The following is a 57671-nucleotide window of genomic DNA, read 5'->3' on the forward strand; positions in this document are numbered from 1 at the left end:
TTATTCACACTGGCATTGCTACCTTAGCACTGCTTATTGTAGGTATCGCTTTGTGTAACGTTGTTTCTTAAATTTTTTCTAAGGAATCAGCATATTTTGAAGCTACTGTCTATTTAATTCCGCTGTTTTTATTTAACTCTTCCAGAATATTGTTAGCCATCATCGTCATGTTCTTTTTATTCATTGTTTCGTTTACAAAAATGATAATACCTGTTTTGTATTTTGGCGAAAACTTACAAATACTATTACAGCCCCAGCCTGTTCCTAAATGATAGATAGTATTGTTTTGTTCATCCAATCGCCATGCTAATGCCATTGAATTATTGTTATCTTCAAAGGTTTTCTGGTGCGATAGTTTTATAGCCTCGTTGATTGCTAAGATATTTGCTTGGATATATTTCACCATATCGTCGGTAGTACTGCATAGACCTGGACCTGTAGTCATGTCTTCAATGCTTTTTGTACGGCTCACAATTGCAGCATCTTGCTTACCAAAAGCATAACTTTCCCATTCCGTCGTATTCAGTAATTCTTTGGTAGAACCAAGACTTAAAGGTTTACTGAAGTATTGGTTAATCAGGTCTTGGAAAGGCTTTTGATACACGTTTTCGAGAATTAATTTTAGGAGTGTCATTCCACTTCCAGAATAGCTGTATTTGTAGCCAGGTACAGTGTCAAGTTTAATAGCATGTAAATCTTTATAGAATTCCTCACGATTATATCCCTGCTTGAATACATATTTTTCTTCTTGATTCATGCTTTGCCAATTACTTGGGAATTTACAAAGTGATTCAGGTAGCCTAGCTGTATGGTTAGCCAGATGTACCAACCTTATAGAATTATTATTGAATTGGAGATTAGGATAGTCGCCTTTTAGGTATTTTCTAATATCATCCGTTAACTGTACCTTGTTATCCTTTACAGCTTGGGCTAGTAGTATTCCAACAAATGTTTTAGCAATAGAACCCATTGCATAAATGGTTTTGTTAGTCGGCGATTCATTCTTCCCCTTTCTTACGAGCCCATAATTAAAAAAATATTTTTTCCCGTGCTGAATAATACCAACAGATAATCCTACCGCATTAGAATCACTCATATAGACATTTGCATATTTATTGACGATAGCGTCTAATTGATTTTTGGGTAATTGGGCATTTACCCTAGTAAGGCAAGCCATTAGCAACAGTATTATTAGGGATGTTTTTTTCATGATGTTGATTAAAGTATTGTGATATATTATTTCCAAATAGGTACATTTATAAAGCTATCATTATACCATTTTATTTTTAGGGGTTCTTTGGCATCGGCTATTGTTTCATCACTCACATCTTTCCCTGTTCCATAATTGATTTGAGCAAAGGAGTTTTTATCAATGTTCAATACTACTAGCAATCTACTACCTTTACTTAACTGACGACTTACCAAACGAGTATTGGAAAATGGAATGCTCTGTATTTTGTTAGGGATTAAAAGGTTTCTTACTGTAATGTCTTTGGCATAGCTCGCACGCCCTAAAAAATAGCTTAATTCAAAATATTCACCATTAGGCATTACCTCGTATAGGACTACCCCAATATCCATGTCTTTCTTATTGATACTAGCTTTTATTTCCCCACTGAATGCCCCAGCAATTGAAATAGTTTCTTTGAATGGCTCGCTCAGAAAGAAAAAACCATTAGAGGTATCAAGCTCTTTGCGAATAATTGGGTCGGGATAATAGTCGTTGTTACTGGTAGTTCTGTCAGCTAAATCTACTTCTTGAACAAGATAATTGTGTTGCTTTGGCTTTTGTTGCGTTAGAAGATAGTCTTTCCCTGCTTTGATGTTGGTAAGGTATAATTGTAGCGTATTGTTACTCATTTTTTCTAATGAAGGAGCGTGTTTCCATTCATTAGCACCCATTACTTCATAATTTATTTTATCCTTTAAAATTTCTGGTTTTTTACCATCTTTAAGAATGTAATCAAACCATTCATAAGTAATTTGTTTGGTATTGATTAAGGCAACGGAGTCTACTTGATAACCTTGCAAAACAGCTTCACCGCCTTTTTGTGCCCCAAAATGGCTATACGGACCAATAATTAAATAATGATTAGCATTTTTATTGTATTTATAATGTTCTTTCACATAATACAATCCTGAAATCTGTGAGTCGTTATAGTAGCCATCTATCGATAAAACTGGGATATTAATATGGGTAAATTCGTCTTTATAGGGAACCATATCTTGCCAATATTTATCATAAGCAGGATGTTGGAGCCATCGTTGTAAATATTTATTAGGAGTGCCCTCTAAACTATCTATTTTACGATATGCCACACCGCTTTCCCACCATTTATTTTGCATGGCTCTCCAACGAGACCTGTTATTCCCTACAAGCGTATCAAGGTATTTGTTGTTGGAAACATAAAATGCCCATTCATAATTTGCATTGAGGAATACATTGTTTTCCATAGGTAAGCCCATTCCCGGTCGGTTGGCTACATACGGCACAATGGTTTTTAAGGCTGGATGCATTTGTTTTGTGGCTGCCCACTGACTAAAGCCATTATAGCTCCCACCATACATTCCGATTTTACCATTACACCAAGCTTGGTGACTAATCCAATCAATTACATCATAAGCATCCCTACCGTCATATTCATAAGGTGTTACTTCATCGGGACTAAATCTTTTACCCCTCGTATATGCTATTACACCCACATAACCTTTATCTGCTGCTTCTTTAACACTTTTTATATCTCTGCTACGGGCATAAATAGTGAATTGCAGGATAACTGGTTGTGGTTTATCATTATCTTTTTTGCGGACAATAATGGCTGAAATAAAAGCACCATCTCTGGTTTTTATCAACACACTGTCCTCTATATGATATACGTTGTCGACTAAATTTGTTTGGAATGCGGATGATTTAGCACCTATTAGCAATAAGCAAATGATGATAAAAATATGTCTCATTAAAGTTGTCGGTTTGGGAGGTAAATATTCGCGTTGCTAGGCATACAAACAAATGATTCACATTATTCCTGAAATGTTGCATGATTTAGCATTGACCAACAAACAACCAATTATGAAAACTATCGTACAAAATTCAAATACCTTTTCAGGAATACAAATATGTTATCAAACCGAACAGTTGTGTACTAAAACCGAACACCTTTCTAAAGAGTATTAAAATGCAAGTTCCTGATAATTAGTGTTTTATGTTTTTTGGCACAGTTCTGTTAATACTATTAGCATAATCGGAAAGATTAATCTCAGAAAATTTAATTTAAATAAACAGGAACTTTTAATTTCTAAACAACAAAAAAAATGAAATCAATAGTAAAAACTTTCGCCATTGCTTTATGTTCAGTATTGTCATTCTTTGCTAATGCAACAGACAAAAACGAAGCTACTAATACTCAGAAATCTTTTGCAGTAGGGATGTATCAAACAATTAATACATTACAAATGAATATATTGATTGAAAAGCTTGAAGGTAAAAATTTGTCAATCTCTTTGAAAAATGAAAAAGGAGAAGTGTTAGCTAACGAGTATGTTGGTAAAAAAGGAACTACCTATCGTGGTAAATTTGATTTAAGCGAATTGGAAGATGGTAAATATAGCTTTGAAATTACCGACGGTGCTACTAAAATTGTTAAGACTGTAAATGTAGGTACAGTATCACCAGTACCAGCTTCAGCAGATCGTTTTATTTCGATGAATTAATAGCAAAGCTTTAATAAAAGACATTGCTGAAACCTCTAAACTTCAATAAATAAAGGGAAGATTAAAAATTTACTTTTTAATCTTCCCTTTTTATGTTAGATAACATTTATTTCTTCATCTTTCCTCTATAATAACTCAACACTTCTTGCATGATTTTAAGCAAGTATTTGCAATTTTTGCAAATACTTGCTGTTTTTAGGATGAAATTATCTATTTTTCTGCTTTTATTGCGGTATTTTTAAGGGAATTAGGGTTTTAATATTGATTTCTTATAAAAAAGGATATAAAATATCTATTTAATCACTATTTTTCCTACTCGATTCAATAATACTCTTCAACCAAAAAAATCATTTAATAAATGCTGGACTTTCAGATTAAAGAACAATCAACAGTATATGATGTCGTTATCATTGGCTCGGGTGCGGGCGGAGGTATGGCAGCTTATGAACTGACAAAAGCAGGAGCAAAAGTTTGTGTACTAGAAGCAGGTCAATATTATGACCCAGCCGACCCTAAATATATTACACAATTAAAAAGTCCTTGGGAATCTCCTCGCCGTGGAGCATCTTCTACGCGTGCTTTTGGTGATTTTGATGCTGCTTATGGTGGCTGGGATATTGAGGGAGAACCTTATACTCGTAAAGATGGTACTAAATTCGACTGGTTCCGTTCTAGGATGTTGGGAGGAAGAACCAATCACTGGGGTAGAATTTCTCTTCGCTTTGGTCCTGATGATTTCAAAAGAAAATCTATTGATGGTTTAGGAGAAGATTGGCCAATTGGTTATGACGATGTAAAGCCATATTACGATTATGTAGATAAACTAATTGGTGTGTTTGGTACTAACGAAGGCAGAAGAAATGACCCAGATGGTTATTTTTTACCTCCTCCGAAACCACGTTTGCATGAATTAATGCTTAAGAAAAGCGCTACGAATATTGGTATTCCAGTAATTCCGTCGCGTCTTTCAATCTTGACAAAGCCTATCAATAAAGACCGTGGACAATGTTTTTATTGTAGCCAGTGTAATAGAGCTTGCCAGGCGTATGCCGATTTTTCTTCTTCATCGGTATTGATGATTCCTGCGATTAAAACAGGAAACTGTACGTTGATTACTTACGCAATGGCTCGTGAAGTATTGACAGACCCAACGACGGGTTTAGCAACGGGCGTATCGTATGTGGATACTCGTACGATGACTGAAAAAGTTGTAAAAGGTAAAATAGTAATATTAGCAGCCAGTGCGGGCGAAACAGCTCGTTTGTTATTAAACTCAAAATCTGCTCGTTTCCCGAATGGATTGGCTAATTCAAGCGGTATCGTTGGGCGTTATATCAATGACTCAACGGGTGCTTCTCGTTCAGCAATTATCCCAGCATTGTTTGATAGAAAACGTTATAATGAAGACGGAGTAGGAGGGATGCACGTGTACACACCTTGGTGGGGAGATAACAAAAAATTAGATTTCCCAAGAGGTTACCACATTGAATATGGTGGAGGTATGGGTATGCCTGCGTATGGTTTTGGATGGGGTATTGAAGGAATCAATGAAAAATTCCCAACACGCGAAGGTATCAAAAAAGCAGCGGGTGGTTATGGGGCATCTTTAAAAGAAGACTATCGTCGTTTCTACGGAGCTTATATCGGTATGGCTGGTCGAGGAGAACCTATACCTGATTATAACAACTATTGTGAAATAGACCCTACTGTCGTAGATAAATTTGGTATTCCTGTATTACGTTTCCATTACAAATGGTCGGACTACGAAATCAAGCAAGCTAGACACATGCAGGATACTTTTGAACAGATAATTACTGAAATGGGTGGTACACCGCTTGGCAAAAAACCAGATGCAAGTACCAATTATGGCTTGGCTGACCCAGGAAGAATTATTCATGAAGTAGGAACGGCTAGAATGGGTAAAGACCCTAAGAGTTCTGTATTGAATCCGAATTGTCAGGCACATGATGTGAAAAACTTGTTTGTGGCCGATGCTGCACCTTTTGTTTCTCAGGGAGATAAAAATGCAACATGGACAATCTTAGCTTTATCGGCTCGTACTTCAGAGTTTATTATTAACGAAAAGAAAAAAGGAAATTTGTAAGGGTAGACTAACCTCACCCCCAACCCCTCTCCTCCAGAGAAGGGAGCTTTAAAATCCAAAGTTTACTCCCCTTCTCTGAAGGAGAAGGGGGTGGGGGAAGAGGTTTTATTGGTTGATTATCAATAATTTATAATCTAGTGTGCAATTTTCAAATCATCAAATCATCAAATTATTTTTATGAAAAGAAGAGATTATCTTAAAAATATAGGGCTTTCGTCACTGGGTATGGCCGTGATGAGCCAAGAAGCGGTAGCCATGGAGTTATTGCAAGGACCAAAGCCTAAGCCAAAAGCGAAAGCTACGACACCAGCGGCACCAAAATATAATTATGGTAGAACAGAAGATGAGATTGCCCGTGATGCTAAATTATTGGCTGAAAAATTCTTTACTGACCATGAAATGAAAACAATCACGGTGTTGTCAGATATTATTATTCCTGCTGATGAACATTCAGGAAGTGCTTCGCAGTCGGGTGTACCAGCTTTTATAGAATTTATTGTAAAAGACCAACCAACTTTTAAAACGCCTATGCGTGGTGGTTTACGTTGGATGGACTCTGCGTCGATTAAGCGTTTTGGGAAAGAATTTATTCTTTGTACTAAGAAGGAGCAGATTAGTTTAGTAGATGAAATAGCTTATCCTAACGAAGCAAAACCTGAAGTATCACAGGGCGTAAATTTCTTTTCTTTAATGAGAAACCTAACAGCATCGGGTTTTTATTCTTCTGAAATGGGGCATCATGATATAGGCTATGTAGGTAACAGACCTAACAATTGGGAAGGTGTTCCCGAGGAGGTTTTGAAGCAATATGGTTTAAGTTATGATTCTTAAAATAAAAATGGACGAGATTTAACCTCGTCCATTTTTATAATTAATAGGTAGGGACGAATGCAATTCGTCCCTACCTATTTATACCTCCACACTCACCAGATTTCTTACAATATCATCAAAAGTTTCTCTTTTGCGAATCAACTTTGCTTGACCACCAATCACCAACACTTCAGCGGGTAATAATCTTGAATTATATTGCGAAGCCATCGAGAAACAATAAGCTCCTGCATTTTTCATCGCAATGATGTCTCCTGCCTTTACTTTATTCATTAAGCGTTCGCCTTGTTTTCCTTCTGGCGTCCATGAGAAAGTATCTGTTTCACAAATATAACCCACCACTCTGTATTCGTCTTGCTCAGATTCATCTTCGTTAGAAGCATTGAAAATATCATGATAAGATCCATACATCATTGGGCGACCAAGGTGATTGAGTCCTGAATTTACACAAACAAAAGTTTTGATTGGGTCAACTTTTACTGTATTGGCAGTTGTCAAAAACGTCCCTGCTTCACTTACTAAAAACTTGCCTGGTTCAAACCATAACTGTAATTCACGACCATATTTTTTAGAGAAATCCAAGAAAGCATTGCTTAATACTTCGCCAACTTCTTTCATATCCGTAACGATATCGCCGTCTTTATAAGCCACTTTGAACCCACCACCCAAATCGATAATCTCTAAATCTTTAAAACTAAAAGCCATTTCTAGAATAGCACTTGCTGCTTGTGTAAAAGCATCAGCATTTTTTACATCAGAGCCTGTATGTTGGTGCAAGCCGATAATTTTCATATCGTATTTTTCAACAATCGCTAAAATTTCAGCCTTCTGGTGAATCGAAATACCAAATTTAGATTCAGGGTGAGCCGTCATGATTTTTTCATTACCGCCTCCAAAAACGTGAGGTTTTAGTCGAATCAATGCCCCTTTAGTATTACCATAACGTTGGCCGAATTTTTCCAACACATCCAGATTATCCAAATTGATTCTTGTTCCCAATTCAGCCGCCAATTCAATTTCATCAAACGAAACCCCACTCGGAGTAAATGTGATTTGCGAACCTTCATATCCAGCCATCATGGCCAAACGCAATTCTTCTGGTGAAACCACATCTATTTCAACACCATGCTTTCGCATTAATTTCAAAATCGCCAAATTGGTATTGGCTTTACAAGCATATTTTATTTTGAGATTAACATTCTTGAAAGAATCACGAAGAATGGATATTTTTTCGATAATTTTGTCTGCGTCATAGACGTACAAAGGCGTACCGAATTGATTAGCTAAATCAGTGAGTTTGATGTTTTGAATTTGGTAATAAGACATTTTTAAAATTGGGATTGCGGAAATCAGAAGGTTTTATACTCTTTTAACTTCTCTTTTTGTTTTTTTCTACGAAATAGAAATGCAAAGATACTTCCTACAATTTATCTTCTGAAAACAAAATTCATGAAAGAGCTTCTTTTATCTTTGATTTTAAAATTTTTAGTTATGTTTAGAGAAGAAAACACTTCGTTTTGCCAAATCTAAATTGGCAGTACGTTTGTTTGTCAGGCTCTTGAGCATATATTCCATATTATAAGCTCAAGACATAACAAATACAGCATTCTTTTAACAACCAACAATTGTATGTTCGCCTATTCTTTTAACAATCTCTCCTTCATTAGCAGATTTTGATAAATAAATTGTTGGGCTACTTACATTGTAATGGTTAGAAGTATCAATTATCAAATCCAATATACCATCTCCGTCAATATCGCCAGTAAATAATAATTCAATCATTTGGTCATCAAAATTTGGTTCATCAACTAGAAGGCTTTTCTTTTCTAGACCATTAATTGTTGCAATCAAGTAAAGTTTATAATCTGAAACGTCAAACCATTCTGAATCTTCCTGAGTTTTCTTCTTTCTACCAGTGGCAAATATTTTATAATCAACCTCTAGATATGTAAATTTAATTGTATCGCTCGGAAATACATAGTTTTTTATAAGAGGTATACTTTCAACTTTTCTATCTGTCAAGTAAGAAAGAGCTTCAATTAAAATTAAACATGAGTCTTTATTTTCAGCAGTTACTTCCCAACCTGTTTTTATGTTTTCATCCTCGTCAAAGGGATCGTTAACATTTATCGTTTTTATTTTAGTCAATTGTAGATAATAGCTTTGGTGATGTTTAAAAAGACCAAACCAATTAGCCTTATCAGCATTCTCCCAAACCTCATTATTATGGAAAGTCCCAGTTGTGAGGACTTTAACAGAAATCTTGCTATTATCATTAATAGCTATAGATGATTTACGAGCTTCAAAATTTGATTTGGGTATTGTTAAGCTGGCATTGCTTTCATGAGTATTTTGTGATGTAGAATTGGTGCATGAAACAAATAAAAAAAATATTAAAATATACGTTAATATTTTCAGCGTTGTTGTTGTCATATTTAGTTTTAGCTAATACTTGTGAAATATTTTTAAAGCTATGTAACTATTAGTATATGTCCAATTTATTAAATAGGTTTTTATTTAGTCCTACTTTTCAACCTCCTTGACAATAGCTTAAATAAATCTTAACTTTGAACTTAATATTTTGTAGAAAAGTTAACATTTAAAGAGTAGCTCAGAAAATTAAAAGTATATAATCAGGTTAAATTCTTGAAATCATGCAAGTAGAATTAGTTAGAATAGATGATGCCTTTCATTTTCAGGCAAATGGGATGTCGGGTGTGCCAGTTGATATTGATGCTGCCGAAAATATTGGAGGACATAATGCGGGTTCGCGTCCGATGGAATTATTGTTGATGGGCTTAGGTGGTTGTACAGCTATTGACGTCATTCTAATCATGAAAAAGCAACGCCAAGTAATTGAAGATTTAAAGATTTCTGTTTCTGGTGAGCGTGAAAAAATTGAAGGAACAGAAATGACTCCTTTCCGTAAAATCAATATTCACTTCCAGTTCAAAGGTAATATTGCTGAGGATAAAGCCAAAAAGGCGATTGAATTATCAATGGAAAAGTATTGTTCGGCTACAGCCCAATTCAGTGGTTCGGCTGAAATTACGCATACTTTCGCGATTGAACCTGTTTTGGTAAATAATTGAGTGATTTACTGAATGAGCGATTTAGTGATTCTTTTAATTTTCTTATTGCATAGCAAATTAATCACTCAATTACTTACAGCTTTTCCGAATTTGTAAAAACATTTTTCAGTTTAGCTCGTTTTTTCGTTTTTAACATTTATTCGATTTTAAACATTTAATAGCTCATCCACATGAAAAAGGTAATTTTAGGTTTATCATTATTGGCACTTGTAGCGAATGTTTCTTTAGCCCACGATAAAGAAAAGGGTTCAAAATGTTGTAGTACTAAAATGGCAGCTTCACACAGTAAGTCAAAATCGAAGTGCTGTGCAGAAATGACTAAATCAGCAAAAGCTGAAAAGGTATCAGATAAAAAGGCTGTAAAGAAAACAGCTTAAATAAAAGAGCGTATTTCATTGAAAGGCTCATCAATAGTGTAAGAAGCTATTGATGAGTTATTTTTTTATGTAATTTTGAACTTGCAAGAATATTTTTTCATTTCAATCTTGTCTTTTATCACAAAACTAAAGCTCATTACTCATAGCTTACAGCAAAAAAAATGCAACAATATCATACGCTTTTAAAACATATTCTTGAGAACGGAGCAGAAAAAACTGACCGTACAGGTACGGGTACAACCAGTATTTTTGGTTATCAGATGCGTTTTAATTTACAAGAAGGTTTTCCGTTAGTTACTACTAAAAAAGTACACTTAAAGTCGATTATCCATGAATTGCTTTGGTTTATCAATGGTGATACCAATATCAAATACTTAAAAGATAATGGTGTGGGCATTTGGGACGAATGGGCTAATGAAAATGGTGATTTAGGACCAGTATATGGAAAACAATGGAGAAGCTGGACGGCTCCTAATGGCAAAGTAATTGACCAGTTGAAAGAGGTAATCAATACATTGAAGAAAAGCCCAGATTCAAGACGAATTATCGTGAGTGCTTGGAACGTAGGGGAACTTTCTGAAATGGCTTTAATGCCTTGTCATGCACTATTTCAGTTTTATGTGGCTGATAATAAATTGTCTTGTCAATTATACCAGCGTTCGGCAGATGTATTCTTGGGTGTGCCTTTTAACATTGCTTCTTATGCGTTGCTGACGATGATGATTGCACAAGTGTGTGATTTGGAGGTGGGAGATTTCATTTGGACAGGTGGCGATACGCATATCTATTCTAATCACTATGAACAAGTAGCTACTCAGCTAGCTCGTGAGCCACGTGCCTTACCAACCATGAAAATCAACCCAGCCGTAAAAAGTATTTTTGATTTCAAGTTTGAAGATTTCACGTTAGAAAACTATCATCCTTATCCTGGTATTAAAGCTCCTGTCGCGGTTTAGTATTAGCGACAGATTCTTGTCTGTAAATAAAAGGGGCTTAGTTATTCAATAACTAAGCCCCTTTTATTTATTTATGCCCCATAATAGTATGACCCATTTTGTCTCTTTTTGTGAGCAAATAGCTTTCGTTATGTGGATTTGATGCAATTTCAATTGGTACAGTTTCTACAATTTCTAAACCATATCCGAATAGGGCTGCTCTTTTCTTTGGATTGTTCGAGATTAATCTGATTTTGCTTAATCCTAAATCTCTTAAGATAGAAGCTCCTACGCCATAATCACGCTCATCCATTTTGAAACCTAACTCCAAATTGGCTTCTACAGTATCGCGTCCCATTTCTTGAAGTTTATAGGCTTTTAATTTATTAATTAACCCTATGCCTCTGCCTTCTTGGAACATATACAGAATTACACCTTTACCTTCTTTTTCTACAATTTCCATCGCACGGTGTAGTTGTTCGCCACAATCGCAACGGCAAGAGCCAAAAATATCACCTGTAACACATGAGCTATGTACCCTTACTAAAACAGGCTCATCTTTTTCCCATGTACCTTTAATGAGCGCTAAATGTGTTTCGCCAGTATTGATTTGCTTGAAAGCGATTAAATCAAAATGACCAAACTCTGTAGGCATATCAACGCCTATTTCACGTTTGATAAGGCTTTCATGTTTTAAACGATACTCTACTAAATCCTTAATGGTTACTAATTTCAAATCGAATTTATCCGCAATCGCTCTTAAATCAGCTAAACGAGCCATCGTTCCGTCTTCGTTCAATACTTCAATCAATACCCCAGAAGGTTTAAAACCCGCAAGCTTTGCGAAATCCATCGCTGCTTCAGTATGCCCGGTTCTACGAAGAACACCTTCATTACGTGCTTTCAAAGGGAAAATATGCCCCGGTCTGCCTAAGTCTTCTGGTTTGGTATTTTCATCGACCAAAGCCTGAATCGTTTTAGAACGGTCGTGTGCTGAAATACCTGTCGTACAACCATGCCCTAGTAAATCTACCGAAACGGTAAAGGGCGTTTCGTGCGTAGCAGTATTAGAACCAACCATCATGGTTAAATCCAATTCCTTACAACGTTCCTCCGTAAGAGTTACACACATTAAGCCACGACCTTCACGAATCATAAAATTGGCTAATTCTGGAGTCATCGCTTCAGAGGCACAAATCATATCTCCTTCGTTTTCACGGTCTTCATCGTCGGCTACGATGATAATTTTTCCTTGGCGAATTGCTTCAATCGCCTCTTCGATACTATCTAATTTTATCTTTGACATTGTTTTCTTGGTAAAATCTTGAATCTAGGCTCAGAGGGTGCTTCGTCATTACAATTCACTTGTATTTTTATAACCTCAAAGGTACGTTTTTTTGTTCCTTTGCGTTAAACATTAAAGCGACTATTGGCTAAAATATCTCTTGTCTTCCTTAAGAAATACTCTTTTTGACATAAGTCAGTCTCGCTGTTATTTACTGTTCTAGCGTTTTTTATTAAATTTAGCCTTGTCAATCTGGATATAAATAAATTATAAGACATAAATTTTATAGCACAATTTTTGTAAATAGTTTTAATAAAAATAACCTTTTTAAATGAATCGAATTTTTAATAAATCAGCAAAAATATTGATTGCCTTAATCTTGCTAACAAAGATGACTGTCAATACGTATGCTCAATGTAAAAATAAAGCTGAGCCACCGGGAACGGTTTCAGGGCAATTCAGTATCAATGGTACAAAAGTACAAGTGGTGGGTGATGGCGATGGAAACAGTACGGCATCTAATAATATTCCAGTTAAAATTTGTGAAGGAGAAACGATTACGTTAAAAAATACAATTAGTACTACGAGTACGACTGGTGTAAACTATTGGCTAATGCCAGCAACGCAGTATAATGCTTTGACAGCGCCACCCTCTACACCCAATACTGCCAATGCCAGTTACATGACAATCAGCGGGGATGCTTCCATTACTGTCAATACCTCATCTTCATGGTACACTGGCCCAGGCATCTATGTCATTACGCAAGGGGATAATTCTGGTAATGGAACTTCCAACGATTACCATCACGCTTGTCAAGTAATAGAAGTTATTAAGCCTAGTACTCCTGTAATTACTTACAGTGTGTGTAATGCTACTTTGATTAGGTTAAAATTAGAAGCTGACCCTAGTAATAATTATGACGAGTATGAAGTGAAGTTTTCATCAACGAGTAGTTTGTTTAATCCTACTTTTAGAGAGAAACCTACGTCGTATCCGTATACTGTTTCAAGTGGCCCTTTCCCCGATGAATATGATAGAGTAATTACCATAAAAGGACAATCTAAAACGGGAAGCTGCCCAGCACCAGTATATACTTCTCCGCCCATTTCAATGACCGGAACAATGATTAATCGTCCGTTGATTACTGCTATCGCAGGAACTGCTATTGCGAAAGAATACAAAATGACTGTTCTTGCTCAAACAACTATTCAGCGTAAAGTGTATATCCGTGACCCATTAACGACGAGTACGTATGATTATACCAATCCATTGCTAACTTATACATCTACAGCCACTACGTTGTTTGACGATGTTACGGTAACTGTTCCTAATCAAGACAGACAATATTGTTTTAGGACGGAAGCATTAGATGCTGTTTGTCCTGCTACTATTTTTAATCCTGCCAATTTAAGTAATGAAGAAGTATGCACTACCCCTGCAAAAGTGGCCGTCATTAATAATGAAGTTCAAGCTTCGTGGCTAAGAGCTTTGACAAATATTACAGGAGGAGTATTTACAGATTATCGTGTAGAACGAGTGAATGCTAATGGCACAATTGATAAAGTATTTCCGCCTATCAGCAACATTTCGACGCTGACTTTAACAGACCCTGATGTGGTTTGTGGAAAAGATTACATCTATCGTGTCATCACTAATTATGGACAAAAATCTACTTCTCAGCTTTTAAATATCCAAGCTACTTCCACAAAGAGCCTTACTAAGATAGCCAACGTTTTTGCTGATGTAGAAGCTACTGCTAAAACCATTAATATCAAAGGAACATTCTCAACAGGAAGTGGTGAACCGTCTCCGACTGATATGGTAGAATACCGTTATTATAAATCAACTTCTCTTAATGGAACATACCAATTATTGCAGTCAACTAGTCCTACTATAAATTCAATAAGGGATAATAATGTTTCTATTGACAGTCAATCTTATTGTTATTACATGACTTGGAAAGATTTATGTAACAAAGAATCTGACCCTTCTCAAAAGGTTTGTAGCATATTGGTCTCTTCGAGTGTTTCAGAGATAGATTGGACTCCGCAATCTTCATTTTCATTAGCAACAGATTATTACAGGGTAAATAAAGTTAACCCAAACACTGGAATTACCTTAAAGACTTTGGCTGATAATCTTAAAAATGTTTATTCTTATAACACGATTGGTTTGCCAGACAGCGAGGGGCAGGAAATATTTCTGCAGATAGAAGCTAAACCAGTTTCGGGAAGTATCTCACAAAATACACATTCAAACATTGTGCGTATTTATCGCCCATCGCTACTATTGAATCCAGATGCTTTTACGCCTAATAATGATGGTGTAAATGATAAGTTTATTATTTACGGAAGATTCATCCAGAAACTAAAAATGACCATTTATGACCGATGGGGGAGTGTAGTGTTTTATGATGAAACCAATAGTTTCCCAAGTAATAGTCAAATAGGATGGGATGGTTTTTTAAAAAATGGAGAAAAAGCTTTGCAAGGAATGTATATTTATAAATTAGAGGTGGAAGATACTACTGGACAAGTAATTAATAAGGAGGGAACACTTTTTTTAACGTATTAATAGGTTGGTAATCTAGTAACAGATTTTAACTATTAACTAGGTAAAACAAGCTTAATTTTTGTGTTAAATGAATAGTATTGTAACTTGCAAGACAAATTTATTAACAAAACTTAAAAGACTATGTTTGATATGATGGGAATGCTTGGCAAGGTAAAAGACCTTCAAGCTAAAATGAAAGAAGCCCAAGACTCTTTGAGTTCAATTATTGAAACGGGCGATGCTGGTGCTGGTATGGTGGTTGCAACGGTGAATGGGAAAAAACAGCTTTTGAAAATTGAAATTGATGAAGATTTAATTAAACCTGCTGACCGCGAAGTACTACAGGATTTAATCGTAGCGGCTACGAACAATGCTTTGGAAAATATTGAAGGTAAAATAAAAGAACATCTTCAAAAAGCTACTCAAGGTTTGATGCCTAATATTCCAGGAATGGATTTAGGAAGCATGTTTGGACAATAATTTGTAATTTAGGAATGCTTAGCTAGTTTCCATAAATTTTAATCATATTCCTAACTTCAATTTATGTCGTTAAAAATTCAGAATTTAGTAAAAGTTTATGGCACACAAAATGCTGTAGATAATATTTCTTTTGAGGTAAAGCAAGGGGAAATAGTCGGTTTCCTTGGGCCGAACGGTGCTGGCAAATCAACCACTATGAAGATTGCTACATGCTATCTTACTGCTACTAGTGGGAAGGTTGAAGTATGTGGTTATGATGTGGAAAAAGATGCCATGGAAGTACGAAAAAATATTGGTTACTTACCTGAACACAACCCTTTATATTTAGAAATGTATGTAAAGGAGTTTTTGGCTTTTGTCGGAGGACTTTATCAGATTAAAGGGCAAAAATTACAGAATAGAATAGCGGAGGTAATTGATTTGGTTGGTCTGCAACTTGAGCAAAAGAAGAAAATTGGTCAATTGTCAAAAGGCTATCGCCAGCGTGTTGGCTTGGCTCAGGCCCTTATTCATGACCCTAAAGTATTGATTTTGGACGAACCAACTACGGGGCTTGACCCTAATCAATTGGCAGAAATCAGAGGTGTTATCAGAAATATCGGCAAAGAAAAAACAGTCGTTTTTTCAACCCATATTATGCAAGAAGTAGAAGCTATTTGTGATAGAGTGATAATTATTAATCACGGTAAAATAGTGAATGACAGTGAGCTATCGGCTTTAAAAACTTCTGGAAAATCAATGGAAGAAGTCTTCAGAAATCTTACAAACAGTTAAGTGATGGGATTATTTTCCATCACTCAATCTCGGGATTAACATCGGTACTTCTTTTTGATATTTTTCGTATTTCTTCCCAAATTCCTTTACTAACTTTTTCTCTTCAAAGTATATTCCAATCCTGATATAAAAAGTTAAGCTTATGGCAGTAACGAGGTAAAGAGATGTACCAAAAAAGCCAAAAGTACCCCATACAAATATCAGTATACCCAAATAAAGCGGATGACGAACAATTGATGACAACTCATCAATCCTCAATACAGGTTTTTTAGATGAACCTTTCAAAGCATCTGTTCCTAAAAATTCGGATAAATCATATTGTTTCAAGGCTGAAAAGCCAAGGAATATACCCGAACCCATCATTAAACCACCCAAAATCTGATTCATGATTGATTTTTCTAACAGTATTTCAGATGGAGCTTTTAGCTGGTACTTGATGATTGGTATTAACAATACTACAAACACGATATTGTAGCCCAGACGGTAATAAATAGAAAATCTTCCCAAAATAGGTTTGAGAAGATTTTTAAAGCTTTCAGACGCTGTTAGGGTATGGAGTAATCCATAACTTAACCACAGTGCCATTAAAATAATTTCTGATTTCATTGTGTACTCAAACAAAATTTTATTTGTTATTCTTGAGGTTTACTTTCTGATTCTTCTGTAGCTTCTTCTTGAAAATCCGTGCTGAGGTTCTCAATATTGTCGCTATGAATTGTTTCGTCTTTATCTGCTGTTTCAGCGTCATTTTTTGGCTTTGATTCTTCAAAAAACTGCCCTTGAAAAATTAAAATTACCACAACGCCACAGAATATAGAAGCATCTGCAAAATTAAAGATAGGGGTTGAATACCAAGTACCTCCCCAAATAGGAAGCCATTCAGGCAACCAACCTTGGTAAAGGTCAAAGAAAAACATATCAATTACTTGGCCATGAAACCAAGGTGTAGGCGAATCAACAGGAGCATTATTGAAAATAACGCCATAGAAAGTACTATCCACCACATTACCAATAGCGCCTCCTAAGATAGCAGCAATACACCAAAGTAAGCCCGGATTAGCCTTTTTGCGTGCTAACGAAACCAGATATGCCCCGATTCCAAACATGGCAACAACCCTAAAAAGACTTAGAACAATTTTATCATATCCTTTTGGTAAAAAGTTGAGGGTCATTCCAAAGGCCATTCCCTTATTTAATACATAATGGAGTTTGAAAAAATCACCAATGATAGGTACTTCATTACCTTCGTATTGTAAATATTTGTGAACAGCTACTTTAATAACTTGGTCAATAACAATAAGCAAAAAGGTAAGCCAGAAGTATTTATATGGAGAACGAAACATAATTGAATTTGAGCGATTGGGTTGAGTAAACGGAAATAGATTGTTGGATATTAATGTTTGTAATAATTTTCGCAAGTTACAAAATAAAAGTCACAAAGTCAGAAACCCTTAGGTTTACTGCCTTTGTGACGAAATATTTAATCTAAAAGTATATATACCGTCAAATAAAATTATTTTTTAGTGAACATTAGCCTCTTTCTTCTAACGATTTCACGCTTGATTAATACAAACTCTCTACTAGCTTGACCTGACACCGATGTGTTTTCAGCCGCACGACGGAATAAATAAGGCATTACTGCTTCAATCGGACCGTAAGGCACATATTTGGCTACATTATAACCTGCTTTTGAAAGATTGTATGATATGTTATCAGACATTCCTAAAAGCTGTGCGAAATAAAAATGTTTATCTGTAGGGTCAATCTGATTTTTTTGCATTAAATCTACCAATTGTTTACAGCTAAACTCGTTATGTGTACCTACACAAAGAGAAATATTATCACGGTTTTCTACGCAGAATACTACTCCTAAGTTATAATCATGGTCGGTAGCCGCTTTGGTTTCATGAACAGGCTCACAATAATTTTCTTCATGTGATCTTTGGCGTTCTTTTTCCATATAAGCCCCACGCACCAATTTTACACCAAGTGAAAAATGGTTGTCTCGTGCTTGTTGAGTTGCCTCTTTTAAGTTTTGCAACATATCTTTTCGATACATTTGAAAAGTGTTGTAAACGATACACTGTTCTTGGTTGTATTTTTCCATCATCCCGTACGTAAGGGTATCGATGGTATCTTGAATCCAAGATTCTTCAGCATCTACAAAAATTCTAACATTCAAGGCGTGTGCTCTTCCGCATAGAATATTCATTCTTTCTCTTACTCTTTCAAAGGCGGCCTTCTCGTCGTTATTGAGTTCTTCTTCGTTTTGGATTTTTTCCAATAAATCCATACTCGCAATTCCTGTTACTTTAAATACGGCGAAAGGAATAGCAATGTTCTCATAAGCTTTTTCAATCGTCAAGAGCACTTCTTGCGTAGTTTTGTCAAAACTTTTTTCGTTATCTTCTCCCTCTACAGAATAGTCTAAAATTGTGCCAATATGAGATTTGTCCAAATTTTCTATTGTCTTGTTACATTCTTGTAGGGTTTCTCCACCACAAAACTGTTCAAATACAGTAACTCTTATGAGTTTTTTTATGGGAAAATGAAGAAAAATAAAGAGTTTGATAAAAAAAGTCCCTAACTTTACGAGCCAATTCTGGTTCATGCTTGCGAAGAGTAAATATATCTTCTTCAATTGTAAGTTAGATTTTGAAGAAAAAGCAATTGAGGTGTCTTCAAAACTAACTTTTGTGGACTCCATAAGGGTTGATGTGGCTGGCATTTTGGTCATGTTACAGACGAATAATCGTATATAAATTAAAACTGAATGATAATTTATTGATTGATAATCAGTTTAATATGATTTAGAGAGTCGTCAGTTGTTTTACTTAAACGTGCAAATATAGCATATTAGAATAATACAAAAACAAATTTTATCGGATTAAATTTTTTAATGCTGTATTTTGATGAATTTAAATAGCATAGTCGGGGTTATATAAAATAAACCTTTTACAATGTTAAGGGAAATTTTGATAAAGTAGATACGATTTGTTACAAAATAATGTTTTGAAAATTTGTTGATTGTTGTTTAAAAAACTATTTGTTATTTTTTAGAAGATATTTCAATCTGATGAATGAAAAGAAATAGTAATTAATAGATAGCAGTTGATTTTACTTAATACTGTTTGCCAAATGAACGCAAATTTAGATGTAGTGCCGATGCAGGAATGGATTAAAACTGACGGCAAACCCTTGATTATCGCAGGTCCATGTTCAGCCGAGACGGAAGAACAAGTGTTGGAGACTGCTAATAGAATTAAAGCAGAAGGATATGCCCATATCATGCGTGCAGGTGTGTGGAAACCACGCACACGTCCAGGAAGTTTTGAAGGAATGGGAGAACCAGCTTTAAAATGGCTTGTTGAAGCAAAAAAACAAACTGGATTACCATTAGCTATTGAAGTAGCTACTCCAGAACATATCGAACTTGCTTTGAAGTATGGTGTTGATGTATTATGGATTGGTGCTAGAACAACAGTAAACCCTTTTAACGTACAAGATTTAGCTGACGCTCTACAAGGTGTTGATATTCCTGTATTAGTTAAAAACCCTGTTAATCCAGACTTAGCGCTTTGGGTAGGTGCTTTTGAACGTCTACAAGGTGCTGGTATTAAAAAATTAGGTGCTATCCACCGTGGTTTTTCTAATGCACAAGAAGTAAAATACCGTAACTCACCAATGTGGCAAATGGCTGTTGAGATGAAACGTTTGTTCCCTCAATTACCAATCATCGGTGACCCATCACACATGGCTGGAAAACGCTCTTTGTTGATGGAATTATCTCAAAGAATTCTTGATTTGAATTACGACGGGATGATTATTGAAACTCACCGTGACCCTGATGCAGCTTGGTCTGATGCTTCACAACAATTAACACCTGAAGCGTTAGGAACAATGTTACGTGAATTAGAAGTACGTCAAGCAAACTATGGTGCTGAATTTACAGACGAATTAGCTGCATTGCGTGCTAAAATTGACAACATCGACCGTGAATTAATGGAAGTGTTGGCTGCTCGTATGGCTGTTGTTGAAAAATTAGGCGAATACAAACGTGATAACAACGTAGCAGTATTACAATTAGACCGTTGGAAACAACTACATACTGACCGTGCTAAACAAGCAACGGGATTAGGGTTGTATCCAGAATTTGTTGAAGAATTATTCAAATTGGTTCACTTAGAATCAATTCGTAAACAAACAGAAGTAATGAGCTCTACAGTAGCTTAATTGTTCTGAATAGATTTAGCAAAGGGGTTGTTTCAAATTTGAAACAACCCCTTTGCTTTTATCGGGTTAATCTGTAAATCAGGATGGCTGTTCTTTGAACCAATTTCGGAAATTCCTTCATGTTCATTGTCTCGCCCGGTGCATGAGCTCCTTTGCCCGATGCCCCAAGGCCATCTAAGCAGGCCATGTATTTGGCAATGTATGAAATATCTCCCGCACCTCTCGAACCGGGGTCTCCAGCCTTCACTTCTCCTAGACCTAAATCCAAACTTACTTTATTAATAACAGCAAGCAAGTTTTCGTTTGCAGGAGTAGGCTCCATCGCAGGAATGCCGTCTGAGAAAGTAATTTCTGCTTTGGTTTTATTTAAACTGTGCGAAACTATTTCTTTCATTTTAACCCTTGCATTTTCTTTCTGACTTTCTGATAAGAATCGCAAATCTCCCGAAACCATTACTCTAGGCGAAATAATATTATCCTTACCAATGGTTTCTTTATTATCATTGATTTCGGAACCCCCCATAATTAAACCGGGATTAAAGGTTAGGTATTTTTCAGTACTTAATTTCTCCCTGAATTCATTTAATATTCTAGCGGCTTCATAAATGGCTCCGTATCCAGACTGCTGGCTAAATATGGTAGATGAATGTCCCATTACTCCTTTTACATTTAATTTCCATCCACTAGACCCTCTACGGGCAGTAGCAACGGTGTTTAAATTAACGGCTGTTTCAAAAGCCAAAGCTATATCGTTGGTTTGGGCTCTTTCTATAAAGTCTTTTCTGCTAATGCTAGTTGGGCGACCTGCACTTTCTTCATCGCCTGTAAAGTAAGCGGTTAAAGTAGTATTCTCTAGCAATCCATGTTGATGAAGGGCTTTCAAGGCTGCCAACAAAACAATGTCACCGCCTTTCATATCATTTACTCCTTGCCCCGTCACAATAGAGTCGTTTAAATAAGTATAGGGTGTAAAAGTCATTGCTTTTTCAAAAACAGTATCTAAATGACCTATCAAAAATAATTTTTTACCAGTTTTCCCTTTTCGTTCGGCTACTAAATGCCCCGCTCTATTCAATGAATCAGGCAATGAAATCCATTCTGTTTTAAAACCTAGGTCGTCAAATTCTTTTCTCAGGATATTCCCCACCTCTTTAACGCCTTCTTTGTTAAGGGTTCCGCTATTAATATTGACAATCTTTTTAAGCAATGCCTCAGTTTGGGGCATTTGTTCCTCAATATATTCCGCAATTTTTTTCTCGGTTTTATTTAGTTGCTGACCATTTGAAAAATGGCCAAACAGCGCTAATAAGCCAATGGTTAATACAATTTTTTTCATATTCTATGTTTTATTTACCCTAAAGTATAGAATATTTGATAAAATAGGAAACGATAAAATGTAGTTGGAATGATTTTATACCCATTTTTTTTATATGTATTAGCCTAATTAGCTTTAATTTTGTTTCGGATTATAAAATTTTCCACTCTAAAAATTGTCATAGGATTAATTTAAGGCGCACTTCAAGACGCTTAAGTTGAACTTATCAAATCTCATGTTGACTTATTTTAAGATTAAGTTTTTTATAAACAAATTTTGAGTACTTACAAGCCATTTTATGGCTTTAGTAAAGACAAATCATGACAATTATGTAATTTTTTTATAGTATTTTCGTTTCAAATTTTAATAAGCAATTAGCATAAAAACTAAAAGTATGAAAAAAATAATTTTGTTTGCCTCATCAATTGTAATCATGTCTTCGTGCGTGAGTAAGAAAAAATTCGCAGCTGCTCAAGCGGAATACGCTAATTACAAAGCGAGCACAGAGAGTACTCTTGCTAAAGCAAAAGCTGACTTAAATGACTGTGATAAGACAAGAGCAAGCTTAGAAACTGACTTAAAATCAAAAGACAGTGAATTGCAAGCTAAAATTAAGCAGTTAAAAGGGTTTGAAGACCAAATTGACTACTTGAAAAAAACTAATACTAATTTATTAGACAGAATGTCTGACCTATCAGTAGTTAGTAAAGCAGGTGCTGAGAGCATTAAAAAATCTTTGGAAACTTTGAACGATCAAAGCAAATATATCAAAGATTTGAACTCTTCAGTACAACGCAAAGATTCTTTGAATTTGGCTTTAGTAATGACATTGAAACGTTCATTAGCTGATGTAAATGACGATGATGTAACGGTTGAAGTGAAAAAAGGAGTTGTTTATATCTCAATTTCTGATAAAATGCTATTCCAATCGGGTAGTGCTGTAATTAACCAAAAAGCTGAAACAGTGTTAGAAAAAGTGGCTAAAGTTGTGAACGATCACAAAGAATTAGACATTTTAGTAGAAGGTCATACTGACAGTGTACCTATCGCTACTGACTGTTTGAAAGATAACTGGGATTTAAGTACAAAACGTGCTACTTCTGTTGTTCGTTTATTACAAACTAAATTTAGCGTATCTCCTGAGCGTATGACTGCTGGTGGTCGTTCTGAATTTGCTCCAAAAGATTCAAATGATAGCAGTGCAGGTCGTAAGTTGAACCGTAGAACTGAAATCATCGTAACGCCGAAATTAGATCAATTCTTCCAATTGTTGGCGAACGGTCAAACTAAATAAGTTGAAAATGTGAAAGAGGTAAAATATTAACCTCATTCCATTGAAATATTTCAAATAAAAAACAGGCTGTCTTCATATCGAAGACAGCCTGTTTTTTTATTTATCGCTTAGCATAATCGGAGTATTACCTTTTCCACCCAATATAATAATTTTAGCATTAGGCGAAAGTGCAATGTCTTTCTGGGCTTTAATAGACTCGTATTGTAATTGTTTATCACTTAAGCCTGTAGAGAGAATTTTCTGGTAATCTGCTATACCTTGTGCCTCAACACGTTTACGTTCAGCTTCTTGTTTCTCTTTCTGAAGTACAAACTGCATTTTTTGGGCTTCCTGTTCTGCATTAATTTTCGATTCAATCGTTTGTTTTACAGAAGTAGGTAAGTTGATATTTCTGATTAATAACTGTTCAAGTAGTAAGCCCCTTTGAGATAAATCTTTTTCGATAGATTTGAATATTCTTGTTTGAAACTCATCTCTTTTGGTAGAATAAAGTGCTACAGCATCATAATAAACTGCATTATCTCGGATTTTTGTTCTGGTAATTGGTCGCACTACTTTGTCGTTATAATCTAAGCCAATTTCTTTTAGAATTTTCGGTGCATCGGCCGGAATGACTCTGTATAAAACGGTTAAATCAATAATTACCTCCAGACCATCCGCAGTTAATACCCTAATGGCATCGTCACCTTCTTTACCCCCTTCATCATGCACTGCCGACATGGTATAGTTTTGAGTCTTGATATCGAAAGTCTGAACTTCTGCCAAAGGATTCACAAAATTCAGTCCACTGGATAACGTATTTGGATTTACATTTCCGAATATCGACTGTACGCCAACTTCGCCTGCATCAACTTGTTTAATCCCTGAACTAAGCATCCCAATAACAATGATTACGCCACCAATAACTTTTACAGGACGCGAAAAACGAGCACTCGCTAACGATGGTGTATTAATGGCAAAGCCTACCACTAAAGTAATAGCACCTAAAATAATTAAAAACATGGTTTTGGTTGATTTAAGTTTAATTTTTCGAGTTGTTTTCTAGGTAAGTATAAATGACATTATGAGAGGTGTAATTTGTAAGCAGTTTATCGCTTCAGTTTAAAACGGACTAATCACAAAATCACACATTCATTAAATCAGTCAATGACTTAAATGCCTGAAAACAAAAACAGTATCAAATATTAACTACTTGATACTGTTTTATCCTGAAATAGTATGGATGGTAAGCTTGAAGGACAGAGTGTATAATTGAGGTGCTGTAAAATAATTGAACATAGAATTGTTAGTAATGTATACCCAAACGTTGATAAATGAAACTCATTAGCCAAGCAGGGCCAATCATCAAAAATAATAAATCTTTAAAAAAAGAAGGTTTTTTGCCCTCTATTTTATGCCCCCAGAATTGCCCTAGCCAAGCCAACACAAAAATAGTTAGGCATACTTGCCATAAAGGAACGATAGCGGAGTTTTCAATAAGGTAACAAAAGAATACACAGGTAGTAGCAAATAAAAATAAACCAGCCGATAAGGATTTCGACAAGTTGAAGTAGTAAATCATCGTAAGTGTTAATACAATAAGAGCAACATTTCCTTCAATGTCGCCAATACTAAAAAATGAAAGTTTTATGCTATAGAGTAGTCCTAATAAACTAAAAAAAATAAGGGGTACACAAATCCAATGGACGGTTTTGTTTGTGGGGTTTTTATGGCTCTCTCCGTATTCGTCGAGCCATTGGTTAATTGTCTTCATATGTGTATTAGTGATTTAAGGTTAGTTGATTGCAATAATACTAAATATTCTCCAAATAAGACAATTTTATATTTACTTTTTTGTATTATTCTTCTATAATCTAATTTACAATTTTTTGACATATAAAAGATAATTTCATTTCATCCATTTTAAATTCTTTATCTTCGTAAAAAGGATAATTTTTAACGCTAAAATTTTTTAACAAAGTGTTTATTGAACCGTATCATCACCAACATCAACTAAATGGGAAAAAGGCAGGCTGGATTGAAGTAGTCTGTGGATCAATGTTTTCTGGAAAAACAGAGGAGTTAATTCGTCGATTAAATCGTGCAAGGATTGCTAAACAAAAAGTAGAAATTTTTAAGCCAAGTATTGATACTCGTTATCACAACGAAGATATTGTTTCACACAATGCTTCTTCCATTCGTTCAACACCCATTCATTCGTCAGAGATAATGCTTTTGCTGGCTGGAGACTGTGATGTCGTTGGAGTAGACGAAGCTCAATTTTTTGATAATGGAATCGTTGAAGTAGTAAATACCTTGGCTTTTAATGGTAAAAGAGTAATTGTGGCGGGTCTGGATATGGATTTCCAAGGAATACCCTTTGGCCCAATGCCCGCCTTGATGGCTATTGCAGAATACATTACAAAAGTTCATGCAGTGTGTATGGTTTGTGGTGATGTCGCTAATTATTCATATCGCAAAACTGCGGCACAAGAGCAGGTAATGTTAGGAGAAACCGATAGCTATGAAGCAAGATGTAGAAAGTGTTTTCATTCATAATTTAATGATGTATGTCCGTTCCCAGCTATAGTACAGCTACTTTTACACTAAACAATTCAAAAAGGGTTGGCTTCAACCTTTTTGGTATCGCTGCTTTAATAAGCATTATTTTCAGTTTTCAGACTTCAGTGTTAGCCCAAGTGCCTATTGGTACTTGGCAAACATATTTTAACTATTCTACTGCCAAAGATGTCCTTATCATTAAAGATAAGATTTATTGTGTGACCGAAAATGGCTTTTTCTATTATGATAAAAGCAATAATGAATCTATTAAATTATCCAAAATTGATGGATTATCCGAAACAGGCATTGTAAAAATTGCTTATTCAGCCAATCAAAATACCTTAATTGCTGCCTACCAATCTGGGAATATCGACTTAATCAAATTGAATGAGCAGTTTGAGCCCGCTAAGATTTCGAATATTTCATTACTGAAAGAATCAAGTTCTATTCAGGATAGCAAAATTGTAAATCATATCGCTATTAATGATAATACGGCCTATTTAGCGTATGATTTTGGCTTGGTTATACTTGACATTGATAAAGAAGAAATTAAGGAAACCTATCAAAATTTAGGCGTAAACGGAGCATCCATAAAAATATATAAAACTGAATTTTCAAACGATTCTATATTTTTATCTACCTCTGTTGGCATTCGTAAAGCAAAGTTTGCCATAAATGTGAACTTACAGTTTTTTGGCAATTGGTTCACATTAAACACAGAGCGCAGTACATTCGTTAGTTTCCAAAATGGTCTTATCATCGCTTCTGAAACAGGCAATGTTTCGTCCTATCTAAATGGCAAATTCTCAGGTATTTTAATACTTCCAAATAAAATTGAAGTAATCGATAAGATTGTAGGCAACAAGTATTTTGTTATCACCAATGGAACATTGAATATTTTAGATATGGATTTGCTCACCTTTAGTAAAGTAGCAGATTCTAAAATCAAACAGCCTAAAGTTTTAAGGGCAGATACCCAAGGGAAGTATTGGTTGGCAGATTATCAGAATGGACTTTTAAGTAATTTAGAGGGAAACTATAAAAGCTATAGCCCTCCCAGTTTAGATACTTTGTATCAAACACGAAAAGATTCTGTCGTAGTAGATGACGAAGGGAATACTTGGATTCGTGGAAGTGGCTTTGGTGGAATTATGGTGAAGAACCCCGCCAATCAGCAAAAATTTATTACTACAGGCACTGGCTTTGGAAATTTGCCTAGTACGAATGTAAAAACGATGGCATTGGATAAAGACGGACAAATGTGGGTAGGTACTGATAAAGGAGTAGTAGTATTTGATAGCCCTGCTTCGGTATTTTCAGGTAAAAATTTTGACGCTTACACGCCTGTATTTGAAAGAAGACGTTTGCTTGGTAATGAGACAGTAACCTCTATCGCAATAGATGGCGGAAATAGAAAGTGGATGGGTACATTGAACGGAATCTTCTTATTTAATTCAGACGGTACAGAACTGGTTACCAACTTTACCGAAATTAATGCTCCTTTGCCTTCTAATAGCATCAATTATATCACGGTCGAGCCACAGTCTGGGAATGTATTTATTCGTACCTCAAAAGGCTTGGTTTCTTATAGAGGAACAGCAACTGAAAGCACTAACAGCCAATTAGACAATACAGTAAAAGTATTTCCTAATCCTGTTCGTCCAGATTTTGAAGGACAAATCGGTATTGAAGGGTTAGTGGAAAACGCTTTTGTAAAGATTACGGATATTGTGGGCAATTTGGTGTATGAAACAAAAGCAAACGGAGGCACTGCTGTTTGGAATGGGAAAACACTTGATGGTAAAAGAGCCGAAACAGGCGTTTACCTAATTTTTTCTGCCAATGCAAAGGGGGAGGAGACCTTAGTGAGTCGTTTGGCGGTAGTAAAATAGTTTTATTACAAGCCTTTATCAAAAAGAGCTAAAAAGGGTTCAGCAATGTTGTTGCTGAACCCTTTCAGGATTTAATCTTCTAATTTAACATGTCCCCAGTTTTCCCCAGAACGAATTCTATTAAGCTGAGTATGAGTAATGCCAAATTGCTTGGCAATCATTTTTAATCTGTTTTTATCTGACCTTAGCATTTTTTTAATCATAATTACCTTGCTTTCAGTCAACTTGTAATTTTTAGTACGCTTTGGTATAACTCTGTCTTTCACTGCTGGGTTTTCGCGATTATGGATTGTCATCTCATCGCGAGTTACCCATTTTAAATTCTCCCAATAGTTATTTAGCTTGTCGTGATCAAGATGAATAACAAATTTTTGTTCTTCGTTTTGCTTTTCTACAAAGAATTCTGCAACAAGTTTATGAACATACCTATTAAGGGATTTATTGCCTTTGGCTCTGATATTAAGCGATTTGTATCCTTGAATTTTTGAGCCATTGATGATATCACCTTGAACTGGGTCATTCTGAAAACTTTTCAAGCGTCCATAGTTAGAAACTTTATAAACAGGAGGATTCTCTACTTCTTGAAAAGGAATATCTACCCATTTTTCATTCCAAAAACTAGCGCTTTTTTTGGGTCCTAAATTGGTTTTTTTGTCTATCATTTGTTTTGTTTAAAGATTTTTGTGGTTATTTTCTATGTTAAAACTATGAGATTACTCACAATGTTTTAAAAAAGATAACGGTAAATACTATATTCTCCTTTTTCTAATGAGTTAATCCTGATAGTGCCTGTATTATAAGATAAATTTGCTTGTTGATTATTACTGAAAATAAGTTCTAATTGTTTTGCACCCGATATGCTTTCACATGATATTTCAGTGCCTTTATTCTCTGTATCTAAATTCACGACAAATAGATAAAGCGGATTTTCGAACTGAGTCCAAATGATTACCTTATTTTTCCCTTCTAAATCTGGTGGAATAAGCCATTTGGTTCTTTGATTTTCTATTAATGAAGTTATTTCTTCCGAAATTTTCCTTAAAATAGTCAATGCCTTAAAGAATTCTCCATTTTTACCCCACTGATATTTTGAATGTGTTGCTTTGGGTCCTTCTGTAAGTTGAAATACATATAATTTAGTATAATACTCATTTGGGGCAGGAGTATTATGTAAATCTCTTTGTTCAAAACCCAAACTCATATATGAAGGCATATCACTCAAAAATAATGCCATGAAAATTCTAATTTCATTTCCTTGCAAATAAAATTCATCAAATCTCGGATCGTCTTTGTCTGCTGTAATAATTGTAAAGTTGGGAGCAAAAGTACAGCGTTCTAATAATGAATAATAACGAGCAAAAGCAGTAACAAATTTTTCAGAACCCAGTACCATCGATTGTAAATCGCCTAAAGTACTGTCTGCATCAGACCCTTCTAGGTGTTCTTCTTCCACACCATAAGCCATTGTATTCGGCGGAGCTAAAAAACTCTCTGCAAAATACGAAAAAGTTGGTTTTATTTCACAAATAATCTTTTTGATATATTTATGAATATCATAATATTGGTCTGGGTTAGCAGGCGTGCCTTCTTTTCTTAACTGTACATGCGACATATCACCACGCATGAAATCAAAATTATAATGTTGGGCGAAGCCTAAGTATTTTTGAGCTGAATATTCCCAAACTTCTTTTCTTGGTTTCGAAAAATCAATTTCCCAATGTTGGTTGTTATTCAAACTCTCATATAATTTAAATCTGGCAAGCGGTCCAAATACCCTAGACATTTCTTCAGGATTTGTTATACAATAATCCCTCCATACTCGCCCATCTTCATCAATCGTTTTAGCTTCATCACGTTTATCAACCTCCAAACCTCTGTATGGCGGTGCCATCGTAGCTGGAACTGGCTCAAACCCTTCACTATATAAATAACTGATTAATTGGTTACGTTTTTTATTCCTATCCCAAAGATTATCTTTTTCACCAAAAAGTACTTTTAATCGTTGTTCTTCTGGAAAGTAAGCGTTATTAAAAAAAACTTCCACTTCTTGAGGGTACTGTGTTTCTGTAGCTGGCCCATGCTGATTTATAAAAGCTAAAATATGCTTTTGTATTTTTTTGTGTAAGTCAGCCTCATGGTTGATAATTTCAAAGTCTTTTCTTTGTAACCATTCAAAAAACTGAGGATTGGCTAATGCTATTTCTGAATACCTATCTGTATGGGGAATCACATCCATCCCAACGGTTTTACCCATCAGGTGTAAAAGATTAGTTACCACCTTCAACTGTTTTTCTACGGTATCCAGATGAGGAAATGTTCTGGCTAAATCTTCATCAAAAAACTCTGGATTGATGTTCCAGCTTGCCATTCCATACAAACTAGCTACCACGCCACATTCCCAGATAGGCAATAAATGAATAGAAGACTGAGACGAAGGTAAGGTTAGTGCATATTTTACTACGTTAAAGAAACTACTAATTGTACGGACATTGATGCCCACCATATTTACGGTTTTTATCCAAGTAGTATCTGTGTGATGAGCAATGGGGCTTTGAACAGTGAACGACGTATTGAGCGCTTGATATAATGCTGCCTGCCCAAAACGTTTCTCTAAAATGTAAAATAATTGAATGGCAGGCATTGCTATTGAATGTTCAGGCAATAAACCTACTATAAAAGAGTCTTTTTGGCTTGTGTATGCCAAGATAGCCTCTTGTTGATGATTCGTCCAGAATTGACTAAATTCATCATAAGAATCAGGAATGTGCATAGATTATATATTTATAAAAATGGTCTTGAATTTTCTAAAGAACTAAAAGCCTTCCGAAAAATGTTTAAAAGTAAAATAAATTATTGAAAAATTGATACAGTTATGAAAACATTAGTAGTCGGAGCATCGAGCAACCCTGGAAGATATTCATTTAAAGCCACCCAAATGTTATTGGCAAATGGTCATGAAGTAGAGTTATTAGGAAAGGAAAAGGGGCAGATTGCTGGATACACCATAAAAACGGATCAATTACCTCTTGAAGATATTGACACCATTACCATGTATGTAGCACCCCAAAATCAATCAAATTTATATGATTATTTATTAGGGCTAAAACCAAGAAGAATTATTTTTAATCCAGGTACTGAAAATGATGCTTTTGAAGAGAAGGCGAAAAAACAAGGAGTAATTGTAGAAGAAGCCTGTACATTAGTGTTGCTATCCATTAAACAATATTGATAATAAGCAAAAAAGCTTAGAGAATTTCTCTAAGCTTTTTTGCTTATTGTATCTGTCTAGTATTAATTGAAGATATAACGGATACCAACTTGTCCTTGCCATCTTGAACCTAATCCAGTTGATTTTTGGAATGAATCAGTAAGTGGGTTAGTTCCAGAAAAATATGGGAAAGTAAAGATAGGTTTACCTGTTGGTACAGAACCTGTACTAACTGCACCTACAGCATTGTCATACCCAATAAAGTTCAATAAACCGGCTCTAGTAGATGATTGATTTAATCCCCAGTTTGCGTTTACATAGTTACCTAAGTTAAACATATCAAAAGTAACTTGTAAGGTATTCGTTTTACCACCAACTTTGATGTTAAAATCTTGAATAATTTTAAAGTCGAAAGATGATGCCCAAGGCAATTCAGCACCGTTTCTTTCAGCATACTGTCCACGACGAGAACTCAAATAAGGATCTTGATTAATGAATTTATCTAGGTCAGCCCATTGTTGAGCCGCAGTGTAAGTAGTTGTTGTACCGTTAGCAGTAACTGTCAAGTTTCTCAATAAAATTTCACTCTCGTTTCTTGGAATATAAATTAAATCATTAGTAGTTTGAGCATCGCCATTCATATCTCCAGTATATGTATATGAGTAACGACCAGCAGGTCCAACAGCATAAGTAAATCCAAATGTTGTTGCCATTTTGTTTTTCAAATAATTTAATTTGTAACTACCAAAAGCAACAATTCTATGACGTTGCAAGTAATTAGAATAAGAGGTTACATCAGAATTTGGATCCCCAGAAATAACACGGTCACGCCACATAGATTGAGCTATTGAACCACCATCGTTAACTGAACGAGAATCAGTGTAAGTGTAGGAAAGACTTGCGAATAAACCACTTTCAAATGTTTTTGTGACAGTTCCTGTTAGTGAGTAGCTATAACCATTGTTTGTGTTTCGCATCAAAATCGCGTCAGAAATATCTGGACTAGTAGCTGATAAATTAGCAGGAGTTGTAGTACCCCCATTAGCAACTAAACCATAAATGCGGTTATATTTAGTAGATGGATATCCAAGAGCATTTGCATTGTAATAAATAGGTCTATTGTCTGCTCCAATAGCTGTTCTAGGAGCAGTTGGAAGGTTTACATTGTCTAGGTAAACAGCATTGATATCTTTTGTATAAATACCTTCAAATGTCGCTATCCATCCGTTCCCAAGACTTTTATCAATTGCTAAATTAGCTCTAAAGATTTGAGGGAATTTGAAGTTATCCTGCGTTACTGCTAAATTGTAAGTAGTAGGTTGCAGATTATTAATATCTACCGTTGGACGATACGCATCTACATTTGGATTAAATGGACGATTAGTAGGTTTTGTTATTGACTCTGAACCAAATAAAACACCATTGTTCGATAACTGATTTGACAACCATACATATGGTACACGTCCTGAGAAAATACCAAAACCACCACGAATTTGAGTTTGTTTTTCTTCATTTACATCCCAATTGAATCCAACTCTTGGAGACCACAATACAGTAAAGTCTGGGAAGCGATCCGTAGCTAATTTTACACCATCACGGAATGTTAAATTTGGAACAAACTTATTAGTTGTTGTAGCATTTTTATCAATCGGGAAAGATGTTCCATCTGCACGTAAACCAACAGTTACTTTCAAACCTTTTCCAAGATTTAATTCATCCTGTGCATACAAACTCAAAGTATTACCTTTCATGTATGCAAATGGAAATGGAGAAGTATTTGCCCATTGTTGACGATAAACTAGTGCATTAGAAGTACCATTATTTACACTAGCATAAAAATCATCAAAAGAATTGAACTGATAACCTCCATAATAATTAGGGGCAAAACCATTTGTAAATGAATTTGCTTCATAAGCCAAACCAAATGTATAAATATTTTTACCTGAATATAATGTAACGTTATCAGAGATTTGGAAAATGTCCGAATTTAATAAATTGTTAGCAGAGAATGGCTCATATCCGAATGATGTTGCTGATTGCCCACTTCCATTACCAATATCAACAGTCGGGAAAGGCGTATTATTTACTGGTGATTCTCTGAAATCACGCATTTGAGTGTAACCTACAGTTAAATTGTTAGATATATTCCCGCTTAAAGTAGAGTTTAATTCAGCGATATAAGAATCTAAATTGTTATTGATTCTGTAAAGACCACCTTGGAAAGGTAAGTTTGTATTGGTTGGTCCACGCCCGTTGGTTATAGCACCTGAGTTAGACGCTGTAATATCAGCAAAAGATCTTAAAGTATTAAACTTAATGTTTAATTTATGTTTATCAGAAATATTCCAATCAAGTCTTGCATTGAATTTAGTACTTTGACTTAGCTTGTCATAGTTCTCATATTCACCTGGATTGTAATTAAATTTGGAAATTAAAAATGCTTTCAATTTATCTAAATCCTCAGCTTTTACAGCCGAAGTAGTAGCATCAGAGGCAACACCTGAACGAGTAGCTTTGAAAGTAGTACCAGGATCTGTCCTTTTTTCTCTTTCAAAAGATGCAAAAATGAATAACTTATCCTTGATAATAGGACCACCAACACGGCCACCAATTTGAGTAACCCCAAAGTTCAAAACGGGACTTTCTAAATCGCCAATTTTTGTGCCTAACAAATTTTGACTTCTGTTGAAAGTATATGCGGAACCGGACCATTCATTTGTACCACTTTTAGTAACTACGTTGATATTAGCACCTGTTGACATACCTTGACGAACATCAAAAGGAGCAATATTCACTTGAAATTGGTCGATAGCGTCAACTGAAATAGGTTGTGCTGAAGCTTGGCCACCAATAGTACTATTTAAACCAAATACATTATTAAAAAAAGCACCGTCAACAGTAATGTTGTTATAAGAACTGTTACGACCTGCAAAGCTTAAACCGCCATTTGAACGTGGGTCAAGTCTGGCAAAATCTGTTAATGAACGATTCAAAGTTGGTAATGTTGTTACTTGTCTGTTTCCAACAGTTGTAGCAGCACCAGTACGACCAGCGTTGAAAACTGAACCTTTTGCAGCAACAACCTTAACTTCCTCAATCTGTGATGATGCAGACTCCATTTTAGTGTTGATTCGCAAATCTTGAGAAAGCGTAAGAATAATGCCTGTTTTTACATTGTCTTTGAATCCTACAAATGAAATAGTTACTTTGTATGGACCACCCACTTTCATATTGACAATGTTGAAACGTCCGTCAGCACGCGTTGAAGCACCATAACGTGAACCAGTTGGTTCATGGATTGCAATAACGTTTGCACCAGGCAAAGGATCACCCTTTTCATCAACAACAGTACCTGATATTGCGGATGTAGTGGATCCTTGAGCGAAAACCTTGACACTCGAAATAGTAGTAAGCAACGCAAGGAAAATTGCTAAAACTACCTTTGTTGTAAAGAATTTTTTCATGTTGAAAATTTGGAATTTAGTTAGAATTTGAATTGGTGAATTTGAATGCAAAATAACAACTTTTTTTTAGTATGAACAATATACTACTATTAAGAAACTGTAAAGAAGATTGCCCTAATTGCTTGATTTATAGATATAGTGCAATTAAATATTTGAAAAGTTTATTTGTGTTTTGTTTTATATATGATATTGTTTTAAATACAATGCAAGTGATTCAAAACTCTATTAGTTTAGTATTTTTTTAAGATTATACAATATAAGTAATATTATTATTTATATGTTAAATGTTGTTTTTGGAGACCTTCTAAAAGGATATTAAAGGGATAAATTTGCCCTAAAATGACTGAAAGAGCGATTTGTAATATTGGAAAAGAAAGAGGAACTTTGAAAAAGCAATTTATCACTACTTTATTTGAGACAACTAAAATTATCAAAAAAATGTTTTAGTCTCAAATAAATAGAAATTATAATTATCAAAAACTATAAAATTAATTACCAAATTGAAAGGTTTACATATATCAAGTGTAATAAATAATACTTTTACGATTTTTGGAAATTAAACAATTTAAATGAAATTATTTTTTAGAAAAACAGGAGATAGCCCTACAACAATCATTATTTTACATGGTATTTTTGGTTCGTCTGATAATTGGCTTACGATAGGAAAGGTACTCGGAGAGCAATTTACGGTTTATATGCTAGACCAACGAAATCATGGTCAGTCGCCTAGAAGTGAAGAGTTCAATTATAAAGTAATGGCTGATGATTTAAAAGAATTTATAGCCGAAAACGGCATCGAAAACCCAATCTTAATCGGGCATTCGATGGGTGGGAAGACCGTCATGCAGTTTGCTATGAACTACCCTGAAGCATTTGCTAAAATGGTAGTGGTAGATATTGCTCCTAAATTTTATCCTGTACACCATTCTATGATTTTGCAAGGGTTGGCTGCTGTAGATTTGAAAACTCTTAAAAGTAGAACGGAGGCTAATGAAACGCTAAAACGATTTGAAGAAAGTGAGGGAGTACGTCAGTTTTTATTGAAAAATCTTTGGAGAAATCCTGAAAAAAATAACGAATTTGACTGGCGCATTAATGTGCCTGTGATTGCCAAAAATATTGATGTAGTAGGGCATGAGCTTGAAAATGAGCATAGTGTAAACCAACCAGTCTTGTTTTTACGTGGTGCGGAATCTCACTATATTCAGCCTGAGGATGAACGTAAAATCTGGGAATTGTTCCCAAATTATGAAATACAAAGCATTGAAGGAGCAGGGCATTGGGTACAAGCCGATAAGCCACAGGAATTTATTGAAATCGTTTCTCGATTTGTAAATTCATAATTTTAACACACAAATCGTACTTAAAATGCTTTTTTTAATTCCTTCAATACTTGCGCCTGAGACTTCCGAATCTGTGCTTTCGCCTCAAATAAAGGAGGTAATCAAAGAGACAGATTATTATTTTGTTGAAAATATTCGTACAACTCGCCGCTTTATCAGCGAGTTGAAAGTGGGAAAAATAATTGATCAGCTTCATTTTTTTGAATTAGACAAGGATACGCCGCTTGCTACCATAAAGCAATATTTTAAAGCAATTCCAGCGGGTAAATCTATTGGGGTTGTTTCAGAAGCTGGTTGCCCTGGCGTGGCCGACCCTGGTGCTTTGGCAGTACAAATAGCCCATCAGTTAGGCATGAAAGTTGTACCTTTAGTAGGTCCTTCGTCTATTTTATTGGGACTAATGGCCTCTGGTTTTTCAGGGCAATCGTTTGTTTTTCATGGCTATTTGCCCATTGATAAGGTAGAAAGAAGTAAAAAAATAAAAGTATTAGAGAACGATGCTAAGAAAGGACAAACCCAGATTTTTATGGAAACACCCTTTCGGAATAATCAACTTTTAGATGATTTACTGAGTAGTCTGGCCCCAAGCACATTCTTATGTATTGCCTGTAATGTAACTGGTTCTGATGAATTTATTCATACAAAATCAATTGCTGACTGGAAGAAACAAAAACCTGATTTGCACAAAAAACCAACGATGTTTTTACTGTCAATTTAAAAAATCAAGTATTTATCTTCATCTTTGTGCACTCTTTAACTTTACTAATTACAATATAAAATGATTCAGGTACAGACATTCAGATTTAACCCTTTTGGCGAAAATACTTATGTTCTTTTTGACGAAAGCAAAGAATGTGTCATTATTGACCCAGGCTGTCATGTTTATGAAGAACGTAGTGCTTTAAAAAACTATATCGAAGACCAAGGTTTGAAGGTGGTTCATCTGCTCAATACACATGCCCATATTGACCATGTGCTTGGGAATGAGTTTATCAAAAGAACCTACGGTGTGAAATTGCATTTGCATAAAGAAGATTTACCTGTCTTATCAAATGTTGAAAGTAGAGCTGAATATTATGGTTTTCCCAACTATGAGGCTTCAACAGTAGATGTTTTTATTGAAGAAGGAGATATTATTACTTTTGGGAAATCTACTTTAGAAGTAATTTTTGTGCCTGGTCATGCTCCGGGTCATGTAGCATTTTTGAACAAAGCTCAGAAAATTTGTGTAAGTGGAGATGTGCTATTCAAAGGAAGTATCGGTAGAACCGACTTCCCTTTATCTAGTTTTGAGGCGTTAGAAAATAGTGTTAGAACTAAACTTTACACCCTTGATGATGATATGGTTATTTACCCAGGACATGGAGAAACCACCACTATTGGATATGAAAAAGTAAATAACCCATTTATCAGACTGTAAAAACCACTCCTCATTCAAATAGCTTATGATTGAAATTAAAAAACACATTCCTAACACACTAACTTGTGCCAATTTACTTTGTGGATGCTTTGGCATTTTAAATGTTTTTGAAAGTAATTTAGAGATTGCTTCTTATTTAATGTGTATCGCATTGGTGTGCGATTGGCTCGATGGTTTTGTCGCTAGGCTATTACACGTAACTTCACCTATTGGAAAAGAATTAGATTCACTAGCAGATATGGTTACTTTCGGTGTCTTGCCTGCATTTATTATGCTACATTTGATAGAGGGGAGTTGTGATGGTTTCTGTACTACTGGTCTTTTTGGTTTTCATAAACCTTATATAGCATTATCTCTGGCTGTATTCTCGGCTTTGCGTTTGGCCAGATTTAATGTTGATACTCGTCAAAGTGATTCTTTTATTGGTGTACCAACGCCTGCTAATGGATTGGTTGTAGCCGCTTTACCATTAATCGCTATCTATCAGCCCGAATACAAATTGATTTTTATCAATTACAATGTTTTGATTATTTATTCAATCGTGATGTCTTATTTATTGGTTGCTGAATTACCATTGTTTGCCTTGAAATTCAAGGATTTTGGATGGAAATCAAACCAAATCAAATATGTCTTTTTGATTCTCTCTATCTTACTTATCATCCTACTGAAGTTTGTAGCCGTTCCCATCATTATTTTAATGTATATCGTGCTGTCTATTATTCAGAATATGGTTCAGAAGAAAGAAATTTGATAATATAGCTTTTACAAAAACTGGCTTCCTAATCAGCATATTTGCTTGATAGGAAGCCAGTTTTTTATAAACTACCAAGGAAGTAACCAGAAGCCTATTTTTTAATAAATTTCTGATTAAATTGTTTTTGTCCCTGTGTTACATTCAATAGATAAATGCCCTGTTGAAACTTACGAATATCTATTGTATGCGGCTTGTTTGCATCACTTTGTTCTATTTCAAAAACTGTTCTTCCCATCAAATCATGAATCTTGAACACTAGATTTCCCTTTTGATTTCCACTTACTTCAATATTGATGATTTCGTCACTTGGATTAGGATAAATTTTTATATCCGCTTCCAATTCTTGTTCACTCGCCAATACTCTTTCTTGTTCTAATTTCCAAGGTACCAAATTCGCCTCTGGTTGAGGAAAGGCAGTGGTACTCAATACATGAAATTGACCAGGTGCAAACGGATATTTTGCTTTTAGGTCGCTTACATTAATTTCAGTATTGGTAAAGAAATCGTACCATTTACCAGTATTGGGGAAAATATCCGTAATTGTTTTCTGTTCTAAATCAAAATTGCCCACAATAATTACTTGCTGATTAGTTGAATTCAAGATGATTTTCTTCACCGTGTTAGCAAGGTCTGTTTGCGTATCCGTAGTTTTAAATATTGCCTGAGTGGTCTTTAATTTAATCAGTTCAGAAAATACTTTGTAAAGTTTTAACCTATCCGCATCGTCTTTATATTCCCAGTGAATAGGCTTTTTGCCTGTTCTACCATTTTGGTCGATTGAAACATCGTAGCCTAATTCTCCAAATTGCCAAATCATTTTTGGCCCCGGTATGGCAAAAAACATAGCTGCTGCTGCTTTCGTTCTTTCCATCACAGTAGCCACACTAAAGATGGCTTTGCTATTTTTCAAAGCATCATAAGCTACTCTTTCTTCGTCATGACTTTCCATATAACCGATAGCACCAGCATTTTTGAAACCATGAGCTTTGTATGAAAGGCGGGTAAAATCACTAGCATTGCCCTTTACGGCATTTCTGAAATCGCCATTCAAGTTTGTCCAAACCATCATACCCAAATCGGTAAAGGTTTGTTCTTCTTTGTCTTCTGAAAATAATTCTAGGATGAAATAGGCATCTTTATCAAAACTTCTGATATTATCATAATAGCCCTTGATAATATCAACCCTACTTTGGTCATAAAGCCTAAACTGACTATCATTTGAAGAACTTTTTTGAGTAAAGCCTTTGGCTAAGTCAACCCTATATCCATCAATTTTATATTCTTTCAACCAAAATTCATTGGCACGATTCACATATTCTTTGGTACTGTTGCTTTCATGATTAAAGTCAAAAAACACGCTGAATGGATGCGTAGCTTGCTGATTGAAAAAAGGCGAATCCGTCGATGGTTGTGTACCATCCCAATACATTTTTACATACGGAAATTCATAATCAGCCTGATTGAAAACAATGTCAAGCACGACGGCAATGCCATTTTCGTGACAAGTATCAATGAATTTCTTTAAATCCTCTTTAGTACCGTATGCTTTATCGGGGGCAAAATAGTAAATTGGATTATACCCCCAAGAGTCATTCCCCGAAAACTCGTTGATAGGCATTAATTCAATGCAATTGATGCCTAATGTTTTAAGATAAGGAATTCTATTAATAGCATTTTTGTAGGAACCATCCGTATCAAAATCACGAATATGCAATTCATACACAATCAAATTATCTTGTGCGGGACGTTTGAAAGTAGTAGTTTTCCAAGGATAGGCACTTTGCCCAGTCTGAAACACAGAGGCAATACTTTTTACTGCATCTGGAAGTTTTTTCAGATTAGGATAAGTAGTACTTGAAATATATTGGTCGTTGTTTGGGTCAAGTATTTTTTCAGCATAAGGGTCGCCTACTGCTAGCGTACCATTTACCAAATACTGAAAAGCATATTCTTCGCCTTTGTTTAAACCTTCAACTTCTAGCCAATAAGTATTCCCATCAGGAGTACGTTTCATTAGGTATTTAGCATCAGTTTTCCATTGGTTAAAATCGCCGATGAGATAAACAAAATCTTTTTTAGGCGCAAAAAGTACTAACGCAACCTTTGTATCGGAAATATAATTAATGCCATTTTTCAATCCTATTGGTAAAGCCTCAGTCTTAGGAGTTGGTTTTACCGTAATGTTAAATTCTGTAGTAGATGTTTCGCTCGTGGTAGTAGCCGTAAATTTTACTGATTGGGTTTCCCCAGCAGCATTCCCAACATTAAGCGAATACGTTAAAGAATCTTTGTCAATCATTGTTAAAACATTCGTATTATTAATACTTAAATTCAAAGTGGCTTTTTTAGAAGCGACCGCTAAAATCGGGATAGTACTTCCAGCAGTAACAAAAAATGATTTTTCTTGAGGTTTAATAAAAGCCACATTTAGCTTAGTGTCATACATAGTTACGATAATGTCCTCTGTTTGGGCTTTACCGTCACCACTTTTTAAAAGTACCCCTAGCCTTTTGATGGTTAAAGCAGGAGGGACGGCAAAATAATCTCTGGGTTTTAGCTTGATACTCCACACATCATTCCCTAGCGATGTCATTTTGCCTTTGTCAAAAGGAAGAGCAAAATTGGTTTGCCCACTGGGTTGATACTGGAAGGCATCGCCCGTATCGGTTGTGCCTGCACCCGACCACAAATAAACATCAGATGTTTTTCCTAGTAATGCTTTGGCACGTGAATCTTTAGCTAGTTTGAGGTCGAAGATGAGTGTAACGTCTTGGTCTCCATTAGGTAATGCTGGCGTTGTGGTGACGACCTGTGCCAACGAGCAAAGGCTAGTCACCCAGCATAAGGTGAATAGTAAAATTATTTTTTTCATGATATTTACAAAAGATTGGTTAATGGAAATGCTAAGGTAATAGAAATAGATGAGTAGTCGGGAAGAGTGCTATACAGGTATATTGTAGAAATATTTTTTTGATTAATAGTATTATGTTGTGAAGGTTAGCAAGGGAATGTGCTATTTAAGAATGGTTTAGCTTCTGATTCTATCAAAAAGCGTTTTATAGAATCAGAAACTAGGTAAATGCTGGTATGAAATTTTAGTCAATTACAAAGAAAGGTTTCAGGGCATCATAAACACGATGGACAGGTAAGCCCATTACGGTAAAATATGAGCCTTCCATGCGGGGAATACCAACCATACCAATAAAATCTTGAACACCATAAGCCCCTGCTTTGTCGAAAGGCTTACAGGTTTTAATGTAATATTCAATTTCTTGGTTCGTTAACTCACGGAAGAAAACATTAGCAACATCAATGAAATTTTGTGTACTTTCCTTTGTCATTACACAAACGCCAGTAATTACTTGGTGCTGGCGACCAGATAATTTTTTAAGCATCAAGCGTGCTTCAGTAGCATCTTGGGGTTTATTTAGGATTTCATTATCCACCACAACGATGGTATCGGCCGTAAGGATAATCTGATTATCGAGTTCTTGTCTGAAAGCCTCCGCTTTTTTTAAGGCTAAAAAAGCAGGAACTTCAGTAGGAGGCATAGTAGCTGGAAAATCCTCGTTGGTATCTTTTACCTTTACAGTAAACTCAAAACCAGCGTCACGTAATAATTGTTGGCGACGTGGCGAGTTGGATGCCAGCATAAGTGGTTTAGTTAATTGAAGCATTTTTTTGTTTTGGGAAATTAAAAAGTAATGAATAAAGCTCGACAAATTTACTTAAATTCAGTGAATCAATTCATGAAGTTTATTTTCTTCATGATGCTGTTGCTTTTTATTACTTCTATCAATCTAATTGCACAAAACCTAGATTCTCTTCTTAAAGTAGCTCCCCCAGAGATACCCGTACCGGCTAAAATAGTACCAGTTTCTGTCAGTATGAAGTCTGCTAAAGATAGCATTACGTATGCCAATCTGAAAAAAAGATTTTCAAAAAATAAAATACTCAGAGAAATTCATGGCTTTTTGTTTAGGGATGTTTATAACGTAAACAACCAAGGACAAGAAGTTGTAAAAATAGAAGAAGACCCTTATACACAATATGAAGGAAGGGTAATTCGCAAAATTTATGTTAAGCGTTTGAAAGTTTTTGGAGAAAGTATCGCCGATACTGCCAAAAAAGCCCAAGGGTTAGATAAATTTCTGAGTTCATTCCATGTGAACACACAGGAGAGTGTTATCAGGAAATCCTTTTTAATGTTTAATGTGGGGGATATTATTGATGCAGATAGACTACGAGATAACGAACGGGTGATGCGTCAAAGTGCTATTCTGCATGATGCCAGAATATTGATTTTACCCGACCCTGAATTCCCCAATTTAGTAGATTTATTGGTGCTTACACAAGATGTTTGGTCTTTTTTGGCAGACGGAGAGATAAATGGTTTGCAAAATTATTCACTCAGAGTGCGTCAGGTTAATTTCAGAGGCGTAGGGCATTCGTGGAGCAATACCTTTTTCTTGAATACCCTTCGGCGTCCAGCTTTGGAATATGCCAGTACCTATACTATTCCATATATAGGTCGTTCATTTATTACAGGTCAGGCCGAACTCGAACTAAAAAGGGATGTCGCTCATTATGCCCTCCGATTTTACCGGCCTTTTCTTACCCCCGAAATGAAAGTGGCAGGTGGTTTTGTAGTGAGTAAAGATGACAATAATTTAACCACCTTCAGAGGATATGATGGTACAACTTATAAACTTAACGATACCACCTATTACACTTTTCCTATCCAAAAGAACTTTATAGATTTTTGGTTAGCCAGAGCTTTCAAAGTGAATTTTTTGAATAAAGGAAGAGATAACCGTTCTAGGTTTGTAGTCGGACTTAGATTTAGTGATGTCAAGTTTGACAAACGCCCCATAGTAACCGCCGATACCAATCAGTTATTTAGAAATCATACTGATTATTTAATTGGTATAGGTTTTTCAAACAGAAAATATAAAAGAGATATTTTGATTTATGGCTTTGGACTCACAGAAGACGTTCCTTATGGATACTTAGCTACTTTTGTAACTGGTTTAGAAAACTCAGACGCATACGGGAGCCGAATGTATGCTGGCTTGAAATTAGCCAAAGGAGAATACATCGGAAAGGCAGGTTATCTTTATGGGTTAGTGAATTTTGGTGGATATTCTAATGGCACAACAGGGTTGAGTATAGAATCTAACTATTTTAGTACACTTCATGCCTTTAGAAGACGTACTCAGATTAGGCATTTTGTCAACATCAAATATGCCTTTGGTACACAACGCTATACAGGTGAGTTCGTCAATATTAACCGTGAAAATGGTATTTTAGATGTAAACAGCGACAACCTGTGGGGAACTAAAAAACTGGGGATAGGCTATCAGATAGTGTTTTTTTCAAGGCTAAATTTTGTTGGATTTAGGATTGCTCCTTTTTTCCAAACAGATTTTGCCTTTATTAATCCTAAAAATCAGTTTTTGCTTAATAAAACACCTTATACCAGTATTGGAATCGGGATACGTTTGAGAAACGAAAATCTAACATTCAATACCTTCCAAATAAAGTTTTCATACTTCCCCAATTTGCCCGATGTTAAATTGTTGGATGCTTCATTCAATACAACCTATAATCTCAGATTAAAAGATTTCGATATTTCTGCACCCGAAATAGTCCCATTTAAGTAATAAAATGACCGTTAACTAACTTTGTAATGCATTGTTGAAACATTATCAAGTAAGCTTACGTTTTTTTAGTCAATGAAAAAATATCCTATAAATTAAAATAATACATTTGCCTATGTCCATTGAAAAAGACATTAAACAGAAGTCGTTTAAGAATGTTTATGAAAAAGTTGCTGTGAATTTGATGTACACTGATAATTGGTTGCTTAATCACTATTCACAAATTTTAAAGTCATATAAATTATCAGACAAACAATATTTTGTATTAAAAATCCTTCTTGAAAGTTCGCCCAATCCTGTTTCAGTAAATTTCATCATCGAGCGAATGCTAAATAAAATGTCGAATGGTTCTCGTTTGGTGGATAAATTAATCGAAAAAGGATTGGTTTTAAAAGTACGTTCAAAAACTGATAAACGGTCGATGGATGTAGCGATTACGGATAAAGGATTATTATTGATAGAAGAATTAGATCAAAAAGTGGCTGAATGGGAGGGGAATTATTCCAGACTAAGCAAAGAAGAGATTGACATCTTACATGATTTGCTTAATAAAATGAGAAAATCAGTATAATTGTATTTTTAATTACTTGAAATTCAGCGATTTAGATATATTAACAAAAAATTAACAAATAAATGTATTAACATTAAATGTTTTTACATTAAATTTGTAGCGTATTAAAATTATGAGCATCGAAAAAGACATAAAACAAGCAAGCTTTAAATCAGCCCATGCCAAAGCAATGGTCAATATTGTTTATACGAACAATTGGTTGACAACGTTGCAAATGGAAGTTTTTAAACCTTTTGATTTAACACTTCAGCAGTATAATGTGCTTAGAATTTTGAGAGGGCATTATCCAGAGCCTATCACGGTAATAGGTATTATTGAAAGAATGCTTGATAAGATGTCTAATGCTTCTAGGTTAGTAGATAAGCTTTTATTAAAAGAGATGGTGGTAAGGAGAGAATGCCCGAATGACCGCCGTGCTGTTGATATTCTTATCACACAAAAAGGTTTAGACCTATTAGCAGAATTAGATGTTTTGCAAAAGCAGTGGGAAAAACAAATGTATGGTTTAACCGAAAGCGAAGCCCTACAATTAAGCGATTTGTTGGATAAATTAAGACAATCGCCACCAGAATCAGAACAACAAAAAAAGTAATAAATAATTAAATAAAAATCAAAGTAATGAAATCTATCAAATCTATTCTTAGCATTTTCGCAGCAGCTTTATTAGTAAATGTAGCAGTTGCAGGTACTCCAAACAACGGTAAAAAAGAAACAGCTTTACCAGTAGATACTAAAGCTAGTAAAATTCACTGGTTAGCTAAAAAAGTAACAGGTCAGCACGAAGGAACTGTAGGTATCTCTTCTGGTTCATTAGTAACTTCAGGTGCTAAAGTAACTGGTGGTACTTTTGTAATCGATATGAAATCAATCGTATGTACTGATATTACAGATGCTGAATACAACAAAAAATTCATTGGTCACATTACAACTGGTGATTTCTTCGAAGTAGAAAAATTCCCAACATCTACTTTCAAAATCACTAAAGTATCTGGTGCTAACATCACAGGTGACTTAACATTACACGGTGTAACAAAATCTATCACTTTCCCTGCAAAAATCACTACTGCTGCTGGAAAAGTTACTGCAACTGCTTCTATTCCAGTTGACAGAACAGATTTCAACGTGAAATATGGTTCTAAAAAATTCTTTGAATCAATCGGTGACAAAGCTATCGACGATGTATTCAATTTAGATGTTACTTTAGTAGCTGGAAAATAATTTTTCTAAAGGACTATTAAAAACTTCCCAAGTATTCCATTCAGGAATGCTTGGGAAGCTTTTTTTATTTATCATGCTAAATTAAAATGGTATGCTTGCATAATAATATTATTTAATACATATTGCATTATATTTTATCTTGAAATTGTATAAAATCTATTGTTATGAATTTTAATGAACCAATGCTAAGAGATGGAGCTCTAGCAGGAAAAACAATTATTGTGACAGGCGGAGGAACAGGTCTGGGGCGTTCGATGTCAAAATATTTTTTAGAACTTGGCGCCAATGTGGTAATTGCTTCACGCAAGAAAGCTGTGTTGGATGAAACGGCAGCGGAGTTGATGGCTGAAACTGGAGGTAAAGTATTAGCCATAACCTGTGATGCACGCAATTATGAAGAAGTAGAGAATGTGCTAAAAACCTCCGTAGAATATTTTGGAGCAGTACATGGCTTGGTGAATAATGCGGCTGGCAATTTTATTAGTCCTACCGAAAAGCTATCACATAAAGCATTTGATATTGTAGTAGATATTGTGCTAAAAGGTTCTTATAATTTTAGTTTAGCAGTAGGAAAATATTGGATAGAGCAAAAGATAAAAGGTACAGTAATGTCTATCGTAACTACTTATGCTTGGACTGGCTCGGCTTACGTAGTGCCATCAGCAACAGCAAAAGCAGGTGTCTTAGCATTGACACGCTCGTTGGCAGTAGAGTGGGGAGCAAAGTATGGCATTCGTTTTAATGCGATTGCTCCGGGACCATTTCCTACCCAAGGAGCTTGGGAACGACTTTTTCCTGCTGAAGCAATGGGCGAAGAACTGGCAAGCAAGTTAGCACCAGAAAATAGAATTCCATTAAAAAGAGTAGGAGAACACCAAGAACTAGCCAATTTGGCGGCATACCTAATGTCAGAATTTTCGGCTTATATCAATGGCGAAGTAATCACGATTGATGGTGGAGAATGGTTAATGGGAGCAGGCGAATTTTCAGATTTAAATGAGGTATCTGAGGAAAAATGGGAAGCGATTGCGAAGGCTGTTCGAGGGAAAAAATAATAGAGTTTATGAGTTGAAAGGTTTATGAGCTTATGAGTCAAAACTGTATTTTTCTGTTTCCGCGGCTGGTCTCCTGACCAGTCCGCATTACTTTGCTTCTGCCCTTGCTCGTGTTTCCATTGGGGTCAGAATGTCATTAAGAGTGAGATAGAATGTGGACTGTTAGGGAGACCAACAACGGGTATAAAAATACTTAACATTTCATATTTTTGATAATACCAAAAAAATATGAGTTTAGCATTTATGAGGACACAGATACTGTTTCAACTCATAAACACTAAACTCATAAACATTTAACTCATAAGCTCTCTTAAAACTGCACTTTCTTAATCCACTCCAAATCATACTTCATAGATTCCATTGGAGTATGTCCTTGATAGGATTCTTGTTCGATGATATATTCAGTAGTTCCCGCTATTTTAGCCGATAATTTTAAAACTTCAGCTACATTCATAATCCCTTTACCTAGCATCGAGCTTTCCCAAGGTTCTTTTTCGCCTTTTACTTCATCTTTTACGTGCATCAGTTCAAAACGTCCAGGATATTGTTTTAATAATTCCATGGGTCTGCCACCTCCGCCGTACATATTACCAATGTCTAGTTGTTGTGCTACTAATTTAGGGTCAGTGTATTGCATAATAATGTCATATACTTTTACGCTTGTTAAACGCAGACTAAATTCAAAGTCATGATTATGATAGCCGAACTTCACACCTGATTTCTGACAAAGCTCTCCAGCTTTATTAAATACTTCCATAAAGCGTTTACAATCTTCAAAGTTTCGGCGTAAGCTAATATCTAGCCAAGGGCTGATTAAATATTTTTGTCCCAAAATAGCCGCATCTTCTACCGTTTGTTTCCAAGAATCAGTAAAATCTTGCTTTGAAGCATCCCAATCTTCACCCTTCATCACTACGTGACCACTTCGCATGGATAAATCTAATTCATCAAGAATTTTACGAAATTCTTTGGCTTCAAATCCATAAAACTTATGGTCAACATAATTGGCATGTTCTACATTTTTATAACCCATTTCTTTCACCGCTTCAAGCGTAGAAAGAGGGTCTTTCTTCATGTCATCACGAAGAGAATACAATTGTAAGCCAATATTTTTTTTAGCAGGTTTACTAGCCCAAAGTGTATCTGGCACTAATAAAGCTGTTCCAGCCAAAGCAGCAGTTGTTTGGAGAAATTTGCGTCGAGAGTGTGATTGATTCATTGCTGATTTTTTTTCAACAATATATCTTAATTTGTAATCAGTGCTATCTTTGTTTATAAGGTGTTATGTGGCTATTGTTCTTTCTTAACAGCCACCAATCCCAATTTAGCACCTTCTTCCAACACAAATGGAATGCCCGATGCTAATGTATTCTCAATTTGTCCTTCTAAAATGGCTTCACGAACGGCTATTTTGATAATGCCTACTTCTTTAGAGGGCTTAATGCCAAACAAATCCATGATGATTTCCCCTGTTACTACGGGTTGAAACTGACGAAGTTTGTCGCTTTCCTCTACCTCTTTTAGTTTCTGTTCAACGATGTCGAAATTGCGGAGGTATTTTTTTACTTTCTCGCCATTTTTAGATGTAATATCTGCTCTACACAATATCATCAAGCCTTCTAAATCTTCACCTGCTTCATATAGTAAACGTCTGAGGGCAGAATCAGTGATGGCTTCTTTTGAAAGAGCAATCGGGCGTAAATGTAAACGCACCAATTTTTTTACATAACGCATCTTCTCATTCAACGGTAAACGCATTTCGGTGAAAATACCTTTTACCCATTTTGCCCCCATCTCTTCATGACCATGGAATGTCCAACCTCTTTTCTTGTCAAAACGTTTGGTAGCGGGTTTGGCTATGTCGTGCAGAATAGCTGCCCAACGAATCCACAAATCATCCGTTTTAGTGGAAGCATTATCTAACACTTGGAGCGTATGATAAAAATTATCTTTATGTCCTTTTCCTTCTTCGGTTTCTACACCTTTTAGTTTGACAAACTCAGGAAAAATTTTCTCTAATAGTCCACAAGAATCTAATAGTAAAAAGCCATAAGATGGTTTTTTAGCCAGAATAATTTTATTTAATTCATCCGTAATACGCTCTTTTGAAATAATATCTATCCTATCTTTTTCTTTGATAAGGGCATCAAAGGTATCGGGATGAATATCAAAATTTAGCTGGGTAGCAAAACGAATGGCACGCATCATCCTAAGCGGGTCATCTGAAAAAGTAATGCTTGGTTCTAAAGGGGTTTTGATGATTTTCCTGCGAATGTCTGCCAAGCCATCAAAAGGGTCGATTAATTCTCCGAAATTGTTTTCATTCAACGAAATCGCCATGGCATTAATCGTGAAGTCTCTGCGATTTTGGTCGTCCTCTAGCGTGCCATCTTCTACGATAGGCTTGCGTGAATCGCGTTGGTACGATTCCCTTCTGGCTCCTACAAATTCTACTTCCCAATCGTCTAATTTAATCATGGCAGTGCCAAAATTCTTGAAAACCGAGAGATAAGTATCTTCTCTGCCAGAATTTTTGGCAACTAATTCAGCTAATTCAATGCCCGAGCCTACACAAACAATATCAATGTCTTTAGAAGGTCGGTTTAAAATAAGATCACGTACAAATCCACCTACTACATAAGCTGGTACATTTAAGGTTTTTGCGGCATCTGCCACAATTTTAAAAATTGGATTTGTATGTAAAGTTTCTGCGAAATTCATATTGTTAAGTAATTGAGCGATTTAATGAATGAGTGATTTAGTGATTACTACATTTAAACCGCAGCGGCTGACCGCACACAAATTACTCTTTATTTTATGTTGTTTGATTTTACTTGCTTGGGCTATGGGCTTTAAGCTGTATGCAATAAGCAAAAACTATCTTTTTTCAATTAAATATTTTGCCTAATGCCTATAGCTTATAACATCCCTATTTACTAATCAAAAAGTAATTTATTTTCTGATGAATTTAAAGTCACCACCTAGCCCTAATTTCACAATTTGTGAAGGCTGAATATTTTTATTTTCCCCTTGAGGATTCTTCAAAATGAAATCTACATTTTCGATAATTTTTGGAGAAATATCCTCAAATTTTTGTGGAGAAGGTTCTCCTGAGATATTAGCAGAAGTAGAAACAATGGCTCTTTCAAACTTGTAAACTAGTCCTTTGCAAAACTCATCTTTGACCAATCTGATAGCAATAGAACCATCCTCTCCTAAAAGATTAGGCGCAATATTTTTACCTTGTGGGTAAATTACGGTAAGGGGTTTCTCTGCAAATTCTACCAGATTCCAAGCAATTTCAGGCACTTCTAACACATATTCAGAAAGCTGTTCTATTTTTGAAATCAATATGATAAATGCTTTATTATCAGGCCGTTGTTTCAATTGATATAGTTTTTCAACGGCTTTTTCGTTGCGGGCATCGCATCCTAAACCCCAAATGGTATCAGATGGATAAAGAAGCGAGTCTCCTTTTCGTAAATGTTGAAGGGCGTCGTGGTACATTTTAAATATTTTTTGCAAAGGTAAGAAAAAAGCTTCGCTCTGCCTTCACAAGCCTCATGAATGTAACTTTGAAGTTGTTTTTTACTGACCTTTTTCGTCTTTTTGAGAGGAATAACTAAGTTTGCGGAGGTAAAAAACTTCTCGAGGAGCATCTTCAAAACGAGCATCAGTTTCTAGTCTTCGTTTTCCCCAGACCAAGAAATTCTGATTATACCATGCAGCTACACTCGCATCTTCGTCGGGTTTAGACGTACTATCACTCTTGATTTCAAAAATTTCTATTTCGCTAATTGTCTGATTGCCCTTTATTTGCTGTAAATGCACTTCGCCTTTTTTGAAATATGCCATCAGCCAGCGGTCTTGTAAAGTAGATACCTGAACTTGTTCTACCAATTCGCCACTTTCTATATTATCCATTACCAAGGCGTTATCCCATAACAGATTACCCTCTTTGTCAAATTCACAAATTACAGCATGAGTAAAACGGTAATCATCCTTGTTTTCACCATTCTTGAACCTACTTCTTAATGCAGAATTAAAAGCATTATAATTCTTAGGTAAGGTATAATATATTTCTGCGACTAATACCGCCCCTTTGTCTGTTTCTAATAAATTATGAACCAGTAGTTTATAGCTAAAATTAGGGTCTTTTCCTTCTTTCTTTTTTTGCTCTATTTTTTCTTTCAATTTCTCTTGTCGCTTAGGAGACATAAAGCTGAAAAAGTTTTTAAAATCGGCAAATTTGATAATATTAGTATTTTTCTCTATGCCTTCTTCTAAGCGTGTGAGGTATAACCCTTTTGAAAATTCATTACAATTATTTGAAAAATTACCTACTAAAAGCGATTCTTTGTCATTCAGTGACAACATTTTCCCGCTGATAAAACTTAGGCTATTGCCTTCCTTATCAGGGACGTGGATGGTGCGTAAAGATTTTCCTTCGTAAGAATACGTTTGAATAACCAAGCCACATTTCCCTTTTCGTCTTTCTTTTACGATAACATTCAGTTCGGTTCTTTTTTCGTCTATTTCCAAGGCACTAATTTCTAATCGGTCGTCATACAAACCATGTAAAACCTTAGCTTTTTGGTTGAAAAAAGTGAATGAAGCTACAACAGGTTTGTCAAAATAATTACCTCCTACAAATGCTGTATTGCTTAATACCTTGAAAAAAGAGATATCGATAATGCTTGGTAGTTCGCCTTTGAATTCATCAATTTCCCCTCTGACAATATCCAAACGAACGATGTTTATTTTGGGCGACTCAGGAACAATAAAAAGCCAAAATAAATATTCCTTGTTCTGGAAACTCATCTGTAGTTCGTAGTCATGCGATATAGTGAGATTGGTATTCCACTCTAAATGGAGGTCAGTATCGTATTTCTGGAATGTCCATTGCATACCATCACGATTGAACATACCATATTTTTCAATGGTAAATAATAGTCCGTCCTTTCCAAGAGGCAAAACCGAAACAGATTCTTCTGATTTATTATTTTTAGGAATTTCGATGGCTGCAACTTGTTTTAACTGCGCCCATAAAATGTTTTGAGAAAGCAATAGTAAAGGCAAAATTATTGCCAAAGCAATGTTTTTATGGACTGGACAAAAAGGATGCTTTGTTCTAAAACTCAACAGTATCAAAAGTTTAGTTAGTAGATATTCCATAGCTTAAATACATTTAGAATAACAAGTTACAAAATCCGATGTTTACTCAAGATAAAATTGGCTAACTTTGTAGAAAATTATGTGAATGAAATTTGATTTTTAATTAAAGAATCAAAAACAATTAGAATACAAAAGCAATTTACAGTTAATAAGCAATTCTATTAATTTATTACAAGTTTTACATTTTTTTATATGAAAAGAAATCGTTTGTTATTGTTCATACTTTTCGCAACTATTTTTAATGTAAAGTCTCAATCTAAGATTATGCTTAGACTTGGATACGTGCCTGTGAGTGCAAATATCAAGTTTACAAGATATAATAATATTATTTTGAACGATTCACTTGAAAATAAAAATGTTGAAGTTGGGGTAATATTTGGTAAAACAGCACCTTTCCCAAATGTTTTATCAAAAAAATTTGATAAGACTATCAAGCAATCTCAAGTATTTTATAAGAGGAGAGATTTCGTTAATGCATATAAAATATTAGAAAAAGCTTACAAAGAAGAACCCAATAATTTATTTGTATTAGAAAATTATGCAAAAGCACTTTATAAAATAGATAAATTAAAAGCTAAAAGTTTTGAAGTTTATAAAAGCTTAATTGAAAAATCTGATAAGATAAATATAGGAAGGGATAGTTTATTAATTGTAAAAAAAGAAGGGCAATTAATACCTCAAAGTAATGACGAAATTCTTTTAATAGATGCCTGGTTTCCAGAAGCTTATTGGAAATTAGGAACTTTATATATGGATGAAATGAATTGGGAAAAAGCAATGATTGAAATTGGCCGTTTTTTGCATTTATGTACTGATAATAATGAGAATAAAGCAGTATTAGAACAAGCAATGGCTTACTTAGCTGAATGTGCTTTTGAACTACACAATGAAGAATTAACTTCATTGTATGTTAAAAAGACTTTAGCAATAAATGCTAACAACACCTATGTGAAAAACTTTATAAAATAAATTTTAGGGGAATTAAGTTACAGAATATATAAAATGAATTTAGAAAAAATATTACAAGACCACATCGTAGCAGCATTAAAGGCTGAATTTGACATAGAAGAAACCAATATCGCCCTTCAACCTACTCGTAAAGACTTTGAAGGTTCTTTTACCTTTGTGGTGTTCCCTTATGTAAAAGCTTTGCGTAAATCACCTGTAGAACTTGGAAATGCTATCGGGAATTATTTAGTAAATAACGCTGGTGTTGTGAGTGGCTTTAATGTGGTGCAAGGATTCTTGAATCTTTCCATTGCTGATACAGCATGGCTTACGATGTTTGGAGGAATTTTTAAAGATAAAAAATTCGGACAATTAGCAGATAAAAACGAAGTGGTGATGGTAGAATACTCTTCGCCTAATACCAACAAACCTTTGCATTTAGGACACCTTCGTAATAATTTCCTTGGGTTTTCGGTTTCACAGATCTTATCAGCTAATGGCTATGAGGTAGTAAAAGCTAATTTGGTAAACGACCGTGGTATTCATATTTGTAAGTCGATGCTGGCTTACCAAAAATTTGGGAATGGGGAAACTCCAGAGTCATCAGGCTTAAAAGGTGACCATTTAGTGGGTAAATATTACGTTGAATTTGATAAAGTTTTTAAAAAACAATTAAAAGAGATTTTAGATAAGGTAAAAATCCATAGTGACTTTAGTGATTTTTCTATTTTAGAAAAGGATAAGATTAATGAATCACTCGTGAAGATTGCAGACTATGAAAATTCTTTGAAAAAAGCTGAATCGAATTTAGATTATAAAGCTTTGGCAAAATTTGGACCTGAATTTGAAATAAAATTTGAATCTGGAGTTGAGAATAATATAAAATGGAAACCACTTTTAAAGCTTATTGATAACCAAAATGACAATAAAAAGCTACAAGCCTTACTAAAAGATGTCCTTTTTTTCGAAGAGAAAAAAAATAATGAAATGGATACATTACTTGATATGCTTAAAGGAAAAACAGAGGTTTTACAAGAAGCTCAAGCAATGTTACTAAAGTGGGAAGAAGGCGATGCTGAAACACTAGCCCTTTGGAACAAAATGAACGATTGGGTATTTGCTGGATTTAACCAGACTTACCAAAAAATGGGTGTAAGTTTTGATAAAATTTATCGCGAATCAAATACTTATTTGTTAGGTAAAAAATCAGTTGAAGAAGGATTAAAATCAGGCGTATTCTTCCAAAAAGAAGATTCATCTGTTTGGATTGATTTAACAGAAGAAGGACTTGACCAAAAATTGGTTTTGCGTAAAGACGGTACTTCGGTATATATTACCCAAGATATAGGTACGGCAGATTTAAAGTACAATGACTTTAAAATGTCGAAATCGGTGTATGTAGTTGGGAATGAACAAGACTATCATTTTGAAGTATTGTTTAAAATTCTTAAAAAATTAGGTCGCCCTTATGCAGATGGTACTTACCATTTAAGCTATGGAATGGTAGATTTACCTTCGGGCAAAATGAAGTCTCGTGAAGGAACTGTAGTTGATGCCGACGACTTGATGCAAGAAATGACGGATACGGCTCGCGAACGTACTTTAGAATTGGGTAAAATCGATGGTTTCTCGAAAGAAGAGGCAGAAGAGCTTTATCATACCTTAGCAATGGGAGCGTTGAAATACTTTTTGCTAAAAGTTGACCCTAAGAAAAGAATGTTGTTCAATCCAGAGGAATCAATTGATTTTCAAGGAAACACAGGTCCGTTTATTCAATATACCCATGCACGTATTTGCTCAATTTTAAGAAAAGCACATGAACAAGGAATTATTGGTGTAGCGGGTAATTATAAAGCCTTACAGGAATCTGAACAAGAAGTAATATATTTATTAAGTGAGTATCCAAAAAAAGTTGCTGATGCTGGCAGAGAGCTTGCACCATCATTAATTGCGCAATATGCTTATGATTTAGCAAAGGCTTATAATCGCTTTTATAATGAAGTAAGTATCTTTAATGAAACAGATTTGGATGCCCAACAATTTAGAATTGCATTTTCTAGTGTGGTAGGAGAAACAATTAAGAAGGCAATGGCGTTATTAGGAATAAATGTTCCAAGCAGAATGTAACATTTTCAATTCCATGAAAAAGAAAATTATTTTAACTTTCATCTTAATCTTCATAACAATTATGTTACTCAAACTATTGAAAATTGGCTCTTTGGTAGGTGCATTGGCCTTACCTTTTACTCAAAATGACGTTGCTAGTCGCCCAGAAAATATGGAAGCTCCTGCTAAACAAAGTCTATATGATTTCAAAGTGAAGTCTTTAGATGGAAAGAATGTTGACTTATCTATGTATAAAGGCAAAAAAGTAATTATTTTAAATACAGCTTCAAAATGTGGATTTACACCACAATATGCAGACTGGGAGAAATTTTATACTGAAAACAAAGGTAAAGTAGTAGTATTAGGTTTTCCTGCTAACGAATTTGGTGGTCAAGAGCCGGGTTCAGATGAAGAAATCTCTACTTTTTGTAAGAAGAACTACGGTGTTTCTTTCCCAATGTTTTCTAAAGTAGTAGTAAAAGGAGAAGGTAAATGTCCATTGTATCAATGGTTAACTACTAAGTCGTTGAACGGTTGGAATGATAAAGAACCATCTTGGAACTTCTGTAAATACGTTATCAACGAAAAAGGAGAATTGACTCATTTCTTTGCTTCAAAAATTAAACCTGATAGTCCAGAGTTTTTAGAAGCTATTAAATTATAAAAGATTTTAGTAAAGAACCTCATCCCCAACCCGACTACGCGTCTCGCTCTCCTTCAGAGAAGGGGAGCAAACCTTGGGGCTTAAAGCTTCCCTCTCTGAAGGAGAGCGAGACGCGTAGTCGGGCTAGGGGTGAGGTTTCATTTATACAGCCTCATCATTATTTATATCCACCATGAAACACTGGATTTCTGCTGCCAGACCTCGTACTTTACCCCTTGCCCTTTCCAGCATCTTTATGGGAAGTTTCCTAGCTGCGGGAGCTCATGCTTTCTCTTGGACTACCTTTATCTTAGCCGTTCTGACGACTATTTTTTTGCAAGTACTTTCAAATTTTGCAAACGACTATGGTGATACCGTTAGTGGAGTTGATACAGTAGAAAGGACAGTCGCTACTCGTGCCGTACAAACAGGTGCTATTACCCGTGAACAGATGACAAAGGCCATGATTATCATGTCGGTATTATCCTTCATTACAGGGACATGGTTAATCTATGAAGGCCTAAAAGATACTTCTACGCAAGCAATTCTTACTTTTTTTGGCTTAGGAATTTTAGCTATTATTGCCTCCATTACTTATACTGTTGGGAAACGTCCCTATGGTTATATGGGGCTTGGAGATATTTCTGTATTGATTTTCTTTGGTTGGGTAGGTGTGTTAGGTACTTATTATTTGTTTGCCCATGAATTCGTTTGGTTAAATGTATTACCAGCTACTTCTTGCGGATTGTTTGCAGTGGGAGTATTGAACATCAATAATATCCGTGACATAGAATCGGATACCAAAACGGGAAAGAATTCAATCCCAGTACGTTTAGGCAAAGCCAAAGCCGTTATCTACCATTGGTTTTTATTAGGTACTGGCTTTTTGTGTGCAGTAATTTATGCAACGATTATTACCTTAAAAGAACACTCGGAATTTAATATCAACTTAAGCTATAAAAATACTGATCTTCACCTAAATCTGGGTACGGGCGAACAGAACTTTAATTTGCTATGGCTAAATTGGCTTTTTGTAGTGACGATTCCGCTTTTAATCAGAATTTGTAGAGGAGTATCCAGAGGAAAAACGCCTGCACAAATAGACCCTTTCTTAAAAGTTATGGCATTAACTACCCTTTTATTTGTCATTACTTTTGGTATCGGTCAATTGCTTTAATAATCTCTTTACCTTTATGTGAATTTATAATTGCTGTTTTGCAAATTTGAAGGAATAGGCAATAAGCTTTAAAAACATGCCGTTAAATTTGTAATATTGTATGCTTAAATCACTATCACAAAATAATACATTCTTACTTATGAAGAAGATTCTACTTTTTTTATCCTTAGCTTTTTTGCTAAACAGCCACTTTAGTTATTCTCAGAGTCAGAGTTTCCAAGAATTGATGGATTTAGGGGTTACTCAAAGTCGCCTTGGTAATCATGCTGCGGCTCAAAGCTATTTTTCACAAGCGATTGCTATTAAGCCAGATGACGCTATTGCCTATTATGACCGTGGCGTAACGAAGGCAAATCTAAAAGATAACAGAGGAGCTATTAATGATTTTGATAAAGCAATTGAATTAAATCCAAAATATGCGGAGGCTTACAGTGGCAGAGGGCAAAGCAAAGCGCGCCAAGACGACCACAAAGGAGCATTGCAAGATTATAACAGAAGCATCGATTTAAATCCAGTAGATGCTAATGCGTATTTTATCCGTGGTATTAGTAAAGCGAAATTAGAAAACTACAAAGGAGCACTTTCTGACTTTAATAAAACCCTTGATTTAACGCCTGATAATGCACAAGGACTTGCTTCGCGCGGAACCATCAAACAAAGATTAGAGGACTATAAAGGAAGTTTAGAAGATTTTACCAGAGCCATTGAAATTAGCCCTAAAAGAGCAAACTCTTATTCTGGAAGAGCTTACAGTAAAATGAAGATGGGCGACTTTAAAGGAGCCATTGCTGACTATGGAAAAGCATTAGAATTAGTGCCAGAGGATGCTGAATCTTTATACTACAGAGGTTTTAGCAAATGTCAGCTAGAAGATTTTCAAGGTGCTTTAGTTGATTTTGACCAAGCCCTTACCCAAGACCCTGAAAGTGCAAGTGCTTATTATGGAAGAGGTTTTGCAAAAAGCAGATTAGGAAATACAAAAAGTGCCATTGAAGATTATAACAAAGCAATCTCAATTGGTAATACAGAAGGAACGAAAGTTGTTCATGTAGGGGCAATTACTAAAACTATTTTAGATGAGCTTCGTAATAATGTTCAAGAGCGTTTGAAAATGTCTGAAATTACAGCACAACGTTCTGAAGTATATTATAACAGAGGTTTGGCAAAAGCTCGTTCGGGCGATAGTAGAGCGGCTATTGAAGATTATAATAAGGCTATTGCCTTGAACCCTACTTACTCGGAAGCATACTTTACGCGTGGTATGGTTAAATCTCAAATGGGTGACCAAAGAGGTGCAATTCAAGATTGTAACAATGCTATTATTTTAAATCCTAAATATTCTGAGGCTTACTACGTTAGAGGTATCATTCGTCATTCATTAGGTGATACTGATGGCTGTAACGATTTAAGTAAGGCAGGAGAATTAGGTTTTACGGCAGCATATGCAGCTATTCGTGATTATTGTAATTAAGACTTTAGATATTAGATTTAAGACGTTAGACTAGAGGACTTTA

The 57671-nt window shown here is 35.2% G+C and carries 49 protein-coding genes; 29 read left to right on the forward strand and 20 right to left on the reverse strand.

The features are described 5' to 3' along the window. Positions 1-109 precede the first annotated feature (109 nt). Both J2Y60_RS09095 and J2Y60_RS09100 read right to left on the reverse strand, forming a co-directional pair. Positions 110-1210, reverse strand: a complete 1101-nt coding sequence (locus J2Y60_RS09095; protein ID WP_309920481.1) for a serine hydrolase — start codon at positions 1208-1210, stop codon at positions 110-112. A gap of 26 nt (positions 1211-1236) precedes the next feature. Continuing rightward, positions 1237-2958, reverse strand: coding sequence for a CocE/NonD family hydrolase (locus J2Y60_RS09100; protein ID WP_309920477.1), 1722 nt, complete (start codon positions 2956-2958; stop codon positions 1237-1239). A 52-nt stretch (positions 2959-3010) separates the two neighbouring features. Between J2Y60_RS09100 and J2Y60_RS09105 the strand changes: the two genes are divergently transcribed. From J2Y60_RS09105 to J2Y60_RS09120, 4 genes are all read left to right on the forward strand, one after another. Beyond that, a complete protein-coding gene (locus J2Y60_RS09105) occupies positions 3011-3175 on the forward strand; it encodes a hypothetical protein (RefSeq protein ID WP_309920474.1) in 165 nt (54 codons plus the stop codon). 137 nt (positions 3176-3312) lie between these two features. Then, positions 3313-3711, forward strand: a complete 399-nt coding sequence (locus J2Y60_RS09110) for a hypothetical protein (RefSeq protein ID WP_309920471.1) — start codon at positions 3313-3315, stop codon at positions 3709-3711. Between the two features lie 358 nt (positions 3712-4069). Then, positions 4070-5815 (forward strand): GMC family oxidoreductase, encoded by a 1746-nt coding sequence (locus J2Y60_RS09115; RefSeq protein ID WP_309920468.1) that lies wholly within the window; start codon positions 4070-4072, stop codon positions 5813-5815. 177 nt (positions 5816-5992) lie between these two features. Next, positions 5993-6646 carry a gluconate 2-dehydrogenase subunit 3 family protein gene (locus J2Y60_RS09120; RefSeq protein ID WP_309920465.1) on the forward strand — a complete coding sequence of 218 codons (654 nt, stop codon included), beginning with the start codon at positions 5993-5995 and terminating at the stop codon, positions 6644-6646. 78 nt (positions 6647-6724) lie between these two features. Here the strand turns inward: J2Y60_RS09120 and lysA are convergent, their stop codons facing one another. Further along, the gene (gene lysA / locus J2Y60_RS09125) at positions 6725-7969 is read right to left on the reverse strand and encodes a diaminopimelate decarboxylase (protein ID WP_309920461.1); all 1245 of its coding nucleotides are present in this window, start codon (positions 7967-7969) and stop codon (positions 6725-6727) included. Positions 7970-8254: 285 nt separating this feature from the next. Next, positions 8255-9076 carry a hypothetical protein gene (locus J2Y60_RS09130; RefSeq protein ID WP_309920459.1) on the reverse strand — a complete coding sequence of 274 codons (822 nt, stop codon included), beginning with the start codon at positions 9074-9076 and terminating at the stop codon, positions 8255-8257. A 221-nt stretch (positions 9077-9297) separates the two neighbouring features. Between J2Y60_RS09130 and J2Y60_RS09135 the strand changes: the two genes are divergently transcribed. From J2Y60_RS09135 to J2Y60_RS09145, 3 genes are all read left to right on the forward strand, one after another. After that, entirely contained in the window at positions 9298-9735 is a 438-nt protein-coding gene (locus J2Y60_RS09135) for an OsmC family protein (protein WP_309920456.1), read from the forward strand. A 170-nt stretch (positions 9736-9905) separates the two neighbouring features. Further along, positions 9906-10112: a hypothetical protein gene (locus J2Y60_RS09140; RefSeq protein WP_309920453.1), complete on the forward strand. Its 207-nt coding sequence runs from the start codon at positions 9906-9908 to the stop codon at positions 10110-10112. 161 nt (positions 10113-10273) lie between these two features. Then, on the forward strand, positions 10274-11068 hold the full coding sequence (locus J2Y60_RS09145; RefSeq protein WP_309920452.1) for a thymidylate synthase: 795 nt from the start codon (positions 10274-10276) through the stop codon (positions 11066-11068). A gap of 67 nt (positions 11069-11135) precedes the next feature. Here the strand turns inward: J2Y60_RS09145 and J2Y60_RS09150 are convergent, their stop codons facing one another. After that, positions 11136-12353, reverse strand: coding sequence for a bifunctional 3,4-dihydroxy-2-butanone-4-phosphate synthase/GTP cyclohydrolase II (locus J2Y60_RS09150; RefSeq protein ID WP_309920449.1), 1218 nt, complete (start codon positions 12351-12353; stop codon positions 11136-11138). 310 nt (positions 12354-12663) lie between these two features. On the opposite strand from J2Y60_RS09150, the gene J2Y60_RS09155 reads away from it, so the two are divergent. The 3 genes from J2Y60_RS09155 to gldA all read left to right on the forward strand — a co-directional run bounded on the left by J2Y60_RS09155 (position 12664) and on the right by gldA (position 16140). Next, on the forward strand, positions 12664-14907 hold the full coding sequence (locus J2Y60_RS09155; protein WP_309920446.1) for a gliding motility-associated C-terminal domain-containing protein: 2244 nt from the start codon (positions 12664-12666) through the stop codon (positions 14905-14907). 120 nt (positions 14908-15027) lie between these two features. Further along, on the forward strand, positions 15028-15366 hold the full coding sequence (locus J2Y60_RS09160; protein ID WP_309920443.1) for a YbaB/EbfC family nucleoid-associated protein: 339 nt from the start codon (positions 15028-15030) through the stop codon (positions 15364-15366). Positions 15367-15429: 63 nt separating this feature from the next. Next, on the forward strand, positions 15430-16140 hold the full coding sequence (gene gldA / locus J2Y60_RS09165) for a gliding motility-associated ABC transporter ATP-binding subunit GldA (RefSeq protein WP_309920441.1): 711 nt from the start codon (positions 15430-15432) through the stop codon (positions 16138-16140). A 9-nt stretch (positions 16141-16149) separates the two neighbouring features. On the opposite strand, the gene J2Y60_RS09170 is transcribed toward gldA, so the two are convergent. The 3 genes from J2Y60_RS09170 to J2Y60_RS09180 all read right to left on the reverse strand — a co-directional run bounded on the left by J2Y60_RS09170 (position 16150) and on the right by J2Y60_RS09180 (position 18847). Then, complete coding sequence (locus tag J2Y60_RS09170; protein ID WP_309920439.1) at positions 16150-16746, reverse strand: isoprenylcysteine carboxylmethyltransferase family protein; 597 nt, start codon at positions 16744-16746, stop codon at positions 16150-16152. Between the two features lie 26 nt (positions 16747-16772). Beyond that, positions 16773-17483 carry a lipoprotein signal peptidase gene (locus tag J2Y60_RS09175; protein ID WP_309920436.1) on the reverse strand — a complete coding sequence of 237 codons (711 nt, stop codon included), beginning with the start codon at positions 17481-17483 and terminating at the stop codon, positions 16773-16775. 170 nt (positions 17484-17653) lie between these two features. Next, complete coding sequence (locus tag J2Y60_RS09180; RefSeq protein ID WP_309920433.1) at positions 17654-18847, reverse strand: proline dehydrogenase family protein; 1194 nt, start codon at positions 18845-18847, stop codon at positions 17654-17656. Between the two features lie 431 nt (positions 18848-19278). Between J2Y60_RS09180 and J2Y60_RS09185 the strand changes: the two genes are divergently transcribed. Next, positions 19279-20373 carry a chorismate mutase gene (locus J2Y60_RS09185; RefSeq protein ID WP_309920431.1) on the forward strand — a complete coding sequence of 365 codons (1095 nt, stop codon included), beginning with the start codon at positions 19279-19281 and terminating at the stop codon, positions 20371-20373. A 58-nt stretch (positions 20374-20431) separates the two neighbouring features. Here the strand turns inward: J2Y60_RS09185 and J2Y60_RS09190 are convergent, their stop codons facing one another. Continuing rightward, complete coding sequence (locus tag J2Y60_RS09190; RefSeq protein ID WP_309920430.1) at positions 20432-21709, reverse strand: M20/M25/M40 family metallo-hydrolase; 1278 nt, start codon at positions 21707-21709, stop codon at positions 20432-20434. A gap of 373 nt (positions 21710-22082) precedes the next feature. Here J2Y60_RS09190 and J2Y60_RS09195 point away from each other — a divergent pair, with 373 nt between their 5' ends. Then, positions 22083-22982 carry an OmpA family protein gene (locus J2Y60_RS09195; protein ID WP_309920427.1) on the forward strand — a complete coding sequence of 300 codons (900 nt, stop codon included), beginning with the start codon at positions 22083-22085 and terminating at the stop codon, positions 22980-22982. 96 nt (positions 22983-23078) lie between these two features. Here the strand turns inward: J2Y60_RS09195 and J2Y60_RS09200 are convergent, their stop codons facing one another. Together J2Y60_RS09200 and J2Y60_RS09205 are read right to left on the reverse strand one after the other, a co-directional pair. After that, positions 23079-23984, reverse strand: coding sequence for a prohibitin family protein (locus tag J2Y60_RS09200; protein WP_309920425.1), 906 nt, complete (start codon positions 23982-23984; stop codon positions 23079-23081). A gap of 283 nt (positions 23985-24267) precedes the next feature. Next, a complete protein-coding gene (locus J2Y60_RS09205; protein WP_309920422.1) occupies positions 24268-24735 on the reverse strand; it encodes an Mpo1-like protein in 468 nt (155 codons plus the stop codon). 206 nt (positions 24736-24941) lie between these two features. On the opposite strand from J2Y60_RS09205, the gene J2Y60_RS09210 reads away from it, so the two are divergent. Then, positions 24942-25520 (forward strand): thymidine kinase, encoded by a 579-nt coding sequence (locus J2Y60_RS09210; protein ID WP_309920419.1) that lies wholly within the window; start codon positions 24942-24944, stop codon positions 25518-25520. 11 nt (positions 25521-25531) lie between these two features. Next, complete coding sequence (locus tag J2Y60_RS09215; RefSeq protein WP_309920418.1) at positions 25532-27415, forward strand: two-component regulator propeller domain-containing protein; 1884 nt, start codon at positions 25532-25534, stop codon at positions 27413-27415. A 71-nt stretch (positions 27416-27486) separates the two neighbouring features. Here the strand turns inward: J2Y60_RS09215 and J2Y60_RS09220 are convergent, their stop codons facing one another. Together J2Y60_RS09220 and J2Y60_RS09225 are read right to left on the reverse strand one after the other, a co-directional pair. Further along, positions 27487-28077, reverse strand: a complete 591-nt coding sequence (locus J2Y60_RS09220; RefSeq protein WP_309920415.1) for an HNH endonuclease — start codon at positions 28075-28077, stop codon at positions 27487-27489. Positions 28078-28142: 65 nt separating this feature from the next. Beyond that, positions 28143-30185 (reverse strand): hypothetical protein, encoded by a 2043-nt coding sequence (locus tag J2Y60_RS09225; RefSeq protein ID WP_309920412.1) that lies wholly within the window; start codon positions 30183-30185, stop codon positions 28143-28145. A gap of 102 nt (positions 30186-30287) precedes the next feature. Here J2Y60_RS09225 and J2Y60_RS09230 point away from each other — a divergent pair, with 102 nt between their 5' ends. Then, positions 30288-30644, forward strand: coding sequence for a CoA-binding protein (locus tag J2Y60_RS09230; protein ID WP_309920409.1), 357 nt, complete (start codon positions 30288-30290; stop codon positions 30642-30644). 62 nt (positions 30645-30706) lie between these two features. Here the strand turns inward: J2Y60_RS09230 and J2Y60_RS09235 are convergent, their stop codons facing one another. Next, positions 30707-34087 carry a carboxypeptidase regulatory-like domain-containing protein gene (locus J2Y60_RS09235; RefSeq protein WP_309920404.1) on the reverse strand — a complete coding sequence of 1127 codons (3381 nt, stop codon included), beginning with the start codon at positions 34085-34087 and terminating at the stop codon, positions 30707-30709. Between the two features lie 569 nt (positions 34088-34656). On the opposite strand from J2Y60_RS09235, the gene J2Y60_RS09240 reads away from it, so the two are divergent. Genes J2Y60_RS09240 through pssA form a run of 4 tightly spaced genes read left to right on the forward strand, consistent with a single transcriptional unit; the run spans position 34657 to position 37601 of the window. Next, the gene (locus J2Y60_RS09240) at positions 34657-35430 is read left to right on the forward strand and encodes an alpha/beta fold hydrolase (RefSeq protein ID WP_309920400.1); all 774 of its coding nucleotides are present in this window, start codon (positions 34657-34659) and stop codon (positions 35428-35430) included. Between the two features lie 25 nt (positions 35431-35455). Continuing rightward, positions 35456-36148, forward strand: a complete 693-nt coding sequence (locus J2Y60_RS09245) for an SAM-dependent methyltransferase (protein WP_309920397.1) — start codon at positions 35456-35458, stop codon at positions 36146-36148. Positions 36149-36208: 60 nt separating this feature from the next. Continuing rightward, positions 36209-36850, forward strand: coding sequence for an MBL fold metallo-hydrolase (locus J2Y60_RS09250; RefSeq protein ID WP_309920394.1), 642 nt, complete (start codon positions 36209-36211; stop codon positions 36848-36850). 25 nt (positions 36851-36875) lie between these two features. After that, the gene (pssA, locus tag J2Y60_RS09255) at positions 36876-37601 is read left to right on the forward strand and encodes a CDP-diacylglycerol--serine O-phosphatidyltransferase (protein WP_309920391.1); all 726 of its coding nucleotides are present in this window, start codon (positions 36876-36878) and stop codon (positions 37599-37601) included. 94 nt (positions 37602-37695) lie between these two features. Here pssA and J2Y60_RS09260 read toward each other — a convergent pair whose 3' ends face one another. Further along, positions 37696-40476 (reverse strand): alpha-amylase family glycosyl hydrolase, encoded by a 2781-nt coding sequence (locus tag J2Y60_RS09260; RefSeq protein ID WP_309920389.1) that lies wholly within the window; start codon positions 40474-40476, stop codon positions 37696-37698. Between the two features lie 223 nt (positions 40477-40699). Next, positions 40700-41281 (reverse strand): Maf family nucleotide pyrophosphatase, encoded by a 582-nt coding sequence (locus tag J2Y60_RS09265; RefSeq protein ID WP_309920387.1) that lies wholly within the window; start codon positions 41279-41281, stop codon positions 40700-40702. Between the two features lie 72 nt (positions 41282-41353). Between J2Y60_RS09265 and J2Y60_RS09270 the strand changes: the two genes are divergently transcribed. The 5 genes from J2Y60_RS09270 (at position 41354) to J2Y60_RS09290 (ending at position 46108) form a co-directional block, all read left to right on the forward strand. Continuing rightward, positions 41354-43267 (forward strand): hypothetical protein, encoded by a 1914-nt coding sequence (locus J2Y60_RS09270; RefSeq protein ID WP_309920384.1) that lies wholly within the window; start codon positions 41354-41356, stop codon positions 43265-43267. A gap of 112 nt (positions 43268-43379) precedes the next feature. After that, on the forward strand, positions 43380-43835 hold the full coding sequence (locus tag J2Y60_RS09275) for a transcriptional regulator, SarA/Rot family (protein WP_309920381.1): 456 nt from the start codon (positions 43380-43382) through the stop codon (positions 43833-43835). A gap of 112 nt (positions 43836-43947) precedes the next feature. Continuing rightward, on the forward strand, positions 43948-44427 hold the full coding sequence (locus J2Y60_RS09280) for a MarR family transcriptional regulator (RefSeq protein WP_309920378.1): 480 nt from the start codon (positions 43948-43950) through the stop codon (positions 44425-44427). A 26-nt stretch (positions 44428-44453) separates the two neighbouring features. Further along, complete coding sequence (locus tag J2Y60_RS09285) at positions 44454-45053, forward strand: YceI family protein (protein WP_309920374.1); 600 nt, start codon at positions 44454-44456, stop codon at positions 45051-45053. A gap of 164 nt (positions 45054-45217) precedes the next feature. Beyond that, positions 45218-46108, forward strand: a complete 891-nt coding sequence (locus J2Y60_RS09290; protein ID WP_309920371.1) for an SDR family oxidoreductase — start codon at positions 45218-45220, stop codon at positions 46106-46108. Between the two features lie 310 nt (positions 46109-46418). On the opposite strand, the gene J2Y60_RS09295 is transcribed toward J2Y60_RS09290, so the two are convergent. The 4 genes from J2Y60_RS09295 to J2Y60_RS09310 form a co-directional block, all read right to left on the reverse strand. Beyond that, positions 46419-47327: a sugar phosphate isomerase/epimerase family protein gene (locus J2Y60_RS09295; protein WP_309920368.1), complete on the reverse strand. Its 909-nt coding sequence runs from the start codon at positions 47325-47327 to the stop codon at positions 46419-46421. 71 nt (positions 47328-47398) lie between these two features. Further along, positions 47399-48829 carry an HD domain-containing protein gene (locus J2Y60_RS09300; RefSeq protein ID WP_309920365.1) on the reverse strand — a complete coding sequence of 477 codons (1431 nt, stop codon included), beginning with the start codon at positions 48827-48829 and terminating at the stop codon, positions 47399-47401. A 231-nt stretch (positions 48830-49060) separates the two neighbouring features. Next, complete coding sequence (locus J2Y60_RS09305; protein ID WP_309920363.1) at positions 49061-49615, reverse strand: L-threonylcarbamoyladenylate synthase; 555 nt, start codon at positions 49613-49615, stop codon at positions 49061-49063. Between the two features lie 81 nt (positions 49616-49696). After that, entirely contained in the window at positions 49697-51283 is a 1587-nt protein-coding gene (locus tag J2Y60_RS09310) for a hypothetical protein (protein ID WP_309920360.1), read from the reverse strand. Positions 51284-51475: 192 nt separating this feature from the next. Here J2Y60_RS09310 and J2Y60_RS09315 point away from each other — a divergent pair, with 192 nt between their 5' ends. The 5 genes from J2Y60_RS09315 (at position 51476) to J2Y60_RS09335 (ending at position 57628) form a co-directional block, all read left to right on the forward strand. Continuing rightward, positions 51476-52252 (forward strand): hypothetical protein, encoded by a 777-nt coding sequence (locus J2Y60_RS09315; protein WP_309920356.1) that lies wholly within the window; start codon positions 51476-51478, stop codon positions 52250-52252. Between the two features lie 33 nt (positions 52253-52285). Continuing rightward, positions 52286-54358, forward strand: coding sequence for an arginine--tRNA ligase (gene argS, locus J2Y60_RS09320; RefSeq protein WP_309920353.1), 2073 nt, complete (start codon positions 52286-52288; stop codon positions 54356-54358). 61 nt (positions 54359-54419) lie between these two features. Then, the gene (locus J2Y60_RS09325; protein WP_309920350.1) at positions 54420-55001 is read left to right on the forward strand and encodes a glutathione peroxidase; all 582 of its coding nucleotides are present in this window, start codon (positions 54420-54422) and stop codon (positions 54999-55001) included. Between the two features lie 172 nt (positions 55002-55173). Next, positions 55174-56157 carry a 1,4-dihydroxy-2-naphthoate polyprenyltransferase gene (locus J2Y60_RS09330; protein WP_309920348.1) on the forward strand — a complete coding sequence of 328 codons (984 nt, stop codon included), beginning with the start codon at positions 55174-55176 and terminating at the stop codon, positions 56155-56157. A 139-nt stretch (positions 56158-56296) separates the two neighbouring features. After that, complete coding sequence (locus J2Y60_RS09335) at positions 56297-57628, forward strand: tetratricopeptide repeat protein (protein WP_309920345.1); 1332 nt, start codon at positions 56297-56299, stop codon at positions 57626-57628. Positions 57629-57671 lie beyond the last annotated feature (43 nt).

The organism is Arcicella sp. BE140 (assembly GCF_031456255.1).
Lineage (GTDB): Bacteria > Bacteroidota > Bacteroidia > Cytophagales > Spirosomataceae > Arcicella > Arcicella aquatica.

What these genes read in the sequence shown, in the direction of transcription:
- J2Y60_RS09095 (WP_309920481.1), bottom strand. Translation starts at nt 1,210, where the DNA reads ATGAAAAAAACATCCCTAATAATACTGTTGCTAATGGCTTGCCTTACT.
- J2Y60_RS09100 (WP_309920477.1), bottom strand. Translation starts at nt 2,958, where the DNA reads ATGAGACATATTTTTATCATCATTTGCTTATTGCTAATAGGTGCTAAA.
- J2Y60_RS09105 (WP_309920474.1), top strand. Translation starts at nt 3,011, where the DNA reads ATGATTCACATTATTCCTGAAATGTTGCATGATTTAGCATTGACCAAC.
- J2Y60_RS09110 (WP_309920471.1), top strand. Translation starts at nt 3,313, where the DNA reads ATGAAATCAATAGTAAAAACTTTCGCCATTGCTTTATGTTCAGTATTG.
- J2Y60_RS09115 (WP_309920468.1), top strand. Translation starts at nt 4,070, where the DNA reads ATGCTGGACTTTCAGATTAAAGAACAATCAACAGTATATGATGTCGTT.
- J2Y60_RS09120 (WP_309920465.1), top strand. Translation starts at nt 5,993, where the DNA reads ATGAAAAGAAGAGATTATCTTAAAAATATAGGGCTTTCGTCACTGGGT.
- lysA (WP_309920461.1), bottom strand. Translation starts at nt 7,969, where the DNA reads ATGTCTTATTACCAAATTCAAAACATCAAACTCACTGATTTAGCTAAT.
- J2Y60_RS09130 (WP_309920459.1), bottom strand. Translation starts at nt 9,076, where the DNA reads ATGACAACAACAACGCTGAAAATATTAACGTATATTTTAATATTTTTT.
- J2Y60_RS09135 (WP_309920456.1), top strand. Translation starts at nt 9,298, where the DNA reads ATGCAAGTAGAATTAGTTAGAATAGATGATGCCTTTCATTTTCAGGCA.
- J2Y60_RS09140 (WP_309920453.1), top strand. Translation starts at nt 9,906, where the DNA reads ATGAAAAAGGTAATTTTAGGTTTATCATTATTGGCACTTGTAGCGAAT.
- J2Y60_RS09145 (WP_309920452.1), top strand. Translation starts at nt 10,274, where the DNA reads ATGCAACAATATCATACGCTTTTAAAACATATTCTTGAGAACGGAGCA.
- J2Y60_RS09150 (WP_309920449.1), bottom strand. Translation starts at nt 12,353, where the DNA reads ATGTCAAAGATAAAATTAGATAGTATCGAAGAGGCGATTGAAGCAATT.
- J2Y60_RS09155 (WP_309920446.1), top strand. Translation starts at nt 12,664, where the DNA reads ATGAATCGAATTTTTAATAAATCAGCAAAAATATTGATTGCCTTAATC.
- J2Y60_RS09160 (WP_309920443.1), top strand. Translation starts at nt 15,028, where the DNA reads ATGTTTGATATGATGGGAATGCTTGGCAAGGTAAAAGACCTTCAAGCT.
- gldA (WP_309920441.1), top strand. Translation starts at nt 15,430, where the DNA reads ATGTCGTTAAAAATTCAGAATTTAGTAAAAGTTTATGGCACACAAAAT.
- J2Y60_RS09170 (WP_309920439.1), bottom strand. Translation starts at nt 16,746, where the DNA reads ATGAAATCAGAAATTATTTTAATGGCACTGTGGTTAAGTTATGGATTA.
- J2Y60_RS09175 (WP_309920436.1), bottom strand. Translation starts at nt 17,483, where the DNA reads ATGTTTCGTTCTCCATATAAATACTTCTGGCTTACCTTTTTGCTTATT.
- J2Y60_RS09180 (WP_309920433.1), bottom strand. Translation starts at nt 18,847, where the DNA reads ATGGAGTCCACAAAAGTTAGTTTTGAAGACACCTCAATTGCTTTTTCT.
- J2Y60_RS09185 (WP_309920431.1), top strand. Translation starts at nt 19,279, where the DNA reads ATGAACGCAAATTTAGATGTAGTGCCGATGCAGGAATGGATTAAAACT.
- J2Y60_RS09190 (WP_309920430.1), bottom strand. Translation starts at nt 21,709, where the DNA reads ATGAAAAAAATTGTATTAACCATTGGCTTATTAGCGCTGTTTGGCCAT.
- J2Y60_RS09195 (WP_309920427.1), top strand. Translation starts at nt 22,083, where the DNA reads ATGAAAAAAATAATTTTGTTTGCCTCATCAATTGTAATCATGTCTTCG.
- J2Y60_RS09200 (WP_309920425.1), bottom strand. Translation starts at nt 23,984, where the DNA reads ATGTTTTTAATTATTTTAGGTGCTATTACTTTAGTGGTAGGCTTTGCC.
- J2Y60_RS09205 (WP_309920422.1), bottom strand. Translation starts at nt 24,735, where the DNA reads ATGAAGACAATTAACCAATGGCTCGACGAATACGGAGAGAGCCATAAA.
- J2Y60_RS09215 (WP_309920418.1), top strand. Translation starts at nt 25,532, where the DNA reads ATGTCCGTTCCCAGCTATAGTACAGCTACTTTTACACTAAACAATTCA.
- J2Y60_RS09220 (WP_309920415.1), bottom strand. Translation starts at nt 28,077, where the DNA reads ATGATAGACAAAAAAACCAATTTAGGACCCAAAAAAAGCGCTAGTTTT.
- J2Y60_RS09225 (WP_309920412.1), bottom strand. Translation starts at nt 30,185, where the DNA reads ATGCACATTCCTGATTCTTATGATGAATTTAGTCAATTCTGGACGAAT.
- J2Y60_RS09230 (WP_309920409.1), top strand. Translation starts at nt 30,288, where the DNA reads ATGAAAACATTAGTAGTCGGAGCATCGAGCAACCCTGGAAGATATTCA.
- J2Y60_RS09235 (WP_309920404.1), bottom strand. Translation starts at nt 34,087, where the DNA reads ATGAAAAAATTCTTTACAACAAAGGTAGTTTTAGCAATTTTCCTTGCG.
- J2Y60_RS09240 (WP_309920400.1), top strand. Translation starts at nt 34,657, where the DNA reads ATGAAATTATTTTTTAGAAAAACAGGAGATAGCCCTACAACAATCATT.
- J2Y60_RS09245 (WP_309920397.1), top strand. Translation starts at nt 35,456, where the DNA reads ATGCTTTTTTTAATTCCTTCAATACTTGCGCCTGAGACTTCCGAATCT.
- J2Y60_RS09250 (WP_309920394.1), top strand. Translation starts at nt 36,209, where the DNA reads ATGATTCAGGTACAGACATTCAGATTTAACCCTTTTGGCGAAAATACT.
- pssA (WP_309920391.1), top strand. Translation starts at nt 36,876, where the DNA reads ATGATTGAAATTAAAAAACACATTCCTAACACACTAACTTGTGCCAAT.
- J2Y60_RS09260 (WP_309920389.1), bottom strand. Translation starts at nt 40,476, where the DNA reads ATGAAAAAAATAATTTTACTATTCACCTTATGCTGGGTGACTAGCCTT.
- J2Y60_RS09265 (WP_309920387.1), bottom strand. Translation starts at nt 41,281, where the DNA reads ATGCTTCAATTAACTAAACCACTTATGCTGGCATCCAACTCGCCACGT.
- J2Y60_RS09270 (WP_309920384.1), top strand. Translation starts at nt 41,354, where the DNA reads ATGAAGTTTATTTTCTTCATGATGCTGTTGCTTTTTATTACTTCTATC.
- J2Y60_RS09275 (WP_309920381.1), top strand. Translation starts at nt 43,380, where the DNA reads ATGTCCATTGAAAAAGACATTAAACAGAAGTCGTTTAAGAATGTTTAT.
- J2Y60_RS09280 (WP_309920378.1), top strand. Translation starts at nt 43,948, where the DNA reads ATGAGCATCGAAAAAGACATAAAACAAGCAAGCTTTAAATCAGCCCAT.
- J2Y60_RS09285 (WP_309920374.1), top strand. Translation starts at nt 44,454, where the DNA reads ATGAAATCTATCAAATCTATTCTTAGCATTTTCGCAGCAGCTTTATTA.
- J2Y60_RS09290 (WP_309920371.1), top strand. Translation starts at nt 45,218, where the DNA reads ATGAATTTTAATGAACCAATGCTAAGAGATGGAGCTCTAGCAGGAAAA.
- J2Y60_RS09295 (WP_309920368.1), bottom strand. Translation starts at nt 47,327, where the DNA reads ATGAATCAATCACACTCTCGACGCAAATTTCTCCAAACAACTGCTGCT.
- J2Y60_RS09300 (WP_309920365.1), bottom strand. Translation starts at nt 48,829, where the DNA reads ATGAATTTCGCAGAAACTTTACATACAAATCCAATTTTTAAAATTGTG.
- J2Y60_RS09305 (WP_309920363.1), bottom strand. Translation starts at nt 49,615, where the DNA reads ATGTACCACGACGCCCTTCAACATTTACGAAAAGGAGACTCGCTTCTT.
- J2Y60_RS09310 (WP_309920360.1), bottom strand. Translation starts at nt 51,283, where the DNA reads ATGGAATATCTACTAACTAAACTTTTGATACTGTTGAGTTTTAGAACA.
- J2Y60_RS09315 (WP_309920356.1), top strand. Translation starts at nt 51,476, where the DNA reads ATGAAAAGAAATCGTTTGTTATTGTTCATACTTTTCGCAACTATTTTT.
- argS (WP_309920353.1), top strand. Translation starts at nt 52,286, where the DNA reads ATGAATTTAGAAAAAATATTACAAGACCACATCGTAGCAGCATTAAAG.
- J2Y60_RS09325 (WP_309920350.1), top strand. Translation starts at nt 54,420, where the DNA reads ATGTTACTCAAACTATTGAAAATTGGCTCTTTGGTAGGTGCATTGGCC.
- J2Y60_RS09330 (WP_309920348.1), top strand. Translation starts at nt 55,174, where the DNA reads ATGAAACACTGGATTTCTGCTGCCAGACCTCGTACTTTACCCCTTGCC.
- J2Y60_RS09335 (WP_309920345.1), top strand. Translation starts at nt 56,297, where the DNA reads ATGAAGAAGATTCTACTTTTTTTATCCTTAGCTTTTTTGCTAAACAGC.